Source organism: Pseudomonas sp. YQ_5 (assembly GCF_043103305.1).
Lineage (GTDB): Bacteria > Pseudomonadota > Gammaproteobacteria > Pseudomonadales > Pseudomonadaceae > Aquipseudomonas > Aquipseudomonas putida_Y.
Genome location: NZ_JBICJS010000065.1, coordinates 55,199 through 110,826, shown reverse-complemented (window position 1 = coordinate 110,826; position 55,628 = coordinate 55,199). Strand labels below are relative to the sequence as shown.

Below are 55,628 nucleotides of genomic sequence, written 5' to 3'. Positions count from 1 at the left end.
CAGCCCCCAACGCCCCAAACCCTCCGGCGCGTTGAACACCTTGGCCTGCTGCCCGGCTTCCAGCTCCTTGGCCAACAGTTGCAAGCGCACATCGCTCATGCCACCCATCACCGCATCCTCCCGTTCAGTTGTTACCGTGGAGAAAGCATGCGCGTCGGCACCATCAGCAATACAGATCCAATACAGCCTTATTATTCCCATACAGAATTGGCCGACGGCCGACTGAATGCTGTATTTTCGGGCCAACTGTACCGGTCGCTATGCCAATGCAGCGCAGGAGTATGCCGTGACCCTCTACCTGAATCTCGCCGAAATACTCGGCGCCCGCATCGAGCAGGGCCTCTATCGCCCCGGCCAGCGCCTGCCGTCTGTGCGCGCACTGAGTGAGGAGCACGGGGTCAGCCTGAGCACCGTGCAGCAGGCCTATCGCATGCTCGAAGACAGCGGCATGGTCTCGCCACGGCCCAAGTCCGGCTACTTTGTCAGCGACCACCGTCACCTGCCGGCCCTGCCTGCGGTCAGCCGCCCGGCCCAGCGCCCGGTGGACATCTCGCAGTGGGAACAGGTACTGGAACTGGTGCGCAGCACGCCGCGCCAGGATGTGGTGCAACTCGGCCGCGGCATGCCCGACATCGACAGCCCTACCCTGAAGCCGCTGCTGCGCAGCCTCGCCCAGTTGAGCCGGCGCCAGGACATGCCTGGCCTGTACTACGACAACATCCACGGCCACCTGGCCCTGCGCGAACAGGTGGCCCGGCTGATGCTCGACTCCGGCTGCCGACTGGGGCCGGCCGACCTGGTGATCACAACCGGCTGCCATGAGGCGCTGTCTTGCAGCATCCGCGCGGTCTGCGAGCCAGGCGACATCGTCGCGGTCGACTCGCCCAGCTTCCACGGCGCCATGCAAACCCTCAAGGGCTTGGGCATGAAAGCGCTGGAAATCCCCACCGACCCGGTCACCGGCATCAGCCTGGAAGCGCTTGAGCTGGCCCTGGAGCAGTGGCCGATCAAACTCATCCAGATCACCCCAAGCTGCAACAACCCGCTGGGCTACATCATGCCCGAGGCACGCAAGAAGGCCCTGCTGAGCCTGGCCCAACGCTATGACGTGGCGATACTGGAAGATGATGTGTACGGCGACCTGGCGTATACCTACCCCCGCCCACGCACCCTCAAATCGTTCGACGACGATGGCCGCGTGCTGCTCTGTAGTTCGTTCTCCAAAACCCTCGCACCCGGCCTGCGGATCGGCTGGGTGGCGCCCGGGCGCTATCTGGAACGAGTACTGCACATGAAGTACATCAGCACCGGGAGTACGGCCAGCCAGCCTCAGCTGGCCATCGCTGACTTCATCGCCGGAGGGTACTACCAGCCCCATGTGCGGCGCATGCGCAGCCAGTACCAGCGTGGCCGCGACCTGATGAGCGACTGGGTGACCCGCTATTTCCCGGCGGGCACCCGGGTCAGCCGGCCCCAGGGGGGCTTCATGCTGTGGGTGGAGCTACCCGAACATCTCGATACGCTTCGGCTGAACCGCGCTTTACTGGAACAGGGCGTGCAGGTTGCCGTGGGCAGCATCTTTTCGGCCTCGGGCAAGTTCCGCCACTGCCTGCGCATGAACTTCGCCGCCAGGCCAACGCCGCAAATCGAAGCCTCCGTACGCAAGGTAGGTGAAGCCGCCCTTCGTCTACTGGATGAAGAAAGCGCCGACGCGTAACTTTGCGCCGCCCGTCACGGTCAAACCCCTAAAGCCCTTGCTGCACAGGACGGTCCTACCCTTGAGACTCCAGCGAGCCTTGCCTCTGCTGCTGGTGCTGTTGCTCGGCCTTGCCGGCTGCACAAGCATCAGTGCGCCCCGCGAAACCAGTCAGGCGCTGCCTGCCAACGACTCGGCCTTTGGCCGCTCGGTATTGCGCCAGGCCGCGCCCTATGGCGGCCGCTCGGGCTTCCGCCTGCTGCCCAACAGCAACGAGGCATTTCGCGCCCGCGCCGAACTGATCCGCAACGCCCAGGCGAGTATCGACCTGCAGTACTACATCGTCCACGACGGCCTCAGTACTCGCGCCCTTGTGCATGAACTGCTGCGCGCCGCCGACCGTGGCGTGCGCGTGCGCATCCTGCTCGACGACACCACCAGCGACGGCCTGGACACCATCATGGGCACCCTCGATGCCCACCCGAACATCCAGATCCGCGTGTTCAACCCGCTGCATCTGGGGCGCAGTACCGGCGTTACGCGCGCCCTGGGCCGGCTGTTCAACTTGTCGCGCCAGCACCGGCGCATGCACAACAAGCTGTTCCTGGTGGACAACAGCATGGCCATCGTCGGCGGGCGCAACCTTGGCGACGAGTATTTCGATGCCGAGCCCAACCTCAACTTCACCGACATCGACCTGCTGGGCGTGGGCCCGGTGGCCGAGCAGCTGGGGCACAGCTTCGACCAGTACTGGAACAGTGCCCTCAGCCGGCCGATCACCGACTTCCTCTGGCAGGCCCCGGATGCCAACGACCTGCGTGCCAGCCGCCATCGCCTGGAAGTATCGTTGGCCGAAGCCAGAACCCAGCGCAAGGCCCTGTACGACCGCTTGATGGCCTACCAGTCGCAGCCGCGCCTGGCCGTGTGGCGCAACGAGCTGATCTGGGCTCACGCCCAGGCGCTATGGGATGCACCCAGCAAGGTGTTGGCCGAAGACGAACCGGACCCGCAATTACTGCTGAGCCAGCAACTGGCACCGGACCTGGCTAACGTGCACCATGAGTTGGTCCTGGCATCGGCCTACTTTGTGCCGCGCGAACCGGGGCTGCTTTACCTGACCGGCCGCGCCGACGCTGGCGTTTCGGTGAAGCTGCTGACCAACTCGCTGGAAGCCACCGACGTGCCGGCGGTGCATGGCGGCTATGCACCCTATCGTCGTGCCTTGCTTGAGCACGGGGTGCAACTTTACGAGCTTCGCCGCCAGCCAGGCGACCCCAGCGCAGGGCGATTGAGTTTCCGTGGCAGCTCGGATTCGAGCCTGCACACCAAGGCGATCGTGCTCGATCGGCGCAAGACCTTCATCGGCTCATTCAACTTCGACCCGCGCTCAGTGTTGTGGAACACCGAGGTTGGGGTACTGGTGGACAGCCCGGAGCTGGCCGAATACACCCGCGAGCTGGCCCAGCAGGGTATGGCGCCCGCGCTGAGCTATCAGGTGAAACTGATAGGTAACAAACTGGTGTGGGCGACCGAGGACAATGGCCAACGGCACATGCTGACGTCTGAGCCGGGTGGGATCTGGCGGCGGCTCAATGCCTGGATCAGCAAGGCGGTTGGCTTGGAGAAGATGCTGTAGCTGAGATTGCCGAGGGGCCTTGGAGCCCCAAAAACCATCAGGCAGAAACCGGCTCAAAGGCTCCGCGCCGTCGGGTCAATACCACCAACCCCGCAGCCCCGGCCGCCATCAGGAACAGCAACGCATGCCCGCTGATCCACTGGCTCCCCGCACCCGCCAACAACGGCCCGAGCAAACAGCCAATACCCCACAGCTGTGCTACGTGGGCATTGGCCCGCACCAGCTCATCATCGCGGTAGCGCTCACCGATCAGCACCAGCGACAAGGTGAACAAGCCGCCGGCACTGGCGCCGAACAACACCCACAGTGGCCAGATAACCGGTGTGTGCAACAGCAGCGGGATCGCCAGGCTGGACACCAGCAGCGTCACCGCACAGCCAGTGAACAGGGTGCGTCGCGACATATGGTCGGCCAGCGCGCCGATGGGCAACTGCAGCACCGCATCACCCACCACCACGGTACTTACCATGAACAAGGCGATTTCGGTGGTGAAGCCCTGCTGCAGGCAGTACACCGGCAGCAAAGTGAGGATCATCGCCTCGAACGAGGCGAACAGGGCAATGGCCCAGGCAATTACCGGCAAGCGTCGGCAGAAGCCGAACAGGTCGCCAAAGGTGACACTGCAGGCCTCTGTGCTCGGTGCTCCACCACGCCCCAGCAGAACCAGCGGCGCGGCCAGCAGCAGGCCGGTCGCTGCCCAGAAGCCGAAGTCGTCATCAGAGCCGAGGAAGCCCAGCACCAACGGCCCGGCCAGTTGGCTCAGGGCGTAGCTGCTGCCATACAGCGCCACCAACCGGCCACGCCACTGTTCGACCACCAGTTGGTTGATCCAGCTTTCGCCGAGGATGAACACCACGGTCAGGGACATGCCAATCATCAGCCGCAGCAGCAGCCACAACGGGTAACTCGGCAGCAGCGCGAGCAGGCCAATCGACAGTGCCCCACCCCATAGGCACAGGCGCATCGCCGAAGGCACGCCAACCCAGCCTGCCAGGCGGCTGGCCAGGCTGGCCCCTGCCAGCACACCCAACGCCGGCATTGCCGCCATCACGCCGATAGCGAAGCTGCCGTAGCCCCAGGCCTCCAGGCGCAGGGACACCAGCGGCATGCTCACGCCGAGCGCCAGCCCGACACTGAGCACCGATGCCAGTACGGCGAAGTAGGTACCCCAACGCATTGCAGCCTCCCAGCCAATGTTTCTAGAGGCCCATTCGCGGGCAAGCCCGCTCCCGCAACGGTCGCGAAGACCTGCCGGAGCGGGCTTGCCCGCGAAAAGGACCTACTGGATTACAGCTTGATCCAGGTCGCCTTCAGCTCAGTGTATTTCTCCAGCGCGTGCAGCGACTTGTCACGGCCGTTACCCGACTGTTTGAAACCACCGAACGGCGCGGTCATGTCGCCACCATCGTACTGGTTGACCCAGACGCTGCCAGCACGCACGGCACGGGCGGTCTTGTGGGCTTTGGAAATATCCGAAGTCCAGATACCCGCCGCCAGGCCATACGGCGTGTCGTTGGCAATGGCGACGGCCTCTTCGGCGGTGTCGAAGGCAATCACCGACAGCACCGGGCCGAAGATTTCTTCCTGAGCAATGCGCATGGCGTTGGTCACGCCGTCGAAGATGGTCGGCTCAACGTAGGTGCCGCCGGTCTCTTCCAGGGTGCGCTTGCCGCCGGCCAGCAGCTTGGCACCATCCTTGTGGCCAGCCTCGATGTAAGACAGCACGGTGTTCATCTGCTGAGTATCGACCAGAGCACCGACAGTGGTCTGTGGATCCAGCGGGTTGCCTGGTTTCCAGCCTTTCAGGGCTTCTACCACCATCGGCAGGAACTTGTCCTTGATCGAACGCTCGACCAGCAGGCGGGAGCCTGCGGTGCACACTTCGCCCTGGTTGAAGGCGATGGCGCTGGCAGCAGCCTCGGCGGCAGCCTGCAGGTCCGGGGCGTCGGCAAAGACGATGTTCGGGCTCTTGCCGCCGGCTTCCAGCCAGATGCGCTTCATGTTCGACTCGCCCGCATAAACCATCAGCTGCTTGGCGATCTTGGTCGAACCGGTGAACACCAGGGTATCGACGTCCATGTGCAGGGCCAGCGCCTTGCCCACGGTGTGGCCGTAGCCTGGCAGCACGTTCAGCACGCCAGCCGGGATGCCAGCTTCGATCGCCAGCTGGGCGATGCGGATGGCGGTCAGCGGCGATTTTTCGGACGGCTTGAGCACGACCGAGTTACCGGTGGCCAGCGCCGGGCCGAGCTTCCAGCAGGCCATCAGCAGCGGGAAGTTCCACGGTACGATGGCACCGACCACACCCACTGCTTCGCGGGTAACCAGGCCAAGCTGGTCGTGCGGGGTCGGGGCGACTTCGTCGTAGACCTTGTCGATGGCTTCGGCTGTCCAGTGGATGGCATTGGCCGCCCCCGGGATATCGATACTGGAGGAGTCACCGATCGGCTTGCCCATATCCAGCGTTTCCAGCAGTGCCAGCTCTTCGACGTTCTTGCGCAGCAGGTCGGCAAAGCGGATCAGCTTGGCCTTGCGCTTGGCGGGGGCCAGCTGCGACCACACACCGGAGTTGAAGGTGGCACGGGCATTTTCCACAGCGCGGTTGGCATCGGCCAGGTCGCAGCTGGCAACCTTGGCCAGGAAGCGTCCGTCGACCGGGCTCAGGCACTCGAAGGTTTCACCGGATGCGGCATCGGTGTATTCGCCGTTGATGAAGGCACGGCCTTCGATCTTCAGTTGCTGGGCACGTTGTTCCCAGTCCGCACGGGTCAGGGTGGTCATACGAAACTCCTCCTCTTGTTTAGGTGCAACGCCGCACTGAGGACTCACAGGCGTTGTCAGAATTCTGGCCGTGCGCCGAGCGCACACTGGCAAGCGATACCCTAAACCAGCCGGTGTAAACTATCAATATATTTGACACGGGAGGCTCAAAAGCCTACTGATGTTCATTTTATTAAACAACAACAGGAGCCGAACCATGAGTATTGACAGCATCATCGACTTCGCGCAGGTCATCACCGAAGCCGAACGCTACCGCCCGGCAGCAGAGAAAATTCTCAAGGGCGAGCCGGACCAGGCGGTCTACAACCATTATTCCAGCCCGTGCGGGCAGTTTGCCGCCGGCGTATGGGAAGGTGAGGTGGGCCAATGGGTGGTGAATTACACCGAGCACGAATACTGCGAGATCATCCATGGTGTTTCGGTGCTGCGCGACCAGGACGGCGGGTCGAAGACCTTGCGTGCCGGCGATCGGTTTGTCATCCCCGCCGGCTTCAAGGGCACCTGGGAAGTGCTGGAGCCGTGCCGCAAGATCTATGTGATGTTCGAGCAGAAGTAACCGCAGAAGTATCTATGTAGCGCAGGCAGTCCGCAGGCATGCGTGAGGATGGCCCTGCCCATGTCGGGCCATCCAACTTCATCAGGAAGAACACCATGACCAACGAAGAAGTGCTTCGAACCCTTGCCCACCTGGTCGGCACCCCTTACGCGCCAGCGCTCAAAGACACCATCCGCACCCTCACCGGCCGCCCCCGGGTAGTTGGCCCCAACGAGATGTCCACCCGCGAGTACGACGTCGAGCGCATCCAGATCAGGGCCGGCGCCGACCTACTGATCCAGGGCTTCGACTTCAACTGACCCCGCAGCAGACATAAAAAAACCCGCCTCCTTTCGGATGCGGGTTTTTTCAGGTTGCCGATCAATTACTTGATCTTGGCTTCCTTGTACACCACGTGCTTGCGAACAACCGGATCATATTTCTTGATCTCGATTTTGTCCGGGGTGGTGCGCTTGTTCTTGTCGGTGGTGTAGAAGTGGCCGGTACCGGCACTCGAAACCAGACGGATCAATTCACGCATGATGCTCTCCCTTAAACCTTGGCGCCAGCTTTACGGATGTCAACCAGAACGGCGTCGATGCCGCGCTTGTCGATGATACGCATGCCTTTGGCGGAAACGCGCAGACGCACGAAACGCTTCTCGGATTCAACCCAGAAACGGTGGTGCTGCAGGTTCGGCAGGAAACGACGACGGGTTTTGTTGTTTGCGTGGGAAATGTTGTTCCCGGTTACTGGACCCTTACCAGTAACTTGACAGACTCTCGACATGACTCAGCCCTCTAAAACCACATGCCCAACCCGGCATGGGTTGGCCGCTTAATCTCTCAGTCTTTGGCGCCAGGGCGCCGTGATTCTGGAGGTCTTATCGACCGGATCCGCTTATGCGACAGGCCGAGCCCCTAGAAAAGAGCGCTGCTTTATACCAGAAAGACTTGGCTGCAACAACAGTAGATGCACATTGCCGCACTCCAGAACGCGCCGGGCCAGCATAGCGGCAGGCCCCGCCAGTCGTCGACCGCTCGTCGCAAGATTTGCAAAAAAGGGTGTGGTCATTTGCCGGCGGGCGCACTAGGGTAGGCTTTTTCCAGACTGCACTGGCAGATGGGCCACTGACAGCCAAGGAGCCACCATGCGTGCCGCCGCACTTTCCTTATTGTTCACCTCCCTGTTCGCCGCCGGCGTTGCCCAGGCCGCTCCGCTGAGTGTTTGCAGCGAGGCCAGCCCCGAAGGCTTCGACGTGGTGCAGTACAATTCGCTCACCACCACCAACGCCACCGCCGACGTGCTGATGAACCGCCTGGTGGAGTTCGACGCGGCGCAAGGCAAGGTGGTGCCCAGCCTGGCGACCAGCTGGACGGTGTCGGACGACGGCCTGGTGTATGACTTCACCCTGCGCGATGACGTGAAGTTTCACAGCACCGCCTATTTCAAGCCAAGCCGCAAGCTGAATGCCGACGATGTGCTGTTCAGCTTCCAGCGCATGCTCTACCCGGCCCATGCCTGGCACAAGACTGCGCCGGGCGGCTACCCGCACGCCCAGTCGCTGCAGCTGGGCAGCCTGATCAAGGCGATCGATGCACCGGCGCCGAACACCGTGCGCTTCACCCTCAGCCACCCGGACGCCACCTTCCTGGCCACCCTGAGCATGGGCTTCGCCTCGATCTACTCCGCCGAATACGCCGACAAACTGCTGAAGGCCGGCACGCCGGAGAAGCTGAACAGCCAACCGATCGGTACCGGGCCGTTCGTGTTCCAGCGTTTCCAGAAAGACGCCGTGGTGCGCTACCGCGCCAACCCGGACTACTTCGCCGGCAAGCCGGCGGTCGACCCGCTGATCTTCGCCATCACCACCGATGCCAACGTTCGCCTGCAGAAGCTCAAGCGTGGCGAGTGCCAGGTTGCCTTGTCGCCCAAGCCGCTGGACATTGCCGAAGCGGGCAAGGACGGTAATCTCAAGGTGGCCACTACACCGGCATTCATGACTGCCTTCGTCGCCATCAACAGCCAGCACCCACCCCTGAACAAGCCGGAAGTGCGCCAGGCCATCAACCTGGCCTTCGACAAGCAGGCCTACCTCAAGGCCGTGTTCGAAGACTCTGCAGTGGCGGCCAACGGCCCCTATCCGCCCAACACCTGGAGCTACGCCAAGGACCTGCCTGGCTACCCGCTGGACCTGAAGAAAGCCAAAGCCTTGCTGGCCAAGGCCGGGCTGGCCGAAGGCTTCAGTACCACCATCTGGACCCGGCCCTCGGGTAGCCTGCTCAACCCCAACCCCAGCCTTGGCGCGCAGATGCTGCAAGCCGACCTGGCGAAGATTGGTATCAAGGCAGAAATCCGCGTGATCGAATGGGGCGAGCTTATCCGCCGCGCCAAGGCCGGCGAGCATGACTTGCTGTTCATGGGCTGGGCAGGTGACAACGGCGATCCGGACAACTTCCTCAGCCCGCAGTTTTCCTGTGCGGCGGTCGAGTCAGGGACCAACTTCGCACGCTTCTGCGACAGCCGCCTCGACCAACTGATCAGCGCCGGGCGCACCACCAACGACCAGAGCGTGCGCAGCCGGCTGTACCAGCAGGCGCAGACACTGATCCAGCAGCAGGCGCTGTGGGTGCCACTGGCGCACCCGACGGCGGCGACCTTGCTGCGCCAAGGCGTCGAGGGGTACCAGGTGAGCCCGTTCGGGCGGCTGGATTTCAGCAAGGTGACAGTGAGCAAGTAAGTTCTGGGGTGCCCGCCTTGAGGTTTGTGGTGCCTGGGAGATCGAGCGCCGCCCGCGCGGCGCATCGCGAGCGAAGCTCGCTCCTACATCTGTTTCGGGCCAGTTATTCCTGGTAGAGAGACGCGCGGCGCCTTGGTGTCCACCTCGATATCGTGCCGGACAAACAAGGCGGTCGCGCACGCTGGCGCAGGCGTTACTGGCCCGAAACAGATGTAGGAGCGAGCTTCGCTCGCGATGCGCCGCGCGGGCGGCGCTCGATCTCCCAGGCACCACAAACCTCAAGACAGGCGCCTGCTACCCCTGACCCCATTGACCTGCCTACGCCACAATCCACCCATGCTCGACCATCGACAACGGCTCCCCATCACCAATGATGATGTGATCCAGCACCCGCACATCGATCAACGCCAGCCCCCGCTTCAACGACAGGGTCAAATGCACATCGTCCTGACTCGGTTCACTGATCCCTGAAGGATGGTTGTGGCACAGGATCAATGCCGCAGCGTTGTGCACCAACGCCCGCCGCACCACCTCTCGCGGATAGACACTCGCCCGATCTATCGTGCCCCTGAACAGGATCTCAAATGCCAGTGGCCGGTGCTTGGTATCGAGAAACAGACACCCGAACACCTCGCTGGCCTCATGCCTGAGCATGGCTTTCAAGTAGCGTCGCACCGCTGCCGGGCTGTCCATGGCAGACTCCCGCTCAATCGACGTCGCAAGGTGCCTGCGGCCGATCTCAAGCAGTGCCTGCAGTTGGCTGTACCTCACCGGGCCCAACCCAAGCTCACCGACGAAGGCCTCGCGGTCGGCCTCCAGCAACCGGCGCAAGCTGCCAAACTTCACCAACAAGCCTCGCGAAAGCTCCACGACATTACGCCCACGTACGCCTGAGCCGAGAAAAACGGCCAGCAGCTCCGTATCTGTCAGGCTCCCTGCCCCTCGCTGCAACAACTTCTCCCTGGGCCGTTCTTCCGCCGGCCACTCCCTGATATTCATCCCGCCTCTCTGCCTTTGCTGCGGCCCTTTTCGGCCGTGTGTTAATCTATTTCGCCTCGTACATGCGACGTTCCGCCGCAGGCATTTCAAACGTCGTCGCCCGCTCTCACTGGAAAAAGGCAAGCCTATGCAGCGGCTGTATCGCAAGCGCATCGTTCTCGGCGTGGGTGGCGGCATTGCCGCCTACAAAAGCGCCGAGCTGATTCGCCGTCTCCTGGAGCACGGCGCGCAGGTGCGCGTCGTCATGACCCGCGGTGGTGCCGAATTCATCACCCCGCTGACCCTGCAGGCGCTGTCGGGCCACCCGGTGCACATGGACCTGCTCGACCCGGCCGCCGAAGCAGCCATGGGCCATATCGAACTGGCCAAGTGGGCAGACCTGGTGCTGATCGCCCCTGCCACCGCCGACCTCATGGCACGCATGGCTCAGGGCATGGCAGACGACCTGCTGACCACGCTGGTGCTGGCCACTGACGCTACCGTCGCCGTGGCGCCGGCGATGAACCAGGCCATGTGGCGTGACCCGGCCACCCAGGCCAACCTCGAGCTGCTCAAGAGCCGTGGCATTCAGGTGTTCGGCCCGGCATCCGGCAGCCAGGCCTGTGGTGACGTCGGCCTGGGGCGCATGCTCGAAGCCACAGACCTGGCCTGGTGCGCCGCAGAAAGCTTCAAGCGCCAGGCACTGACCGGCAAGCACGTGCTGATCACCGCCGGGCCGACCCAGGAAAACATCGACCCGGTGCGCTACATCACCAATCATAGCTCCGGCAAGATGGGCTTCGCCCTGGCCGAAGCGGCCGCCGAAGCAGGGGCTCGGGTGACCCTCGTCACGGGTCCGGTGCACTTGCCAACCCCTGACCGGGTCAGCCGCATCGACGTCGTCAGCGCGCGGGACATGCTCGCGGCCTGTGAAGCGGCCATGCCGTGCGACCTGTTCATTGCCTCGGCAGCGGTTGCGGACTACCGCCCCGAAGTGGTTGCCACACAAAAACTGAAGAAAGATCCTACGACCGGCGACGGCATGCTGCTGCAGATGGTGCGCAATCCCGATATCCTTGCCACCATTGCTGGCCGCGCCGACCGCCCATTCAGCGTCGGCTTTGCCGCCGAAACCGAGCACCTGCTCGATTACGCCACGCGCAAGCTCAAGGACAAGAACCTCGACCTGATCGTCGCCAATGATGTGGCCAACCCCAGCATCGGCTTCAACAGCGAAGAAAACGCCTTGACCGTGATCGACCGCCAGCAGCACCAGACTCTCTTCGCGCAGACCAGCAAGGGCAAGATCGCCCGGCAACTGGTCGCCTTCATCGCCGAACGGCTCAACCAGGTTCAATAAGTTACATGCACGCTCTTCAAGCCAAGATCCTCGACCCACGCCTGGGCAGCGAATTCCCGCTACCCGCGTACGCCACCCCCGGCTCCGCCGGCCTCGACCTGCGCGCCCTGCTCAAGGAAGACACCATCCTCGAACCGGGCCAGACCATCCTGATTCCTACCGGCCTGTCGATCTACATCGGCGACCCGGGCCTGGCGGCAGTCATCCTGCCGCGCTCAGGCCTGGGCCATAAGCACGGCATCGTGCTGGGCAACCTGGTCGGCCTGATCGATTCGGACTACCAGGGCGAGCTGATGGTGTCGTGCTGGAACCGCGGCAACACGCCGTTCACCATCGCGGTTGGCGAGCGCATCGCCCAGCTGGTGCTGGTACCGGTGGTACAGGCTCACTTCGACATCGTCGAAGCGTTCGACGAAAGCCAGCGTGGCGCTGGCGGCTTCGGTCACTCCGGTAGCCACTGAGCCGGCAAATGACCGTTCAGGCCAAGGATGGCGAACTCTCTGGCGAAACCACCGTCCAAGCGTTCAGTTTGCGCCAGCCCAGAAAGCCTTTGACTAATGGAGTTTCCAGAGATGAACGACATGGCCCACCTGGTCCCCGCCGCATTGCCCGACAGCATTTTCCGCGCTTATGACATACGCGGCGTGGTCGGCAAGACCCTTCACGCCGAAACCGCCTACTGGATCGGCCGCGCCATCGGCGCACAAAGCCTGGCCCAGGGCGAACCGCAGGTTTCGGTAGGGCGCGATGGCCGCCTGTCAGGCCCGATGCTGGTGGAACAGCTGATCAAAGGCCTGGTCGATGCGGGCTGCCATGTCAGCGACGTCGGCCTGGTGCCCACCCCGGCGCTGTACTACGCCGCCAACGTGCTGGCCGGCAAGTCTGGTGTGATGCTGACCGGCAGCCATAACCCGTCGGACTACAACGGTTTCAAGATCGTCATCGCCGGTGACACCCTGGCCAACGAACAGATCCAGGCCCTGCTGACCCGCCTGAAAACCAACGACCTGACGCTGGCCCAGGGCCGCGTGGAAAAGGTCGAGATCCTCGACCGCTACTTCCAGCAGATCGTCGGCGATGTGAAGCTGGCGAAAAAGCTCAAGGTGGTGGTGGACTGCGGCAACGGCGCCGCCGGTGTGATTGCACCGCAACTGATCGAAGCCCTGGGCTGCGAAGTGATCCCGCTGTTCTGCGAGGTCGACGGCAACTTCCCCAACCACCACCCGGACCCGGGCAAGCCGGAAAACCTCGAGGACCTGATCGCCAAGGTCAAGGAAACCGGTGCCGATATCGGCCTGGCCTTCGACGGTGACGGCGACCGAGTCGGCGTGGTGACCAACACCGGCAGCATCGTCTACCCCGACCGCCTGCTGATGCTGTTTGCCCAGGATGTGCTGTCGCGCAACCCGGGCGCCGAGATCATCTTCGACGTCAAATGCACCCGCCGCCTGACCCCGCTGATCGAACAGCACGGTGGCCGCGCCTTGATGTGGAAAACCGGCCATTCGCTGATCAAGAAAAAGATGAAGCAGACCGGTTCGCTGCTGGCAGGCGAGATGAGCGGTCACATCTTCATCAAGGAACGCTGGTACGGTTTTGACGACGGCATCTACAGCGCCGCGCGCCTGCTGGAGATCCTCAGCAAGACCGAGCAGAGCGCCGAAAACCTGTTTGCCGCCTTCCCGAACGATATTTCTACGCCGGAAATCAATATTGATGTGACCGACGAGGGTAAATTCAGCATCATTGATGCACTGCAACGCGATGCCGACTGGGGCGAAGCCAACCTGACCACCATCGACGGTGTGCGGGTCGACTACGCCCACGGCTGGGGCCTGGTTCGTGCATCCAACACCACGCCGGTGCTGGTGCTGCGTTTCGAGGCCGACAGCGACGCCGAGTTACAACGTATCAAGGATGTTTTCCGCACCCAGTTGCTGCGGGTAGAGCCTGAGCTGCAACTGCCGTTCTGACCGACTATCTGTTCCTTACAGGAGCCCTGCATGACCCTCGATCGCGATGCCGCTTCCCATGTAGCCGAGGTTTTGTCCGAAGCACTGCCTTACATTCGCCGCTTTGTCGGCAAGACCCTGGTGATCAAGTACGGCGGCAACGCGATGGAGAGCGAGGAGCTGAAAACAGGCTTCGCCCGTGACATCGTGCTGATGAAGGCTGTGGGCATCAACCCGGTGGTGGTCCACGGCGGTGGCCCGCAGATCGGCGACCTGCTCAAGCGCTTGTCGATCGAGAGCCACTTCATCGACGGCATGCGCGTCACCGACTCGGCGACCATGGACGTGGTGGAGATGGTGCTGGGTGGCCAGGTCAACAAGGACATCGTCAACCTGATCAACCGCCACGGCGGCAGCGCCATCGGCCTGACCGGCAAGGACGCGGAGCTGATTCGCGCCCGCAAGCTGACTGTCAGCCGCCAGACGCCTGAGATGACCACTCCGGAAATCATCGACATCGGTCACGTCGGTGAAGTGGTGAGCGTGAACACTGACCTGTTGAACATGCTGGTGAAGGGCGACTTCATCCCGGTCATCGCGCCAATCGGCGTGGGTGCCAACGGTGAGTCGTACAACATCAACGCCGACCTGGTGGCGGGCAAGGTAGCCGAGGCGCTGAAAGCCGAGAAGCTGATGCTGCTGACCAACATCGCCGGCCTGATGGACAAGCAGGGCCAGGTACTGACCGGCCTGACCACCGAGCAGGTCAACGAACTGATCGCCGACGGCACCATCTACGGCGGTATGCTGCCGAAGATCAAGTGCGCACTGGATGCGGTGCAGGGCGGCGTGAACAGCTCGCACATCATCGATGGCCGCGTGCCGAACGCGGTGCTGCTGGAAATCTTCACCGACAGCGGCGTGGGTACCCTCATTACCAACCGCAAGCCACGCTGAGTGATTGGCTAGCCTGCACCGGCCTCTTCGCGGGTAAACCCGCTCCCACAGGGGATAGCACCGCCTTTGAGGGCTGTGGAGATCCGGTGGGAGCGGGTTCACCCGCGAAAGGGCCGGAACAGGTGACACAAAAAAGGCGACCTTCATGTGAAGGTCGCCTTTTTCATTTCCAGGCCAGGATCAGATCCCGTACTGCGCCCGATAGGCCTCTACAGCCGGCAGATGCTGTTTCAGCTCTGGGTCATCAGCCAGGAACTCCAGCACCTGGGTCAGCGAAACGATGCTGACCACCGGGATACCGAAGTCGCGCTCCACCTCCTGGATCGCCGACAGTTCGCCATTGCCACGCTCTTCACGGTTCAGCGCGATCAGTACACCGGCGGCCTTGGCCTGCTGGGCGTTAATGATCTGCATGACCTCGCGAATGGCGGTACCGGCAGTAATCACGTCGTCGATGATCAGCACGTCACCGGCCAGCGGCGCGCCGACCAGGCTGCCACCTTCGCCATGGTCCTTGGCTTCCTTGCGGTTGAAGCACCATGGCACGTCGAGCTGATGCTGGTCGGCAAGGGCCACGGCGGTAGTCGCCGCCAAAGGGATACCCTTGTAGGCCGGGCCGAACAGCACATCGAACGGGATCTTGCTGTCGACGATGGCGGCGGCGTAGCAACGCCCCAGCTCAGCCAGTGCGGAGCCGGTGTTGAACAAGCCGGCATTGAAGAAATACGGGCTGGTACGCCCCGATTTCAGGGTGAATTCACCGAAACGCAGTACCCCGCGATCGATGGCAAAACGGATAAAGTCGCGCTGATACGGCTGCATGAATAGTCCCGGACACCACGGATTTAGCTAAATGGGTTGAGCTCGGGTATCATACACGCACGAGATTTATGGGGCCATTTATGCGGATCATCAGTGTGAACGTAAATGGCATTCAGGCTGCGGCCGAGCGTGGTTTGCTCAGCTGGCTGCAAGCCCAGAATGCCGACGTCATCTGCCTTCAGGATACCCGCGCCTCGGCCTTTGAACTCGACGACCCAGCTTTCCAGCTCGATGGCTATTTCCTTTATGCCTGCGACGCGGAGGTGCCTGCCCAAGGTGGTGTGGCCCTTTACTCGCGCATGCAGCCCAAGGCAGTCATCACCGGCCTGGGCTTCGAGACAGCCGACCGCTACGGGCGTTACCTGCAAGCAGATTTCGACAAAGTCAGTATTGCCAGCCTGCTGCTGCCTTCGGGCATGAACGGCGACGAAGACTTGAACCAGAAGTTCAAGTTGATGGACGACTTCGCCAAGTACCTGGACAAGCAGCGTCGCAAGCGTCGCGAATACATCTATTGCGGCTCGTTCTACGTGGCGCAGCAGAAGCTCGACATCAAGAACTGGCGTGACAGCCAGCAGTCGCCGGGCTTCCTGGCGCCAGAACGCGCCTGGATGGATGCAATCACTGGCGAGATGGGGTATGTCGATGCCTTGCGCGAAGTCAGCCGTGAAGGTGACCAGTACAGCTGGTGGCCGGACAACGAGCAGGCCGAGATGCTCAACCTGGGGTATCGGTTCGACTACCAGATCCTCACCCCAGGCCTGCGCCGCTTCGTGCGCAACGCCCGCCTGCCGCGTCAGCCACGCTTCTCCCAGCATGCGCCGCTGATCGTCGACTATGACTGGACGCTGACCATCTAAAAGGCCATTGGGGCTGCATTGCAGCCCCAATGGTTATTTGATCGGCCGCCAGATCATCGGGTAGCGATAAGGCTTGCCCTCATTCGCCCGCACCGCCGCAATGATGATCAGGATCATCACGGCCACTGCGAGCATGGCAAACAGCACCAGCCCGATGACCACGAACATCAGCAGGAAGCAGATGAGCCCGGCAATGGTCACGCTGATCTGAAAGTTCAGCGCCTCTTTGCCTTGGGTGTCGATAAAAGGATCTTGCTCGCGCTTGAGGTGCCATAGCACCAGCGGGCCCAGCAGGTGGCCAAGCGGCACTACCAGGCCCAGAAGTGCGGAGAGGTGGCAGAGCATCGCCCATTGCCGCACTTCGGCATTGGGCGGGGGGACCGACAGGTTCGAATCGCTCATGCCCCGCACCTCCTGGGCTGGCTTCAGTCAGCCAGTGCCGCCTGCTGCAGCTCGAAAATCTCGTCCATGCCCTTCTGCGCCAGGGCGAGCATGGCGTTGAAGTCTTCCGGCTGGAACGGTGCGCCTTCGGCAGTACCCTGCACTTCGATGAAACCACCGGCGCTGGTCATGACCACATTCAGGTCGGTTTCGGCTGCGGAGTCTTCCAGGTAGTCGAGGTCCAGCACCGCTTCGCCCTGGTACATGCCGACAGATACGGCTGCGATCATGTGCTTGAGCGGGTTGCCGCCCTTGAGGCCGCCGCGCTTCTTGATCACTGCCAAAGCGTCGCACAAGGCGACCATGGCGCCGGTAATGGACGCGGTGCGGGTACCGCCATCGGCCTGGATCACGTCGCAATCGACGTACAGGGTGATGTCACCGAGCTTGCTCATGTCCAGCGCGGCGCGCAGCGAACGGCCGATCAGGCGCTGGATTTCCAGGGTGCGGCCGCCCTGCTTGCCACGGCTGGCTTCACGCTGGTTACGTTCACCGGTGGAGCGCGGCAGCATGCCGTACTCGGCGGTCAGCCAGCCTTGGCCCTGGCCTTTGAGGAAGCGCGGTACACCGTTTTCAACGCTGACCGTGCAGATGACTTTGGTGTCACCGAACTCGACCAGTACCGACCCTTCGGCGTGCTTGGTGTAGTTGCGGGTGATGCGGATCGAGCGGAGCTGATCGGCAACGCGACCACTTGGACGTTTCATCTGGGATACCTGTACTGGGACTTTGAATCTGCCGAGCATTATAGAGCCCGTAGCCCAGGGAAGACATGCCTATTGTCGCGCCCGGCACAGCCCGTCGCCTTTTCCTACCCCAGTAGCCACCCGTCGGTAACATAGGTGGATTGGGCGCCACGGCGACACTGCGCTACAATCCTGCGCCTTGCAGCCGAGAGGCTCCCACCGTTCATTCATCTACGCGAGGTACTCCCCATGGTGCACAGCATGACCGCTTTTGCTCGTGTCGAGCGCGCCGGCAGCCAAGGCACCCTGGTCTGGGAGCTGCGCTCGGTCAACCACCGTTACCTGGAGCCGCACCTGCGCCTGCCCGAGGCCCTGCGCGACCTCGAAGGCGGCGTACGTGAAGGCCTGCGCCAGGGCCTGTCACGCGGCAAGGTGGAATGCACCTTGCGCCTCAACGAAGACAGCAACGGCAAACCGCTGAAGGTGGACCATGAGCGCGCCGCGCAACTGGTTGCCGCCGCCGAGGAAGTGGCCGGCCTGATCAAGCAGCCGGCCCCCTTGAACCCGCTTGAAGTGCTGTCATGGCCAGGCGTACTGGTGGCCGACACCAGCGACCCACAGGCACTGAATGCCGAAGCCATGGCGCTGTTCGACGAAGCCCTGGCCGAACTCAAGGCCGGGCGCCAGCGCGAAGGCCTGGAACTGGCCCGGCTGATCAACGAACGCCTGGACAACATGGCCAGCGAAGTCTCTACCCTGCGCGCCCTGGTGCCGCAGATGCTGGCGGCGCAGCGGCAGAAGATTCTCGACCGCTTCGGCGACATGCAAGCCGAGCTCGACCCGCAGCGCCTGGAGCAGGAGATGGTCCTGCTGGCCCAGAAAAGCGACGTGGCAGAGGAGCTCGACCGCCTCAGCACCCACGTCACCGAAGTACGCCGGGTGCTCAAGGGTGGCGGTGCCGCTGGCCGGCGCCTGGACTTCCTGATGCAGGAACTCAACCGCGAGGCCAACACTCTCGGCTCCAAGGCCTTCGACCCACGCAGCACGCAAGCGGCGGTCAACCTGAAGGTATTGATCGAACAGATGCGTGAACAAGTACAGAACATCGAGTAAGGCCACCCCGACCATGAACCACAGCAGCGGCACCCTCTACATCGTTTCGGCCCCTTCGGGCGCCGGCAAGACCAGCCTGGTCACCGCCCTGACCAAGGACGACCAGCAGATCCGCGTCTCGGTCTCGCACACTACCCGCGCCATGCGCCCGGGCGAGCAGCACGGGGTGAACTATCACTTCGTCGTCCACGAGGAATTCAAGGCGCTGATCGCGCAAGGTGACTTTCTGGAGCATGCCGAAGTGTTCGGCAACTTCTACGGTACTTCGCGCAGCGCGTTGCAGCAGACCCTGGACCAGGGCTACGACCTGATCCTGGAAATCGACTGGCAAGGTGCCCAGCAAGTGCGCAGGCTGATGCCGCAGGCGCTGTCGGTGTTCATCCTGCCTCCAAGCCAGGAGGCGCTTCGCCAGCGCCTGGACGGACGCGGGCAGGACAGCGAAGAGATCATCGCCGGGCGCATGAAGGAAGCGGTCAGCGAGATGGTGCACTACGACGAGTATGACTACGTGATCATCAACAATGATTTTGACGTGGCGCTGGAAGATTTGAAGGCAGTGTTCCGCTCGAATCGGCTGCTGTTGAAGAAGCAGCAGCAGCGTCATGCGGCGTTGCTGAAGCAAATGATCGGCTAAAGATCGATGGGGCTGCTTTGCAGCCCTTCGCGGACACGCCCGCTCCCACGGGTTAATCACTGCCTTGAGGCTTGTGCCGTACCTGTGGGAGCGGGCATGCCCGCGAAGGGCCGCAAAGCGGCCCCAATGATTTATTCCTGCAGAGGCAAGGTAGCCTGCTGCCGCAGGGTAGCCCCGAGGAAGTACGCCGGCGCACGCATGCGCGACAGGATCATCAGCCCGATACCAAGCACCGAGATGATCGCGGCAATCACGAACACCAGCCCCACCCCACCCACATGCGAGCCGCTGCCGAAGTCCGGCGAGGCGCTGTCGATGGCGGTACGCACGAAGATCACCGACAAGATCACCCCGCCCACCAGCGGGCACAGGCCGCGCATGATGAAGTGGCGCAGGCTGTCGAACAGGCTGTCACGGAAATACCAGACGCAGGCAAACGCGGTCAGCGAATAATAGAAGCAGATCATCATGCCCAGCGCAGTGATGGTGTCTGCCAGTACGTTCTCGCTCAGCGTACGCATGGTCACGTAGAACAGGCCTGCGGCCACGCCAGCACAGATGGTGGCATAGCGTGGCGTTTGCGAGCGTGGACATACGCTGGCGAACTTCTGCGGTACCGCACCGTAATAACCCATGGCCAACAGGGTGCGCGCCGGCGCCACGAAGGTGGACTGCAGCGACGCCGCCGTACTGGCCAGCACGGCGATGGACATCAGGATCGCCAGCGGCCCCATGACCGGGCCGGCCAGGTGGGCAAAAACGTTCTCCTGGATGCGCGGGTTGTTCAGGCCCAGACCCGTCTCGCTGATACCGGCAAACTGCAGGGTCGCGATGGCGGTGAACAGGTACAGGCCGAGAATCAACATCACGGTCCAGGTAGCGGCCTTGCCCGGCACCTCTTCGCTGCCCACCGATTCTTCACTGACGGTCAGGCAAGTGTCCCAGCCCCAGAAGATGAAGATCGACAATGACAGGCCAGCGGCAAAGGCCGAGAACGACTCGACACCGAACGGGTTGAACCAGGCGAAATCGAACGCCAGCGGTGGCGGCGCGGTGGTGCCGCCGAAAGCGGCGAAAGCAAAGCCGATCAACACCAGCAACTGCAGGGCCACCAAGCCGTACTGCACAGTCATTGTGGTGGCGATACCCCGACAGCAGATCCACACTGCCAAGCCAATGAACACGCAACAGGTAATGATGTTGATCAACAGGTTGTCGGCCAACGCTGCCAGCTCGTGCTTGCCGGTGATCTGCCCAAGGAACAGGTAGAAGAAGTCCACCGCCACCCCTGCCAGGTTCGACAGCACGATCGTGGTGGCAACCACCAGTCCCCAGCCGCCGATCCAGCCGATCATGGGGCCGAATGCACGCGCCGACCAGGTAAACGAAGTACCGCTGTCAGGCTCCGCCGAGTTCAGCTCGCGATAGCCCAGCGCCACCAGCAGCATCGGCAGGAAGCCCACGATGAACACGGCAGGCAGGTGGGCACCCACCTCTCGCACGGTAGGGCCAAGGGCGCCGGTCAGGGTATAGACCGGGGCGATGGTGGAAATGCCCAGCACCACGCTGGCCAGCAGGCCCAAGCGGCCCTTGGCCAGGCCTTTGCTGCGCTGAGTGCTGCCCGCGTCGGCCGCCACATCGGGTGGGCGACCGGCTTCTGTGTAATTGCTCATGAGTATTTGCCGTAGATTTTGGAATTGTTTTCACAAGCCTTGAGTACAAGGCTCGCTTTCACTCATTGAAAGCTTGCTATCGGGGACGAGTCATCCGAGACCTTCGGCTGACGTCAGAATCATTCCTGCCGTGAGCCCTCCCGTACTGCGTAGGCAATGCAGGCCTCGCGAAACGCCTGAAACAGACGCAGCGAGACCGGGTTTTCGTTGAAGCGCCATTCCGGGTGCCACTGCACACCGAGCACAAAGCCCGGCGCCGCCGGCATGGACACCGCCTCGATCAGGCCATCCGGGGCCCGCGCCTCAACGCGCAGGCCAGGGGCCAGACGGTCGATGCCCTGACTGTGCAGCGAATTGACCTCGAACTGCGCCGCCAGGCCCAGGCGCTCGAACAACCCGCCAGGCTCGATACTGACCGAGTGGCGAGGGCTGTATTGCACCGCCAGGGGGGCGTCCTCAGGTTCGCGGTGGTCAAGGTAGCCAGGCAGTTCCTGCACACGCTGGTGCAGGCTGCCGCCAAGAGCTACGTTCAGTTCCTGGTAGCCACGGCAGATGCAGAATACGGGCACACCGGCGGCAATGGCTGCCTGCAACAGCGGCAGGGTCAGGCGATCACGCGCCAGATCATGCCGGGTACCCGCCACACTGGGGGCGCCATTGTAATGATGCGGCTCGATATTTGAAGGCGAGCCGGTAAAAACAATGCCATGCAGGCGAGCCAGCAGCGCTTGGGTGTCGCTGCCGCCATCACGGGCCGGCAAGATCAGCGGCAAGCCGGCAAAGCCGGCCGCCTCGACATATTTGTCGCCGACCGTGTGCGATGAGTTCTTCCCTACCTGCTGGCGGCAGGCGCTGACACCGATCAAGGGGACCGCATTTGCGCTCATGGGCTTACACCGTGTGCAGGTACCAGTTGTACTCAAGGTCGGAAATCGACACTTCGAACTCGGCCAGTTCGCTTTCCTTGCAGGCCACGAAGATATCGATGTAGTCCGGGCTGATGTATTGGTTGAGGACTTCGCTGTCATCCAGCGCGCGAAGGGCATCGCGCAGGTTGTTCGGCAGGCTTTGCTCCAGCTGTTCGTAGGAGTTGCCTTCGATCGGCGCCTCGGGCTCGACCTTGTTGGTCAGGCCGTGGTGAACCCCGGCAAGAATCGCTGCGAGCATCAGGTACGGGTTGGCATCGGCGCCTGCTACACGGTGTTCAAGGCGCACATTGCCGCTGCTGTCGGTGGGCACGCGTACGGCCACGGTGCGGTTGTCCAGGCCCCAGCTCGGCGCATTGGGCACGTAGAACTGCGCGCCGAAGCGGCGATAGGAGTTGATGTTGGGGCAAAGGAAGGCCATCGACGCCGGCATGGTTTCCAGCACGCCACCGATGGCGTGGCGCAGCGTATCGCTTTGCAGAGGATCGTCACTGGCGAAGATGTTCTTGCCGGTTTTCTTGTCCAGCAATGAAATGTGCACATGCAGGCCGTTGCCTGCCTGGCCCGGGTAGGGCTTGGCCATGAAGGTGGTGTCCATTTCATGGTCGTAGGCGATGTTCTTGATCAGGCGCTTGAGCAGGATCGCATAGTCGCAGGCCTTCAGCGGATCAGCCACGTGGTGCAAGTTGACCTCGAACTGCGCCGGTGCGCTTTCCTTGACGATGGCGTCAGCGGGCAGGCCCTGCTCCTTGGCCGCTTCGAGCATGTCCTGCAAGCAGTCGGCGTACTCGTCGAGGTCGTCGATCAGGTACACCTGGGTTGAATGCGGGCGCTTGCCGGAGATCGGCGAGCGCGGCGGCTGCGGGCGGCCGTTGAGGTTGTCCTGGTCGATCAGGTAGAACTCCAGTTCGAAAGCGGCGCAAATATCCAGGCCCAGGTCGTCGAACTTGCTCACCACCTGGCGCAACACTTCACGCGGGTCGGCGAAGAACGGCTGGCCATCCAGTTCGTGCATGGTCATCAGCAGCTGGGCGGTGGGGCGCTTCTGCCACGGCTCGTCCGACAGCGTGCCGGGGATCGGGAAACAGATGCGGTCGGCGTCGCCGATGTCCAGGCCAAGGCCGGTGCTTTCGACAGTGGATCCGTTGATATCAAGGGCGAACAGCGATGCGGGCAGGTTGATGCCTTTCTCGTACACCTTGTGCAGGCTGGCCCGCTCGATGCGCTTGCCACGTACCACGCCATTCATGTCGGAGATCAGCAGGTCTACGTACTGCGTGTCCGGATGGGCCTGGAGGAAGTCATTCATCTCGCTGGAAGAACTGGCGCACGGGGTTACCGACGTCATGGTGTACATCCTTTGATGTGCTGCGGCGATGTGGGGATACGGCTGGCGCCTCACGGGCGACGATGGTTGCAGCTGTTGTTGTTTTCACTTTCCCATCGTGGGGACTGGTTACCCGACCGGGCGCATTGATTCCGGGGGGCCGTTTCACTATAAAATGGCCCAGACGCAACAGACATTGGCAATTTGGCAAGCAGAGCGTGCATCAATGCAATATCAGATTACCCACGCCGACCTCTCTCTGGTCCTGGCACTGGAACGTGGCCGCTCGCTGGCCAAAGCCGCCGAACTGCTCAAAGTCGACGTTTCGACCGTGTTCCGCTCGATCCGCCGATTGGAGTCGGCGCTGGGTACCGCCTTGTTCGTCAAGAGCCGAAAGGGCTATCTGCCGACTGACACCGCCCAGGCCTTGGCCGAACAGGCCGAACGTGCCGAGCAGGCGCTGGAAGCGGCGCGCATTGCCATGACCAGTGGCGAGCAAGTGGTCAGCGGCACGGTGCGCCTGACCTGCACCGAGGCGGTGATGCACAGCCTGTTGCTGCCGGCGCTGGCCGAGTTCATGCCCAACTACCCGGCCTTGTCGCTGGAGATGGGCACCTCCAACACCTTCGCCAACCTTAGCCGGCGCGACGCCGATATTGCCCTGCGCCTGACCAACACGCCACCAGAGCACCTGGTGGGCCGCAACCTGGGCTCCACCTCCTATGTAGTCTGCGGCCACCCACAGTGGCGCGAGCGCCTGAGCGAGTCGCCTGCCAGCGTGCCGTGGATCGCACCTGACGACTCGATGCAGGACCACCCTACGGTGGTCTGGCGCAACCAACAATACCCGGGCCTGAGCCCGCGCTACCAGTGCAGCAGCATGTCGACCATTGCCCAACTGGTCACGGCCGGCCTGGGCGTGGCAGCTCTGCCGGATTACATGGTGCATGCGCTGCCCGGGGTGGATGCACTGAGCGGCCCCCTGGCCGGCTGCGACACCCAGTTGTGGCTGCTGACCCGGCCGGATTGCCGGGCGTTGCGCTCGGTGCAGACCCTGTTCGAAGAGCTGACCCCGCGGTTGCGTGACGCGATGCTCTGAGGTTATCGTCAAGCTCATGCACTGAGGGTGTCTGTTCCGGCTCTTTCGCGGGTAAACCCGCCGCTACAAGCTACGCGGTCCCTGTAGGAGCGGGTTCACCCGCGAAGAAGGCATCGCAGGGTTTGCAGGTACCGCCCGGCAAAACAGCGCTTCCCTATTGGCTGGTGAATTTTTATACTATCGAGTCCGCCTGCCCACTAATGGGCTGCACGCCCACCGCAATTGCTACTGAGGAAGACCATGGCCCGCGTAACTGTTGAAGACTGCCTGGAACACGTGGATAACCGCTTTGAGCTGGTCATGCTCTCGACCAAGCGCGCTCGCCAGCTGGCGACCGGCGGCAAAGAGCCACGCGTTGCGTGGGAAAACGACAAGCCAACCGTTGTTGCCCTGCGTGAAATTGCTGAAGGCATCGTCACCAACGAGTTCATCGCCGCTGAAGAGATCGTCACCGAGGATCCGGTGTTCGCCGCGTTCGAGGACGAGAACAACGAGGCTGTCTGATTGATGCCAGGTCGACGTCGTACGGCGCAAGGCCCTCTTCCTCGGCAGGAGGTGAACCCATGCCGGGTATAGAAGCCTTGGCCGAACGGCTTTCGACCTATCTTGGCCCCGAACAGGTCAACCTGGTCCGGCGTGCCTATTTCTACGCCGAACAGGCCCACGATGGGCAACGCCGCCGCAGCGGCGAGCCCTACGTGACCCACCCGCTGGCCGTGGCCAGCATCCTCGCCGACATGCACATGGACCATCAGAGCCTGATGGCGGCCATGCTGCACGATGTGATCGAAGACACCGGCATCGCCAAGGAAGCCCTCAGCCAGCAGTTTGGCGAGACCGTGGCCGAACTGGTCGATGGGGTCAGCAAGCTGACCCAGATGAACTTCGAGACCAAGGCCGAGGCGCAGGCGGAAAACTTCCAGAAGATGGCCATGGCCATGGCCCGCGACATTCGCGTGATCCTGGTCAAGCTGGCCGACCGTCTGCACAACATGCGCACCCTGGAAGTGCTGTCTGGCGAAAAACGCCGGCGCATCGCCAAGGAAACCCTCGAGATCTACGCCCCCATCGCCAACCGCCTGGGGATGCACAATGTGCGCGTGGAGTTCGAAGACCTTGGTTTCAAGGCCATGCACCCGATGCGCTCGTCGCTGATTCACCGTGCAGTGAAGAGCGCACGCGGCAATCGCAAAGAAATCGTCGCCAAGATCGAACACTCGCTGGCCAACTGCCTGGCCGCCGACGGCATCGAGGGCGAGGTCAGCGGTCGGCAGAAACACCTCTATGGCATCTACAAGAAGATGCGCGGCAAGCGCCGTGCCTTCAACGAGATCATGGACGTGTATGCCTTCCGCATCATCGTCGACAAGGTGGACACCTGCTACCGCGTGCTCGGCGCCGTGCACAACCTCTACAAGCCGCTGCCCGGGCGCTTCAAGGATTACATCGCGATCCCCAAGGCCAACGGCTACCAGTCGCTGCACACAACCCTGTTCGGCATGCACGGCGTGCCCATCGAAATCCAGATCCGCACCCGCGAAATGGAAGAGATGGCCAACAACGGCATCGCCGCGCACTGGCTGTACAAGTCCAACGACGACGAGCAGCCCAAGGGCAGCCACGCACGTGCCCGCCAGTGGGTCAAGGGTATCCTCGAACTGCAGCAACGTGCCGGCAACTCCCTGGAATTCATCGAGAGCGTGAAGATCGACCTGTTCCCGGACGAGGTCTACGTGTTCACGCCCAAAGGCCGGATCATGGAGTTGCCAAAAGGCTCCACGGCCGTCGATTTCGCCTACGCGGTGCACACCGACGTTGGCAACAGTTGCATCGCGTGTCGCATCAACCGCCGCCTGGCGCCGCTGTCCGAACCGCTACAAAGCGGCTCGACAGTGGAAATCGTCAGCGCCCCGGGCGCTCGACCAAACCCGGCCTGGCTCAACTTTGTGGTCTCCGGCAAGGCACGCACGAATATCCGCCACGCGCTCAAGCAACAGCGCCGCTCGGAGTCCATCAGCCTGGGCGAGCGCCTGCTGAACAAGGTACTCACCGGCTTCGACAGCAGCCTGGAGAAAATCCCCCAGGAACGCATCCAGTCCATTCTCGCCGAGTACCGCCTGGAGCTGATAGAAGACCTGCTCGAAGACATCGGCCTGGGCAACCGCATGGCCTACGTGGTCGCGCGCCGCCTGCTGTCGGCCGAAGGCGAACAGCTGCCGGCGCCAGAAGGCCCGCTGGCGATCCGCGGTACCGAAGGCCTGGTGCTGAGTTACGCCAAGTGCTGCACGCCGATCCCGGGTGACCCGATTGTCGGCCACCTGTCGGCCGGCAAGGGCATGGTCGTGCACCTGGAGAACTGCCGCAACATCAGTGAAATCCGCCACAACCCCGAAAAGTGTGTGCAGCTCTCCTGGGCCAAGGACATCACTGGCGAGTTCAATGTCGAACTGCGTGTCGAACTGGAACACCAGCGCGGGCTGATCGCCCTGCTGGCCAGCAGCGTCAACGCCGCCGACGGCAACATCGAAAAGATCAGCATGGACGAACGCGACGGCCGTATCAGCGTGGTCCAACTGGTGGTCAGCGTGCACGACCGCGTGCACCTGGCGCGTGTGATCAAGAAGCTGCGTACCCTGACCGGTGTGGTCCGCATCACCCGCATGCGTACGTAGTCCGCCAACCGCAAGGAGTCATCATGAGCAAAACCGTCATCAACAGCGACAAGGCCCCTGCCGCCATCGGCACCTACTCGCAGGCGATCAAGGCCGGCAACACCGTGTACATGTCGGGCCAGATCCCTCTGGACCCGAAGACCATGGAACTGGTCGAAGGCTTCGAGGCCCAGACCGTGCAGGTGTTCGAGAACCTCAAGGCCGTGGCTGAAGCCGCTGGCGGTTCGTTCAAGGACATCGTGAAACTGAACATCTTCCTCACCGACCTGAGCCACTTCGCCAAGGTCAACGAGGTGATGGGCCGCTACTTCGAACAGCCCTACCCAGCCCGCGCCGCCATCGGTGTTGCCGCGCTGCCAAAAGGCTCTCAGGTCGAAATGGACGCCATCCTGGTCATCGAATGATGCCCTGGTGACGGGCCCCTGCCCGTCACCCTTCTTACTCCGCAAGGTTACCCCGTCATGCGTCAAGCACTGCCCTTCGCGCTGGCAGCCCTGCTACTGGGCGGCTGCACCAGCCACAAACCCGAAGACTTCAACGGCATCTGGATCAACCAGGAAGCCATCACTGCGGCGGTCAAAGCCGGCAGCCTGCGCCAGGCCCTGAATGAGCATGGCCCAGTGTTCGAGTGGAAGCTCGACGTGGCCAATCAGCAAGCCAGTTATAGCAATGGTTTCGAGGCCGCTGACGGCCAGCTGAGCGCCAATGACAAGCAATGGCAGGCCCGTTTCCATGGCGGCCAGACCGAGCAGCTTTCGCTCGATGGCGACGAGCTGCTGGCCGTCGACCAAAGTGGCGCCAAGCAAACCTTCGTGCGCGCCAAGGTGCCGGCGACAGCCAATGCACCACTGGGCAGCAGCTTCGAGAAGGCGCTGTACCAGGCCTACCTGGGTGGTAACTGGAAGATCGTCGAAGGCCAGGGCAAAGGTGCCAGCGTGCGCTTCAGCGACACCGGCAACGTCACCGGCCTACCCGGGCCGGACCGCTTCGCCCTGTGCCTGGCGGGTGATTGTGCGACCATGGGTGGCAGCAATGACAGCCTGTGGCTGGAGCGCAACCAGCGCGGTGCACCGTTCATCATCAAGCGCGATGGCGACAAACTGGAGATTTTCCAGGCAGTGAACCGTGCGCAGCCGGATGAAATGCCGGAGCTGGCAGCCGGCAAGCGTCAGTGGACGCTGGAGCGCACCTGAGATGATGCGCGGCCCCTGTAGGAGCGGGTTTACCCGCGAAGAAGACACCACGGTGGATGGCACGGGCTTCGCCCGTGTTCGCGGGCAAGCCCGCTCCCACAGGGATCGCGCCAGCTTTTAGAAATTGAGCACGACAGTTGCTCCAACAAGGGAACGCGCCACCTGCCAGCTAGGCTTTTCCTGCCAGAATCGCGGCGTAGCCTTCCCTGTAGCTCGGATATACAGGCGCCCAGCCCAGCGCCCGCGCCCGGGCATTGCTACAGCGCTTGCTGCCAGTACGCCGCACCCGCTGCTCATCGGACCATTCGGTAACCCCCATATACGCCCGTAGCCAGGCCACCACGTCGGCCAGCGGCGCGGGGTCGTCATCAACGCCAATGTAGCAGTCGTCCAGCACCTTGCCATCAGCATCGGCCTGCAGCAGAAAAGCCAGCAGGCTGGCGGCATCTTCGGCATGAATGCGGTTGCCATACAGCGGCGGCTCCTCGGCTACGCGGTAACCCTGACGCACCTGGCTCAGCAACCATTCGCGCCCTGGGCCATAGATACCGGTCAGGCGGACCACGCTCGCCGGGATGCCGCTGGCCAGTGCCAACCGCTCAGCCTCCAGCATCACTCGCCCGGAATAGCCCTCAGGCTCGGTGGCAGCGCCCTCCTCTACCCACTCGCCATCCTTCTGCGCATACACGCTGCTGCTGGAGACGAACAACAGGCGACGCGGGCGCTGACCACGCTCGGCCAACCAGGCCAATACATGGCGCAAGCCATCAACATAGGCTGCTTGGTAACCCGCCTCATCGTGCTGGCTGGCCGCCACGCAGTACACCAGGTAATCCAGCGCGCCCTGTGGCCAGGCCGACGGCATCGACGGTTCGGCCAAGTCTGCGGCAACCGGCTGAACCCCAGCGGGCAGCTGATCGACAGAACGGCGCAGGCCGCTCACCTTCCAGCCTTTAGCCAACATCTGCCTGGCCAGACGCCCACCCACATCACCACAACCCACCACCATCACGGAAAGGTCTGACATCTCTAAACTCCCCTAGACCAATTGATCAGCCTGGCCACGCTACACGATGGGCGGCTAGACCATAGGCGAAAAAAGCTACAATATTACTTTTGTTAACAAGAATTACTTGCAATAATGGCCGCCAAATTGTTCTCGGCCTGCATCGAGGCCTTGGAGAACGCTCACTTTTTTCTTCATCAGGTCCGGCCAGCATGACACGTACTCAACCTTCCGCTTCGCCAACCCCGTCGCGCGCCTGGCGCGCCATCGCCGCGCTGACACTCAGCCTGGTGCTGGCCCCGGTGGCCATGGCCGATGAGCCAACCACCAACGCCGCCACGCCTGCTGCTGCAACTGCCCCGGCCACACCCGCTGCTGCCCCGGTCGACGCGCCTGCGCCTGGTGCCACTGCCACCACCCCGGCAGATACACCGGCCGCAGCAGACCCGAGCGTTCAAGCCCTGGTCGAAGACACCTCGCTGGGCATGGCCCATGACCTGTCCCCATGGGGCATGTACAAGAACGCCGACATCGTGGTGAAGATCGTCATGATCGGCCTGGCCATCGCCTCCATCATCACCTGGACCATCTGGATTGCCAAAGGCTTCGAGCTGATGGGCGCCAAGCGCCGCCTGCGTGGTGAAATCGCTCAGCTGAAGAAGTCCACCACCCTGAAAGAAGCCAGCGAAGTCTCCAACAAGGAAGGCACCCTGGCCCATACCCTGGTCCACGATGCCCTCGAAGAGATGCGCCTTTCGGCTAACGCTCGCGAAAAAGAAGGCATCAAGGAGCGCGTCAGCTTCCGTCTGGAGCGCCTGGTACATGCCAGCGGCCGCACCATGAGCAGCGGCACCGGCGTCCTCGCAACCATCGGTTCCACCGCGCCGTTCGTCGGCCTGTTCGGTACCGTATGGGGCATCATGAACAGCTTCATCGGCATCGCCAAGACCCAGACCACCAACCTGGCCGTCGTTGCCCCAGGTATCGCCGAAGCGCTGCTGGCCACTGCCCTGGGCCTGGTCGCGGCAATCCCGGCCGTGGTCATCTACAACGTCTTCGCCCGCTCCATTGCCGGTTACAAGGCGCAGGTGTCCGATGCCTCCGCCCAGGTACTGCTGCTGGTCAGCCGTGATCTGGACCACCAGGGCAGCGAGCGCGCCGCCCCGCACATGGTGAAAGTGGGGTAAGCCATGGGCCTGCATCTCAACGAAGGTGGCGACGACCTCGCCGAAAACCACGAAATCAACGTTACGCCGTTCATCGACGTGATGCTGGTGCTGCTGATCATCTTCATGGTCGCCGCTCCCTTGGCCACGGTCGACATCAAGGTCGACCTGCCGGCCTCAACCGCCAAACCGGCGCCAAGGCCAGAGAAACCGGTGTTCGTCAGCGTCAAGGCCGACCAGAAGCTGTATGTCGGCGACGACCAGGTGGCTGCACCCGACCAGCTTGGCCCGATGCTCGACGCCAAGACCAAGGGTGACAAGGAAACCACCATCTTCTTCCAGGCTGACAAAGGCGTAGATTACGGCGACCTGATGGAAGTGATGAACAACATGCGCGCGGCCGGCTACCTGAAAGTCGGTCTGGTAGGTCTCGAGACGGCAGCCAAGAAATGATGAAAACGCGCTCTAACATGGCGCGCTACGGTGGCAGCCTGGCGATCGTGCTGGGCGTGCACGTGGTCGCCGTGCTGCTGACGCTCAACTGGTCGGTGCCCCAGGCCATCGAGCTGCCCCCGGCAGCGATGATGGTCGAACTGGCACCGTTGCCGGAGCCTGCGCCACCACCACCCCCAAAGGCAGCTCCGCAGCCACCGGCCCCGGTCGAGGAACCACCGTTGCCGAAGCTGGCAGAAGCGCCCAAGCCCAAGATCGCCATCCCCAAGCCGCCCAAGCCGAAGGCCAAGCCCCAGCCGCCCAAGCCCGAGAAAAAGCCTGAGCCGCCGAAGGAAGCGCCACCCACCGAGCAAACGGTGGACGCACCGCCCAGCAACACGCCACCGCAGAAGTCCGCGGCACCGGCTCCGAGCATTGCGTCCAACAGCAAAGCCCTGCCAACCTGGCAGAGCGATCTGCTGCGCCACCTGGCCAAGTACAAGCGCTACCCGGAAGACGCGCGCCGTCGCGGCCTGCAAGGCATGAACCGCCTGCGCTTCGTGGTCGACGCCGAAGGCAAGGTCGTGTCGTACTCCATGGCCGGTGGTTCAGGCAGTGCCTCACTCGATCGGGCGACCCTGGAAATGATCCGTCGGGCCGGCAAGGTACCCAAGCCGCCACCCGAGTTGCTGAACAATGGCACGATTGAAGTCGTGGCACCGTTCGTCTACTCACTGGACCGCCGCTGAGACTTTTGCTTCTGTCACAATTCGGCAAGTCTGATAACGTGCGTCTATCGATTGCAGCCGCTATGCTGGGCCCGCAACTTCATGGACGCACGTTATGACCCTCACCGAATTACGCTACATCGTCACACTCGCCCAGGAACAGCACTTCGGCCATGCCGCCGAGCGCTGTCACGTGAGCCAACCAACCCTGTCGGTCGGTGTGAAGAAGCTCGAGGACGAGCTTGGCGTTCTGATCTTCGAGCGCAGCAAAAGCGCAGTACGTCTGACCCCGGTCGGCGAAAGCATCGTCGCCCAAGCGCAGAAGGTACTGGAGCAGGCCCAAGGCATTCGTGAACTGGCCCAGGCCGGCAAGAATCAGCTGACCGCCCCGCTCAAGGTCGGCGCCATCTACACCGTCGGCCCCTATCTGTTCCCGCACCTGATCCCGCAGCTGCACCGCGTGGCGCCGCAAATGCCGCTGTACATCGAAGAAAATTTCACCCACGTACTGCGCGAAAAGCTGCGCAACGGCGAACTGGACGCGGTGATCATCGCCCTGCCGTTCAACGAAGCCGACGTGCTGACGCTACCGCTCTACGACGAACCGTTCTGCGCCCTGATGCCTGCCGACCACCCATGGACGGCGAAGAAGACCATCGACACTGCCATGCTCAACGACAAGAGCCTGTTGCTGCTCGGTGAGGGCCACTGCTTCCGCGACCAGGTACTGGAAGCCTGCCCTACCCTGAACAAGGGGGGTGAAGGCTCAAGGCACACCACGGTCGAGTCCAGCTCGCTGGAAACCATCCGTCACATGGTGGCTTCGGGCCTTGGCGTATCGATCCTGCCGCTGTCGGCCGTGCACAGCCATCACTACGCCCCCGGCGTCATCGAAGTGCGCCCGCTGACGGCACCGGCACCATTCCGCACGGTAGCCATCGCCTGGCGCGCCAGTTTCCCGCGGCCAAAGGCCATCGAGATCCTCGCCGATTCGATCCGCCTGTGCTCGGTCGCCAAAAACCCTGCGGAACAACCGGCCTGAGTCATGAGTGAGCTGTCGAAGGTCCCGGTCACAGTACTGAAAGGTGTGGGCGAGGCAATGGCGGAGAAACTCGCCAAGGTCGGCCTGGAAAACCTGCAGGACGTGTTGTTCCACCTGCCCCTGCGCTACCAGGACCGCACGCGCGTGGTGCCAATCGGCCAGCTGCGTCCGGGCCAGGATGCGGTTATCGAGGGTGTGGTCAGTGGTACCGATGTGACCATGGGCAAGCGCCGCAGCCTGGTGGTGCGCCTGGGCGACGGCAGCGGTGTACTGACATTGCGCTTCTACCACTTCAGCAACGCGCAGAAGGAGGGCCTGAAGCGGGGCACCCACCTGCGCTGCTATGGAGAAGCCCGCCCCGGCGCTTCCGGCCTGGAGATCTACCACCCGGAGTACCGCGCGCTGAACGGCAGCGAGCCGCCGCCACCGGTGGAACAGACCCTGACGCCGATCTATCCGTCCACCGAAGGTCTTACCCAGCAACGCCTGCGCCTGTTGTGCCAGCAGAGCCTTGCCCTGCTTGGCCCGCGCAGCCTGCCCGACTGGCTGCCTGACGAACTTGCCCGGGACTACCAGCTGGCACCCTTGGACGAAGCCATACGCTACCTGCACAACCCGCCGGCCGACGCCGACCTCGACGAGCTCGCCGAAGGCCAGCACTGGGCCCAGCACCGCCTGGCCTTCGAAGAGTTGCTGACCCACCAGCTGTCGCAGCAACGCCTGCGCGAAAGCCTGCGCAGCCTGCGTGCGCCGGTACTGCCCAAGGCCACGCACCTGCAGGCGCAGTACCTGGCCAACCTGGGTTTCCAGCCGACCGGCGCGCAGCAGCGGGTAGCCAACGAAATTGCCTACGACCTTAGCCAGCACGAACCGATGATGCGCCTGGTGCAGGGCGACGTGGGTGCCGGCAAGACCGTGGTCGCTGCACTGGCCGCGTTGCAGGCGCTGGAGGCTGGCTATCAGGTGGCATTGATGGCACCCACCGAGATCCTCGCCGAGCAGCACTACATTACCTTCAGGCGCTGGCTGGAACCGCTGGGCATCGAAGTCGCCTGGCTAGCCGGCAAACTCAAGGGCAAGGCCCGGGCCGCTTCCCTGGAGCAGATCGCCAACGGTGCACCCATGGTGGTCGGCACCCACGCGCTGTTCCAGGAGGAAGTGAGGTTCAAGCACCTGGCCCTTGCGATCATCGACGAACAGCACCGGTTTGGCGTGCAGCAACGCCTGGCCCTGCGCAAGAAGGGCGTGGCCGGCGAGTTGTGCCCGCACCAGCTGATCATGACCGCCACGCCTATTCCGCGCACCCTGGCCATGAGCGCCTACGCCGACCTGGACACTTCGGTGCTCGACGAATTGCCGCCAGGGCGCACGCCGGTGAACACCGTGCTGGTGGCCGACAGCCGCCGCTTCGAAGTGGTCGAGCGGGTACGCGCCGCCTGCGCCGAGGGGCGCCAGGCCTACTGGGTATGCACGCTGATCGAAGAGTCCGAAGAACTCACCTGCCAGGCCGCCGAAAGCACTTACGAGGAGCTTGGCAGCGCGCTTGGCGAGCTGAGGGTAGGGTTGATCCACGGGCGCATGAAGCCGGCGGAAAAAGCCGAGATCATGGCCGAGTTCAAGGCTGGCAACCTGCAGCTTCTGGTCGCCACCACGGTCATCGAGGTGGGCGTGGACGTGCCCAACGCCAGCCTGATGATCATCGAGAACCCCGAGCGCCTGGGCCTTGCGCAGCTGCACCAGCTACGTGGCCGGGTTGGTCGGGGCAGCGCCGTGAGCCATTGCGTGCTGCTGTACCACCCGCCGCTGTCGCAGGTTGGCCGCGAGCGCTTGGGGATCATGCGCGAAACCAACGACGGCTTCATCATTGCCGAAAAAGACCTTGAACTGCGTGGCCCGGGCGAGATGCTCGGCACCCGCCAGACCGGTCTGCTGCAGTTCAAGGTCGCCGACCTGATGCGCGACGCGGACCTGCTGCCGGCCGTGCGCGATGCGGCTCAGGCCCTGGTATCACGCTGGCCGGAACACGTCAGCCCGCTGCTGGACCGCTGGCTGCGCCATGGCCAACAATATGGCCAAGTGTGACGCCAGTCCCAGAATGGATCCAGATTTGCTCGCAGGCTGGTTATACTTCGCGTTTAAAAGAATCAGTGGATACGGACCATGACTGAAGTTGCCCTGGACACCGCAACCCCACACGCCCCCTCCGTCATCAGGCTGCTGCTCGACAAACTTGGCGTGCCCTACCGCCAGGTGGTCGAACACCCGCACCTGCCTGCGGCTTCGCGGGTGCAGGCTGTCCTTCTCGACGACGAGGTCGGCGCCCTCATGGTGCTGTTCCCGCAGAGCCACCTGCTGGACCTCAACCGCCTGGCCGAGCTGACCGGGCGCAAGCTGACCGCCGTCTCGGTACCGCGACTGAAGCAGATGCTCGACAAGCACCACCTCAAGGCGCTGCCGGGCATCCCGGCGCTGACCAGTTCGCCATGTCAGTACGAAAAGGCCCTGCTCGACGCCGAAACTGTCTTTATCCAGTCCGGCGAAGCCGGCCTGTTGCTGGAAATCGAACGCGCGCACTTCAAGCGCATGCTGGCCAAGGCCAGCGCCAGCAGCTTCGGCCAGCAAGTCGAAGCGATCAGCCCCAACCTCGACCGCCCCGATGACGACACCCGAGAAATCACCAATGCCGTCCAGGCCTTCACCGCCCGACGCATTCAGAAGCGCCTGGAAGAAACCATCGAAATTCCGCCGCTCGCCGACACCGCGCAGAAGATCATCAAGCTGCGGGTAGATCCCAACGCCAGCATCGACGATATCACCGGTGTGGTCGAAACCGACCCGGCGCTGGCGGCACAGGTGGTGAGCTGGGCCGCATCGCCCTACTATGGTTCGCCGGGCAAGATTCGCTCGGTGGAAGACGCCATCGTGCGTGTGCTGGGTTTCGACCTGGTGATCAACCTGGCCCTGGGCCTGGCGCTGGGCAAGACCTTGAGCCTGCCAAAAGACCACCCACAGCAGGCCACGCCCTACTGGCAACAGTCGATCTACACCGCCGCGATCATCGAAGGCCTGACCCGCGCCATGCCTCGCGCAGAACGCCCCGAGGCCGGGCTGACCTACCTGGCCGGGCTACTGCACAACTTCGGCTATCTGCTGCTGGCGCATGTGTTCCCGCCGCACTTCTCGCTGATTTGCCGCCACCTTGAGGTCAACCCGCATCTGAACCACACCTACGTGGAACAACACCTGCTGGGCATCAGCCGCGAACAGATAGGTACCTGGCTGATGAAGCTGTGGGACATGCCGGAAGAGCTGTCGACTGCCTTGCGCTTTCAGCACGACCCGGCCTACGAAGGCGAATATTTCGCGTTCCCCAACCTGGTGTGCCTGGCCACCCGTCTGCTGCGCTCGCGAGGCATAGGCTCAGGGCCGCAGGAAGAGATTCCTGACGAGCTGCTGGAACGCCTGAGCATTACCCGGGACAAGGCCGAGGATGTGGTGAACAAGGTGCTCGAAGCCGAGAACCTGTTGCGTGAGCTGGCCTCGCAGTTCCACGCACCGCATTAAGCCATTAACGCATACCCTGTGGGAGCAACTGTCTTGCTCAACTTCTAAAAGCTGGCGCAATCCCTGGGAGCGGGCTTGCCCGCGAATACCGGCGAAGCCGGTGCCATGCACCGCGTCGCTTGTTTCGCGGGCACGCCCGCTCCCACAGCATCCCCGGCGGGTTTCAACCTTTCTTCTTCGGTTTCAGGTATTTCATCAACCCCTGAAACCACATCACCAACGCCGGGTTGCCCTTGATCTGGATGTGCTTGTCCTGAATCCCTTGCATGAACGCCAGCTGCTTGTTACCCGCCTGCATGGTGGCGAAGCCGTAGGCAGCGTCCTTGAAGGCAATGGCGAACGCCGGCTGGGGGTGCGCGCCGCCCTTGCTGCTGATGCGCTCGTTCTCGACGATGAAGTGCCGGGCGACCTTGCCGTCCAGGGTTTGCATCTGGAATACCAGGTTCTTGCCTTTGAGCTGCTGCTGGAAAGCGGGGTTATTACGGCTGGCCCTGGCCATCAACAGCCCCATGGCCCAGAGAAGAAAGCGGAACTTCATCAACGCGCCTCGAACGAAAAGTGACTAAGGCGCGCAGTCTATCCTTTTCCAGAACTATTTACGCAAGTTAGAAGCATCTTGCCTGCAGAAAGCACAACGGGCGCCCCGGGGCGCCCGCTTGGCTGAAACTGGGTTGCCAGGGAGCGATTACTTGCCCTTCTTGGCAGGTTTGGCTTCGTTAACTTCATCGCGCAGGTTCTTGCCTGGCTTGAAGGCCACGGTGTTGCTGGCTTTGATCTTGACCGGCTCCCCAGTCTGCGGGTTCTTGCCGGTACGCGCGCCCCGATGACGTTTTTCGAAGGTGCCGAAACCGACCAGGGTCACGGTGTCCTTGTCCAGGGCACCGGTGATGCTGTCGAGAATCGCGTTCAAAACCTGATTGGCCTTTTCCTTGGTCAGGTCAGCCTTGTCGGCGATGACGGCGGCGAGTTCTGGTTTGCGCATAGTGAAGCCTCTTTGACGGAATTCTTGTTGTTATGCCGTGCTGCCTCTGGGAGCAGCGCTCAAGGCACCGCAGGCTCTAATCTGCGGCAGACGGGAGTGAGAATGGCACGAGCTCAGGGGCCGCGCCAGTATCTGGGCGGCCATTGTGCAGGCAACAACAGGATAAATCCGACAGAACGCGCGCTATTTACGCCATAACCGCTGGCAACTGACGATTCAGCGCCAGCTTCTCCATCACCGCCGCTCCAGTGAGGGCGTAGCCCAGCAGCTTGCCGTCGGCATCTAGGCAGAGCACCTTGAGGTCACTGCCCTGCCCCTCTACCTGCCAGATGCCTTCGCAGCCCTGTGGCGCTGGCGAGACAACCAGCGGACAGGCTGGGGTTTTCACGGTGATCGGCATCGGCCCGTAGGAAACGGCCGTCGGCTTGCCGGCCAGGGTTTGCGCCAGCGCCCGGGCACAGCTCATAAGCGGCATCACATACAGCAGGTTGATGCCATCGACTTCGGCACAGTCGCCAAGGGCGAAGATGTTGGCGTGTGAGGTACGTAGCTCGCGGTCTACGCTTACGCCACGATTGGTCTGCAGGCCGGCCGCGGCAGCCAGGTCGGTACGTGGGCGAAGGCCGATGGCCGAAACCACCAAGTCGCAGACGATCACGCGGCCATCCGACAGGTGTGCCTCCAAGCCTTGGGTCACCTGCTGCAGGCGGGTCAGCACCGGCCCCAAGTGGAAGCGCACACCCAGGCTCTCCAGCCCACCCTGCACTGCCGCCGCAGCGGCCGGGTGCAGCAGGGTCGGCATGACCTGTTCGCACGGAGCCACAACGTCGACCTCGAAGCCGCCCAGGCTCATGTCGTTTGCAAATTCGCAGCCGATCAGACCGGCACCGAGGATCAGCACACGCTGCTTGCCAGCGGCGGCCGCACGGAAGCGCGCGTAGTCTTCCAGGTCGTTGATCGGGAACACCAGATGGCCGCCATCACCCTCGATCGGCACCTGCACGGTCTGCGCCCCCCAGGCCAGCACCAGGTCGCGGTACTCCACGGCCTCTTCGCCGATCCACAGCCGCTTGTGCCCCGGGTCGATGCCGCTGATGCGGGTATGGGTGCGGATCTCGGCATTAAGTTGCTCGGCCATGGCGCCCGGCTCAGCCATGCACAGGCCGTCGGCGTCCTTCTGCTTGGCAAAGCCCATGGAAAGCATCGGCTTGGAGTAGGAACGACCATCGTCGGCGGTGATCAGCAACAGCGGCGTCTGCGCATCGAGCTTGCGAAATTCACGGGCCAGGTTGTAGCCCGCAAGGCCGGTACCGATGATTACCACAGGGGACGTCATGTCGTGCTTTCCTCGATTAACCGATGGAGATCATTTCAAAGTCGCTTTTGCCGACGCCACAGTCGGGGCACAGCCAGTCTTCAGGCACATCCTCCCAACGGGTGCCGGGGGCGATGCCGTCGTCGGGCCAGCCCTCGGCTTCGTCGTAGATCAGGCCACAGACAATACATTGCCACTTTTTCATCAGGTCTATTTCCTCGGTTCAGGCTGGGGCTTGTGCTGCTGATGGCCACTTCGCGGGCAAGCCCGCTGCTGCAGCGACCGCGAAGGCCTGGCGGTCTTGCCCGCGAACGGGGCCAGCACGCAATGCGTGGGGGCTTTGTAGCGGCCCTGCCGGCAGTATGCAAGCAGTTGGGGCAATCATGCTAAGCTCGCCGCCTCTCTGGCAGTAACAAAGCATACCGACGTGTCGTACGAATCCCCGCAAGCAGCCGCTGTCGCGTGGCTGCCGTATTCACAACTGGCGACCGACATCGACCAGCCCACCCTAGACTGGCTGTTCGACGAGGGCTCGCTGACCCGCCGCCTGACCCGTCTGTCCATTGATCACTTTTCCGTCACCCCGCTGTTCGAGGGCTGGCAGCCGCTGCGCGATGACGAATGCCAAGCGCTGGGCATCGCTGCCGGTTCCGAAGGCTGGGTGCGCGAAGTGTACCTGCGCGGCCATGGCCAACCTTGGGTATTCGCCCGCAGCGTGGCCAGCCGCAGCGCCCTGGAACGTGGTGGTCTGGACCTGGAAAGCTTGGGCAGCCGCTCGCTGGGCGAGTTGCTGTTCTGCGACCAGGCGTTCATCCGTCATCCACTTGAAGTGTGCAGTTACCCACAGGCCTGGCTGCCGTCCGAAGCAGCACATGCGGCGCTTTGGGGCCGCCGCTCGCGCTTCGAGCGCAACGGCCTGGACCTGCTGGTGGCAGAAGTGTTCCTGCCGGCATTGTGGCAAGCGGCCAAGGAGGAAAACCGCTGATGTACCTGCAACTGCTCAAGTCGCTCAACCGCCTGCACCCACGGGCCTGGGACTTCCTCCAGCTCAGCCGCATGGACCGACCGATAGGCATCTACCTGCTGTTGTGGCCGACCCTGTCGGCAGTGTGGATTGCCGGCAACGGGTCACCAACCCTGGCCAATGTGCTCATTTTCGGCCTTGGTGTGGTGCTGATGCGCGCGGCCGGCTGCTGCATCAACGACTTTGCCGACCGCAAGGTGGACGGGCACGTCAAGCGTACCGCCGATCGACCCTTGGCCAGTGGCCGAGTGCGGCCACGCGAGGCGCTGACACTGTTCGCGATTCTGGTAGGAGTGAGTTTCCTGCTGGTGCTGTGCACCAACAGCCGCACCGTCTGGCTGTCGTTCGGGGCGGTGGCGTTGGCGTTCTGCTACCCGTTCATGAAGCGCTACACCTACTACCCGCAGGTGGTGCTGGGGGCGGCGTATTCGTGGGGCATTCCGATGGCGTTCACGGCGGCCGGTGGCGAGCTGCCGGCCAGTGCCTGGCTGCTGTATATCGCCAACCTGCTGTGGACGGTGGGTTATGACACCTACTACGCCATGGTCGACCGCGATGACGACCTGAAGATTGGCGTGAAATCGACCGCGATCCTGTTCGGCGACGCCGATCGCAGCATCATCCTGACCCTGCAGCTGCTGTCGCTGGGCTGCCTGTTGCTGGCCGGTGGCCGCTTCGACCTGGGTGGCTGGTTCCACCTTGGGTTGCTGGGTGCGGCGGCGTGCTTTGCCTGGGAATACTGGTCAACGCGCAAGCTGGACCGGGAATCGTGCTTCAAGGCATTTCTGCACAACCACTGGGCTGGGTTGCTGGTGTTTATCGGGGTAGTGCTGGATTACGCGCTGCGCTGAGTAGTTTGGGGCTGCTATGCAGCCCCGGCTATCTCAAGGCTTGGCAACGTGCCAGACGTCCTTCACGCCGTCACCGGTCATGTCCCCGGCCTTCTTGTCCTTGATGAAGGTATACAGCGGCTTGCCGTCGTAAGCCCACTGCATCGAACCGTCGTCACGCGTTACATGGGTCCATTTATCCTTCGGTGCTTCGTCTTCTTTCTTGACCATCAACGGTGGCCAGTTCTTGGCGCAATCGCCATTGCACATCGACTTGCCACCCGCATCCTTGTCGAAGGTGTACAGGGTCATGCCGGCATGATCGACCCACATGCCGTCCTTCTCCATGGCATGGTGGGCCAACGCCACCCCCGGGAGCGCCAGCGCAGTGAAAAGGGCCATCCAGCTCAGCGTATGTCGTGTCATTGGATTCACCATTGTTTCGGGGGGAAATGAGTTCGGGTTGCCATTAAAGCGGCCCTCTGTAGCCTAGTTCAGTCACGGAATGTCGCCAGAACGGCCAACACCCTGTCACACAGCTGCAATAATTCCGTTATCTAATGCGGGCCAAGACACCGAATCCAGGAGAGGTTTTGAGCATGGTAGGCAGGAACATTCTGATCGTCGACGACGAAGCGCCCATTCGCGAGATGATCGCCGTTGCCCTGGAAATGGCCGGCTATGACTGCCTGGAAGCGGAAAACTCGCAACAGGCCCATGCGATCATCGTCGACCGCAAACCGGACCTGATCCTGCTCGACTGGATGCTGCCGGGCACCTCCGGCATCGAGCTGGCCCGCCGCCTGAAGCGCGACGAGCTGACCGGTGATATCCCGATCATCATGCTCACCGCCAAGGGTGAAGAGGACAACAAGATCCAGGGCCTGGAAGTGGGCGCCGACGACTACATCACCAAACCGTTCTCGCCGCGTGAACTGGTCGCGCGACTGAAAGCCGTGCTGCGCCGCACTGGCCCGAGCGATAGCGAAGCGCCGATCGAGGTCGGTGGCCTGCTGCTCGATCCGATCAGCCACCGCGTGACCATCGACGGCAAGCCGGCCGAGATGGGCCCGACCGAATACCGCCTGCTGCAGTTTTTCATGACCCACCAGGAACGCGCCTATACCCGAGGCCAACTGCTGGACCAGGTGTGGGGCGGCAACGTCTATGTCGAGGAACGTACCGTCGACGTGCACATCCGTCGCTTGCGCAAGGCACTGGGTGAAGCTTACGAGAATCTGGTACAAACCGTCCGGGGCACTGGCTACCGCTTCTCGACCAAGAGCTGATCGAGTTCCAGAGCGCCAAGCTGCACGTCGTTGTACAAGGACCGTCAATTGAACCAGAACTGGCACGCAACCCTGATTCGCCATCTGCTGTTGCTGATTACCATCTGCCTGATCGGCGGACTGGTAAGCGGCTACTACGGCTGGAGCCTGGCCATTGGCCTGGCGCTCTATCTGGGCTGGACCCTCAAGCAACTGCTGCGCTTGCACGACTGGCTGCGCAATCACCAACCCGACGAAGCACCGCCCGATGGCTACGGCCTGTGGGGCGAGGTATTCGATAGCATCTACCACCTGCAACGCCGCGACCAGCGCGTGCGGGGCCGCCTGCAGGCAGTGATCGACCGGGTGCAGGAGTCCACCGCCGCGCTGCGTGACGCGGTAATCATGCTCGACAGCGACGGCAACCTGGAATGGTGGAACCGCGCTGCCGAGACCCTGCTGGGCTTCAAGACACCACAGGACGGTGGCCAGCAGGTGACCAATCTGGTGCGCCACCCGCTCTTCAAAGAGTACTTCGAGGCAGAAAACTACCTCGAACCGCTGGAAATCCCTTCGCCGATCAATGACCGCATGCGCGTGCAGTTGCACATCACCCGCTACGGCAACAATGAACACCTGATGCTGGTGCGCGATGTCACCCGCATCCACCAGCTGGAACAGATGCGCAAGGACTTCGTCGCCAACGTGTCCCACGAGCTGCGCACACCGCTGACGGTAATCACCGGCTACCTGGAAACCCTGCTGGACAACGTCGAAGACGTGAACCCGCGGTGGAGCCGCGCCCTGCAGCAGATGAGCCAGCAAGGCTCGCGCATGCAAACCCTGCTCAACGATTTGTTGCTACTGGCCAAACTGGAAGCCACCGATTACCCATCGGACAACCAGCCGGTGGCAGTCGATGCCCTGCTCGCCGCCATAAAGAACGACGCCCAGGCCCTGTCCGGGCCGCGCAACCAGCACATCAGCCTGGAAGCTGCGCCCGGCGTGAAGCTGAAGGGCAGCGAGTCGGAATTGCGCAGTGCCTTTTCCAATCTGGTGTTCAATGCAGTCAAGTACACCCAGGACGAAGGCAACATCCGCATCCGCTGGTGGGCCGATGCCCAGGGCGCACACCTGTCGGTACAGGACTCGGGGGTGGGTATCGATGCCAAGCACTTGCCACGCCTGACCGAGCGTTTCTACCGGGTAGACTCCAGCCGTGCATCGAATACCGGCGGTACCGGGCTGGGGCTCGCAATCGTCAAGCATGTGCTGATGCGCCACCGCGGCAAGCTGGAAATCAGCAGTGTACCGGGGCATGGCAGCACCTTTACCTGTCACTTTGCGCCAGCACAATTGGCCAACGAAAAGGCTTGAGATTGGCGCTGATGCGCAGCCCTTCGCGGGCCCGCCCGCTCCCGCAGGGACCGCAATAAATCCGCTGCCCTTTGCTTTTGCGGCCCCAGCCGCTACATTGGATTCCCCGTGCCAGCAAAAGCTGGCACTTTTTTTCTCTCTATCTCAAAGACGGACCCCGTAAAAACTCCATCATGGACCCTTCCTCTGGTATCAGCCTCACCTCGTTATTCGCCGATTTCGGCATGATCATCTTTGCCTTCCTGCTGGTGCTGCTCAACGGCTTCTTCGTTGCTGCGGAGTTCGCCATGGTCAAGCTGCGCGCCACACGCGTGGAGGCCATCGCCGAGAAGCACGGCTGGCGCGGCAACATCCTGCGCAAGGTTCACAACCAGCTCGACGCCTACCTGTCAGCCTGCCAGTTGGGTATCACCCTTGCCTCGCTGGGCCTGGGCTGGGTGGGTGAGCCCGCCTTCGCCCACCTGCTGGAGCCATTGCTGGCCTATTTCGGCGTGGACAGCGCCGAGCTGGTCAAGGGGATCTCGTTCTTCGTCGCCTTCTTCGTCATCTCGTACCTGCACATCGTGGTCGGCGAGCTGGCACCCAAGTCCTGGGCCATCCGCAAGCCAGAGCTGCTGTCGCTGTGGACTGCGGTGCCGCTCTACCTGTTCTACTGGGCAATGTACCCGGCCATCTACCTGCTCAATGCCAGTGCCAACACCATCCTGCGCATTGCCGGCCAGGGCGAGCCTGGCCCGCACCACGAACACCACTACAGCCGCGAAGAGCTCAAGCTGATCCTGCACTCCAGCCGTGGTCAGGACCCAAGCGACCAAGGCATGCGCGTGCTGGCCTCGGCCGTGGAAATGGGCGAGCTGGAAGTGGTCGACTGGGCCAACTCGCGCGAGGACATGATCAGCATCGACGCCCATGCGCCTCTGAAGCAGATCCTGGCTCTGGTGCGCCGCCACAAGTTCAGCCGCTACCCGGTATACGACGCCGAGCGCGAAGAATTCACCGGCCTGCTGCACATCAAGGACCTGCTGCTGGAGCTGGCTGAGCTGGAGCACTTGCCAGAGACCATCGACCTGGAGGACCTTGCCCGGCCACTCGAACGCGTGTCGCGGCACATGCCCCTGGCCCAGTTGCTGGAGCAGTTCCGTAAGGGCGGGGCGCACTTCGTACTGGTAGAAGAGGCCGATGGCAAGGTGATCGGTTACCTGACCATGGAAGACGTGCTGGAAGTGCTGGTGGGCGACATCCAGGACGAGCACCGCAAGACCGAGCGAGGCATTCTCGCCTACCAGCCGGGCAAGCTGCTGGTGCGCGGGGACACCCCGCTGTTCAAGGTCGAGCGCCTGCTGGGTATCGACCTTGACCACATCGAGGCGGAAACCCTGGCCGGTCTGATCTACGAGACGCTCAAGCGCGTGCCTGAAGAAGAGGAAGCGCTGGAGGTCGAAGGGCTACGCATTATCATCAAGAAGATGAAAGGGCCCAAGATCGTACTGGCCAAGGTGCTGAAGCTGGATTGATGGCCCAATCGGTCAGGGGTTGCCGGCAGTGAAATCCGGCATCCCGCTGATCGGCCTGGCGAAGCGGTAAGGTATCGATTCCAGCGCCAACCCCACATTGCGCTGCACCACAAAATGCAGATGCGGCCCAGTGCTGTTGCCGGTATTGCCCGACTTGGCCAGCATCTGGCCCTGCCGTACCCGTTGCCCCTCCGCCACCACCACCGAACCGCGCATCAGGTGAAGGTATACGCCCATGGTGCCATCCGGGTGCAAAATCCTGACAAAGTTTCCCGAGGGGTTTGGGCCGCGCCCGCTCTGGCTGTTCTCCGTCTTCACCACCACCCCTTCCCGCGCGGCGATGATGGTGGTGCCTTCGGGCATGGCGATATCCATGGCGTAGCGCCCTTTGGGTCCAAAATGACTGACGCGGCCATTGGGGCCTTGAGTGACGCGGAACGGCCCGCCAATCCACGGGAACGCATAGCGGAAGCCCTGGGGCCGCTTGCCCGGGTCACCCATGGCCTGCAGCAGGGTCGAACGGTAGTTCAGCAGCAGCCCGGGCCGCCCCCTGAGCACACTGAGCATCTGCGTGCTGCGCGGCGGCAGCAGCCGGCGCACGATACGCGGGGCATCGCCGCCTTGTGCGTTGACCAGGTTGTCCAGCCGCAACTCTACCTCGACCGGCACGTGCAGCTCGTTACGTGCGGAAAAGCTCACACCACCGTCGAAGGTTTTCGCATTCAGCCGCACTTGGCCTTCGAGCGTTTCGACCATGGGCTCGCGCAGCACCAAGGGCTTGGCGCCGGGGCCAGGCCGGTCAGAATAGGAGATGACACCGGAATCGTCGGTGATCTTGTAGAGCGTCACGCCCTGGCTCGACGCTGAGGCCATGAGTAATGCACAGAACAGCAGCAGGCGGGCGGGCATGATAGTGGCTTTTTGACAGTTATGATCTGTCGAAGCCTAGCAGCGGGTTTTACGGTCGGTATTGCAGTTGGTCGGATGGGGCGAGGCAGGCTTTTGGCAGGAGCAGCCTTGTGCTGCCCCTGCCAAAAGCATGGCGCGGGGCCGGGTCAGGCACCAGGGGTGAAGTGCTTCTGCGCAGTGCCGCGTGCGATCAATCGAGAAAGGTAGTCGAGCTTCTGGGCATCCTGGTCGACAAACTTGAACGTCAACTGTAACCAGTCACTGTCAGGTTTTGGCTCCAGCGCCGCGACAGCATGCAGGTAGCCATTCAGGCGAGCGACTTCGGCACTTTCGCCCTGCTCCAGGTCCAGCACCGCACCTTCCAGCACCTGTGGCAGCGCTTCGCTGCGGCGTACCACCAGCAGTGCCTCTTTCAGGCTCAACGCCTTGATCACGCATGGCTGCGTGCCGCTGGCCAGGCGCAACTGGCCCTGGCCACGGCCGCTTGGCGCGGGGGCAGCCGGTGCGGGAGCCGCGACCAAAGGCTTGGCCGACGCTGGCGCTGGCGCCGCAACCTTGACCGCTTCCGGCTTACCCGCAGTCAGCGCGTTCAACGAATCGTTGGCAAACGCCGAGTTGGCTCGCGCCGGGCCGATGGCCATCAGGCTGTCGAGCTTGCCGATCTTGGTCAGGGCTTTCTTTACCTTGGTCAGCAGTTGCTCGTTGGTGAACGGCTTGCCTACAAAATCGGAAACGCCCGCCTGGATCGCCTGAATGACGTTTTCCTTGTCGCCACGGCTGGTCACCATGATGAACTGCAGGTTCTTCAGTGCAGGCTGCTGACGGCACCAGGTCAGCAGTTCCAAGCCAGACATTTCCGGCATCTCCCAGTCGCACAGGACCAGGTCGAACGCTTCCTTACCGAGCATGACCATGGCCTTGCGACCGTTGACCGCGTCTTCGATGGCCATACCCGGGAAGGCATTGCGCAAACACTTGCGGACCAGATCACGGATAAACGGGGCGTCATCCACGACCAGCACATTCACTTTACTCATCGATACTCCTTATGAATCCCGTCTAGCCTACTGCCAATGATGGCCACTTGCTACAACCTGGTCACGCCGGGACTTCTTCACATCGTTCGCGGGTGCCTGCCGGCTCTCGACCGCAAACGAAAACGCCCGGCCAAGGCCGGGCGTCGATGCTCGGGAGCAACCTTACTTATCGTCAGATTCGCCCGGAACATTAGCCTTTTCACCGTTGGCCACTGCAGTGCCCTGCACCTCTGCCGTCATGCGCTTGAGCCCCATGTGGCGCACATCGGTGCCGCGCACCAGGTAGATCACCAGTTCGGAGATGTTGCGCGCATGGTCGCCAATACGCTCCAGCGAGCGCAGCACCCAGATCACGCTCAGCACCCGCGAGATAGAGCGCGGGTCTTCCATCATGTAGGTCACCAGCTCACGCAGCGCGGTCTTGTACTCGCGGTCGATGGTCTTGTCGTACTGGGCCACCGACAGCGCCAGGTCGGCGTCGAAGCGGGCAAAGGCGTCCAGCGCATCACGGACCATGTTGCGCACCTGGTCGCCAATGTGGCGCACCTCGACATAACCACGCGGCGACTCGCCCTCTTCGCACAGCTGGATGGCGCGGCGGGCGATCTTGGTCGACTCGTCACCGATGCGTTCCAGGTCGATCACCGACTTGGAAATGCTGATGATCAGGCGCAGGTCGGAGGCCGCCGGCTGTCGGCGAGCGAGGATGCGCAAGCACTCCTCGTCGATGTTGCGCTCCATCTGGTTGATCTGCTCATCGACCTCGCGCACCTGCTGGGCCAGACCAGAGTCGGCTTCGATCAGCGCGGTAACCGCGTCGTTGACCTGCTTTTCCACCAGCCCGCCCATGGCCAGCAGGTGGCTACGCACCTCTTCGAGCTCGGCGTTGAACTGCTGGGAAATGTGATGGGTAAGGCTATCTTTGTTGATCATCTTTTTGTCCTTTGGTAGCGCGGCCCTGTAGGAGCGGGTTCACTCGCGAACACCGGCAACGCCGGTGCCAGACACCGAGGTGCCTGTTTCGCGAGCGGCGCTTAGCCGTAGCGACCGGTGATGTAGTCTTCAGTCTGCTTCTTCGCCGGGTTGGTGAACAGGGTATCGGTATCCCCGAATTCGACCAGCTTGCCCATGTACATGAACGCGGTGTAGTCCGAAACACGCGCCGCTTGCTGCATGTTGTGGGTCACGATGACGATGGTGTACTTGGATTTCAATTCGTAGATCAGTTCTTCGACCTTCAAGGTCGAGATCGGGTCCAGCGCCGAGCACGGTTCGTCAAGCAGCAGCACCTCTGGTTCCACGGCAATGGTGCGGGCGATGACAAGGCGCTGCTGCTGGCCACCGGACAGGCCCAGCGCCGACTCGTGCAGGCGGTCCTTGACTTCATCCCACAAGGCCGCGCCCTTCAATGCCCACTCGACTGCTTCATCAAGCACGCGCTTCTTGTTGATGCCCTGGATGCGCAGGCCGTAGACCACGTTCTCGTAGATGGTCTTGGGGAACGGGTTCGGCTTCTGGAACACCATGCCCACACGCCGGCGCAGTTCGGCAACGTCTTCGCCCTTGCGGTAGATGTTGTTGCCATACAGGTTGATGGCACCTTCCACACGGCAACCGTCAACCAGGTCGTTCATCCGGTTGAAGGTACGCAGCAGGGTCGACTTGCCACAGCCGGACGGGCCGATGAAGGCGGTCACACGCTGCTTTGGGATGTTCATCTGTACGTCGAACAGCGCTTGCTTGTCGCCATAGAACAGGCTCAGGCCCGGCACTTCGATGGCCACGGTTTCTTCAGCCAGGCGCAGGCTCTGCTTGTTGCGGCCCAAGGCAGACATGTCGATGCCATGGGTGTGGGAATCTTGCTGCATGGTCAACTCCATACGCTATCAATTCGTTTCAAAGGGCCGCCCGGCTTACGGGCGGCACGCTTGCAATCAGGGTCAGCTGTCCAGCGCCTTGTACTTCTCGCGCAGGTGGTTGCGGATCCACACGGCAGAGAGGTTGAGAGTCGCGATCACCAGCACCAGCAGCAACGCAGTGGCATATACCAGCGGCCGCGCGGCTTCTACGTTCGGGCTCTGGAAGCCGACGTCATAGATGTGGAAGCCCAGATGCATGATCTTCTGGTCCAGATGCAGGTACGGGTAGTTACCATCCACGGGCAGCGACGGCGCCAGCTTCACCACACCCACCAGCATCAGCGGCGCCACTTCGCCGGCGGCACGGGCCACGGCGAGAATCATGCCGGTCATCATGGCCGGGCTGGCCATGGGCAGGACGATTTTCCACAGGGTCTCGGCCTTGGTTGCGCCCAGCGCCAGCGAGCCTTCACGCACGGTGCGCGGGATACGCGCCAGGCCTTCTTCGGTGGCCACGATCACCACCGGCACCGCCAGCAATGCCAGGGTCAGCGATGCCCACAGCAGGCCTGGAGTACCCAGCGTCGGCGCCGGCAGTGCTTCCGGGAAGAACAGGCGGTCGATCGAGCCACCCAGTACGTAGACAAAGAAACCCAGACCGAACACACCGTAGACGATCGCAGGAACACCGGCCAGGTTGTTCACCGCAATGCGGATAAGCCGGGTGACCGGGCCCTGTCTGGCGTATTCACGCAGGTACACAGCAGCCAGCACGCCGAACGGGGTGACGATCACGGCCATGATCAGGGTCATCATCACGGTACCGAATATGGCCGGGAAGATACCGCCTTCAGTGTTGGCTTCACGCGGGTCTTCGCTGAGGAACTCCCACACTTTGGTGAAGTAGCTGCCCAGCTTGGTAAAGCCCGACATCGCGTTCGGCCGGATGGCATGCACCACCTTGCTCAGGTTGATTTCCACTTCTCGGCCGTTGGCATCGCGGGCCACCAGGCTGTCACGGGCAAAGGCCTGGTGCAGGCCGGTCAGGCGGTCTTCAATGGCCTTGTAGCGGCTATTCAGTTCGGCACGGTCGGCGTCCATGTCGGCCTGTGCAGCGGCATCCAGCTTGCCGTCCAGCTCCAGCTTGCGCGCCTGCAAGCGCAGGCGCTCGAGGCCATGGTTGATGGCACCGATGTCCTTCTTCTCGAGGCTTTGCAGCTCGTTGTTGAGTTGGTTGGCGCGTTTGAGACGGACCTGCAGTTCGTTCCAGGCGGCAGGCCCCTCGGCGACTACGCGGCCCTCTTCCTTGACGCTGACCAGGTAGCCGTAAAAATTGCCCCACTCGCGGCGCTCCAGGGCCATCAGGTCGGCCGGGTGCTGTTCATCGACCAGCCAGTCGCCGACCACCCAGGTGAAGTCGCTACCATTGAGGTCGCGGTTACCCACCTTGATCAGCTCCCGGGTCATGAACTCCGGGCCTTGGTCAGGCACCGGCAGGCCAGCCCCCTTCAGACGAGCCCGGGGTACTTCCTCCTTCTGCACCACTTCGCCAATGACGACGTGATCGGCCTGGCCCGGCACCTTGTAGGTGGCCTGGACAAGATCGGCTGGCCAAAAGTGGCCCAGGCCGCGCACGGCGATCACCGCCAGCAGGCCGACGGTCATGATCACGGCCATGGCCACCGCGCCGCCGCTCATCCAGACGCCTGGGGCGCCGCTCTTGAACCAGCCTTTGAGGGAATCCTTTTTCACGGATCGCTACCTTTCTATCAAAGCGACGAGTATTTCTTGCGCAGACGCTGGCGAATCAGCTCGGCCAAGGTGTTCATGACGAAGGTGAACATCAGCAGCACCAGGGCGGCCAGGAACAGCACGCGATAGTGGCTGCCACCGACTTCCGATTCCGGCATTTCCACGGCCACGTTGGCGGCCAGGGTGCGCATGCCCTCGAACAGGTTCATCTCCATCACCGGTGTGTTGCCGGTGGCCATCAGCACGATCATGGTCTCGCCGACCGCACGGCCCAAGCCGATCATCAGCGCCGAGAAGATGCCCGGGCTGGCGGTAAGGATCACCACACGGGTCAGGGTCTGCCAAGGCGTCGCGCCCAAGGCCAGCGAGCCCAGGGTCAGACTGCGCGGCACACTGAACACGGCATCTTCGGCAATCGAGTAGATGTTCGGGATGACCGCGAAGCCCATGGCGATACCGACTACCAGGGCGTTGCGCTGGTCGTAGGTGATACCTAAGTCGTTGGTGATCCACAGGCGCATGTCGCCGCCAAAGAACCAGCTTTCCAGATGCGGGCTCATGGTCAGGGCGAACCAGCCGGTGAACAGGATGACCGGAATCAGGATCGCCGCTTCCCAACCATCCGGTACACGCAGGCGGATCGACTCCGGCAACCGGCTCCAGACAAAGCCGGCCAGCAGGATACCGATCGGCATCAGCAGGAACAGGCTGAACACACCGGGCAAGTGGCCTTCCAGGTACGGGGCCAAAAACAGGCCGGCGAAGAAGCCAAGGATCACCGTCGGCATCGCTTCCATCAGCTCGATCACCGGCTTGACCTTGCGACGCATGCGCGGGGCCATGAAGTAGGCGGTATAGATGGCTGCGGCAATGGCCAGCGGGGCGGCCAGGATCATGGCGTAGAACGCGGCCTTCAAGGTACCGAAGGTCAGCGGCGACAGGCTCAGCTTGGGCTCGAAGTCAGTGTTCGAAGCAGTCGATTGCCAGACGTATTTCGGCTCGTCATAGTTCTCGTACCACACCTTGCCCCACAGCGCGCTGAACGAAACCTCCGGGTGCGGGTTGCGCAGGCTCAACGGCAACAACTTGCCGCCTTCTTCGATAATGATTCGGTTGGCGCGTGGCGACAGGGCCAGGGTGCCAGGGCCTTCGGCAGCCTGCTCAACCAGCAGGGTTCGGTGTGCAGTGCTGTGGAACACGCCCAGTTTGCCTTCGGCGTCCAAGGCGATGAAGCCTTTGCGGCGCTCTTCGGCGTCGATCTGCACGATCGGTGCCTTGCCCATCTGGAAGGTACGGATCTGCTTGAAGCGCGATTCTCCATCCGGGTCACGGGCCATGAACCATTGGGCCAGCCCCCCCTTGGAGTCACCGATGATCAGCGAAATGCCACCAACCAGCTGGGCGGTGGCGGTAATTTCGGTGTCGGCGCTTTCAGACAGCTTATAACGGCCATTGAGGCTCTTGTCGCGCAGGCTGAACACATCGGCCGTGGCGCGACCGTTGATCACGTACAGCCAGTGCTGGCGTGGGTCGATGAAGATATTCTTCACCGTTTCGGTCATTTGCGGCAGTTCGATGCGGTTCTGCTCGGTGGTGACCTCTTCGGTCATCATGTTTTCCGTGCGGGTCAGCTCGACCACCTGCAACTGAGCACCAGTAGAGCCGGCCAGCAGCAGGGTGTCCCCATTGACGTTGACGCTGACATGGTCCAGCGCACGCCCCTGCTCGTCGAGCACGAACGATTGCTCGCCGTACGGGTAATCGATGCCTGGGGTGATGGTTTTCTTGTTGTCCGGGTAGGTGATCTTGTAGGTGTGGTGGAACACCAGGGCCTGACCATTGGACAAGCCCAGTACCACCAGCGCGCTGCCCGGCTGGTCAGTACTGATGGAAGTAACCTGGGTGTCCGCCGGCACTGCCAGATCGACACGCTTGAGTTCGTTACCGGTCTTGGTATCGAAGAACAATGCCTGGCCCTTGTCCGAAACACGCATCCCCACCTGATTCTGCTCTTCAAGCGCGATCATCAGTGGCTTGCCGGCATCCTGCTGCAGCCATGTCGGCTCCAGGGCTTTCTTGCTGGTCAGCTCGGCACCCTGGAACAGTGGCAACACCACATAGGCCAGGTAGAAGAAGATCAACGTGATTGCCGCCAATACGGCAAGCCCGCCTACCAGTACATACCAGCGGGTCAGGCGGTCCTTGAGCGCGCGCATGCGACGCTTGCGTTGCAACTCGGGCGTATTGAAATCAATGCGCACGGGCTGGGAGTTTTGGGTCATGTTGGAATTGGCCAGATCATTCATGCGCACACCCTAGCGGTCCCGTGTGACAAAAACATTACAAAGTGGTGACGCGCGAAAGCCCGCCGCACAGGGAACCTGGCTTCGGACTGGAAATTCGTGGAAGAGGCCGGGCTGTGGCACCGGCCTCTTCTTAATTACTTACTTCTTTGCAACGTTACCGGCGTGCGACAGGCCCAGGTCAGCCAGGGTCTTGTCGACGACTTTGGCCGGCAGCGGGATGTAGCCATCCTTCACCACCACCTGCTGGCCGGCTTGCGACAGCACCAGCTTGACGAACTCGGCTTCCAGCGGGGCCAGAGGCTTGTTCGGCGCCTTGTTGACATAAACGTAAAGGAAGCGCGACAGCGGGTAGGTGCCGTTCAGGGCGTTGGCTTCATTGTCTTCAATAAATTCACCGCCGTCTTTCTTGGCCAGGGCTACGGTCCTGACGCTGGCGGTCTTGTAACCGATGCCCGAGTAGCCGATGCCGTTCAGCGAGGAGCTGATCGACTGCACGACCGAAGCCGAGCCAGGCTGTTCGTTGACGTTAGGCTTGAAGTCGCCTTTGCACAGTGCTTCTTCCTTGAAGTAGCCGTAGGTGCCCGATACCGAGTTGCGGCCGAACAACTGAATTGGCTTGTTGGCCAGGTCGCCGGTCACACCGACGTCGCCCCAGGTCTTGATCTCGGCCTTGCCACCGCACAGGCGAGTGGAGGAGAAGATGGCGTCAACCTGAGCCATGGTCAGGCCCTTGATTGGGTTGTCCTTGTGCACGAACACAGCCAGGGCGTCGACGGCGACCGGGATGGCGGTCGGCTTGTAGCCGTACTTCTGCTCGAAGGCTTGCAGCTCGACATCCTTCATCTTGCGGCTCATCGGGCCGAGGTTGGCGGTGCCTTCGGTCAACGCGGGTGGCGCGGTAGAAGAGCCGGCAGCCTGGATCTGGATGTTTACGTTCGGATATTCCTTCTTGTAGGCCTCGGCCCACAGAGTCATGAGGTTCGCGAGGGTGTCGGAACCGACGCTGGAGAGGTTGCCCGAAACACCGGTGGTCTTGGTGTAGGTCGGGATCGCAGGATCGACAGCGGCTACCGCGTTGGCGGTTGCAACGCCAGCGGCGGCAAAGGTAAGGGCCGCCATCAAACGCTTCAGTTTCATGCCTTGCTCCTAGCAGGAATATTGGGGTGTTGGATGGAACGGGCCCAAGTATCGGCAGGCCGCATGAATACGATATGACTTCATTGTGACAATTGGATGAAAGGCCATCACTGAAAACAGGCCCGGCCTCTTCGCGGCTAAAGCCACCCCCACAGGTTCGGTGTCGGCCTTTAGGCCTGTGCAAACCCCTGTAGGATCGGCTTTAGCCACGAAGAGGCCAGTAGCCGTAGCGCAGATCAGCGCTTGTTGGCGAGCAGGTACAGGCCCACGGCCAGACCGACGGCGCAAAGGCCTGCCACGTAGTAGGCAGGCGCCATCGGGCTCACCTTCAGCAATGCGGTCACCACCATCGGCGTCAGCCCGCCAAAGATGGCGTAGGCCACGTTGTACGAGAACGACAACCCGCTGAAACGCACCACCGCCGGGAACGCCTTGACCATGACATAAGGCACTGCGCCAATCACGCCCACGCACAGGCCGGTGACGGCATACAGTGGGAAAAGCAAATCGGGGCGGGTCGGCAGGCTGTGGTAGAAGGTCCAGGAGCTGGCCAGCAGCAGCAGGCTACCGATCACGAACACCCGGCCCGCACCAAAGCGGTCAGCCAGGCTGCCGGCACCAATACAGCCGAAGCTGAGCAACACGATGGCCAGGCTGTTGGCCTTGAGCGAGTCGGTCGGGCTGATGTGGTAGAAGCTCTGCAGCAGCGCCGGGGTCATCAGGATGACCACCACGATGCCGGCTGAAAGCATCCAGGTCAGCAACATCGACAGGATGATCGGGCCACGGTGGTCGCGCAGCACAGCGCGCAGCGGCAGCTCCTCGGCCAGTGCCTTGCGTTGCTGCATTTCGGCGAACACCGGGGTTTCGTGCAGCCAACGGCGCAGGTACACCGAGAACAGGCCGAACACACCGCCAAGCAGGAACGGAATACGCCAGGCGTAGTCAGCCACTTCTTCCGCGCTGTACACGCTGTTGATCAGGGTCGCTACCAGCGAGCCCAGCAGGATGCCGGCAGTCAGGCCAGCGGTCAGGGTGCCGCAGGCATAGCCGGTGTTGCGAGCCGGCACGTGCTCGGAGACGAACACCCATGCGCCCGGTACTTCGCCGCCAATTGCCGCGCCCTGGATCACGCGCATCAGCAACAGCAGGATCGGGGCCCACATGCCGATCTGCGCATACGTCGGCAGCAGGCCCATGATCAGGGTCGGCAGGGCCATCATGAAGATGCTCAGGGTGAACATCTTCTTGCGTCCGAGCAGGTCGCCGAAGTGAGCCATGATGATGCCGCCCAGCGGCCGCGCCAGGTAGCCGGCGGCGAAGATGCCGAACGTTTGCATCAGCCGCAGCCATTCGGGCATGTCGGCCGGGAAGAACAACTTGCCCACCACCGTGGCGAAGAACACGAAAATGATGAAATCGTAGAACTCCAGCGCGCCGCCCAAAGCGGACAGTGAGAGGGTCTTGTAGTCGCTGCGGGTCAGCGGCCGCGAGGGCTGCTCGATACTGCTGGGCACGGAAGTCATCGCTCGTTGTTCTCTTTGTAGGGCATGCAGGCCGCTTGGCGCGCGGCTTCTGGATTGGAGACAGGCGAAGATAGCAAATTGCCGAGCTACGCCGAAAGCGATACAAAATCCACGTAGATATTCATGAATGCGCGGTCGTCGCTGGCCGTTATGCCCTATATACTGGCAGATCGTAGGATTAGGTTGCTCCTAACGTGGGATGTTGTGCGAAAACGCCGGTCACTATTGTCAGGCGGTTTCGCAGAGTTTCCCTACGGCCGCCCAGTGAAACGAAATCGGCGTAGTATGTTTCAAGCTGAATCGTTTACCCGGCCTTTGCGCCACACCAACGAAAAGCGTCACGGGTCAGAGGCCCCATCGCATGATTGAGCTCGAACAAGAAGATCCAATCCCGCAAGGCGACCTGGCCTTGCAAATCACCGCATTGCCGCGAGAAACCAACGGGTTTGGCGATATTTTTGGCGGTTGGCTGGTTGCCCAAATGGACCTGGCAGGCACGGCCATGGCCAGCCGTGTCGCCGGCGGCCGCGTAGCCACCGTAGCCATCGACCGCATGGCCTTCCTGGTACCCGTCGCGGTAGGCGCACAGCTGTCTTTCTATACCCAGACCCTGGAAATCGGCCGCAGCTCGATCCAGATGATGGTCGAAGTGTGGAGCGACGACCCGCTGTCCAGCGAATGGCGCAAGGTCACCGAAGCGGTATTCGTCTTCGTCGCCATCGACGGCAGTGGCCGTACCCGCTCCGTGCCTCGTCGCTGAGCCTCGCTGGCGG

At 62.4% G+C, this 55,628-nt stretch carries 54 protein-coding genes and 1 pseudogene (1 of these 55 cut by a window edge); 29 read left to right on the top strand and 26 right to left on the bottom strand.

The features are described from left to right. On the bottom strand, positions 1–108 hold the beginning of the coding sequence (locus ACF8EA_RS16085; protein WP_021785233.1) for a DUF1127 domain-containing protein. It extends 123 nt beyond the left edge of the window; 108 of the gene's 231 nt are visible here — the first part of the coding sequence; the start codon lies at positions 106–108; its stop codon lies beyond the left edge, outside the window. Between the two features lie 178 nt (positions 109–286). On the opposite strand from ACF8EA_RS16085, the gene ACF8EA_RS16080 reads away from it, so the two are divergent. Together ACF8EA_RS16080 and ACF8EA_RS16075 are read left to right on the top strand one after the other, a co-directional pair. After that, positions 287–1,717 carry a PLP-dependent aminotransferase family protein gene (locus tag ACF8EA_RS16080; RefSeq protein ID WP_162149606.1) on the top strand — a complete coding sequence of 477 codons (1,431 nt, stop codon included), beginning with the start codon at positions 287–289 and terminating at the stop codon, positions 1,715–1,717. 61 nt (positions 1,718–1,778) lie between these two features. After that, on the top strand, positions 1,779–3,332 hold the full coding sequence (locus tag ACF8EA_RS16075; RefSeq protein WP_021785235.1) for a phospholipase D family protein: 1,554 nt from the start codon (positions 1,779–1,781) through the stop codon (positions 3,330–3,332). A 37-nt stretch (positions 3,333–3,369) separates the two neighbouring features. Here the strand turns inward: ACF8EA_RS16075 and ACF8EA_RS16070 are convergent, their stop codons facing one another. Both ACF8EA_RS16070 and ACF8EA_RS16065 read right to left on the bottom strand, forming a co-directional pair. Further along, positions 3,370–4,509 carry an MFS transporter gene (locus ACF8EA_RS16070; RefSeq protein ID WP_021785236.1) on the bottom strand — a complete coding sequence of 380 codons (1,140 nt, stop codon included), beginning with the start codon at positions 4,507–4,509 and terminating at the stop codon, positions 3,370–3,372. A 110-nt stretch (positions 4,510–4,619) separates the two neighbouring features. Then, positions 4,620–6,113, bottom strand: coding sequence for an aldehyde dehydrogenase (locus tag ACF8EA_RS16065; RefSeq protein WP_021785237.1), 1,494 nt, complete (start codon positions 6,111–6,113; stop codon positions 4,620–4,622). Positions 6,114–6,309: 196 nt separating this feature from the next. Between ACF8EA_RS16065 and ACF8EA_RS16060 the strand changes: the two genes are divergently transcribed. Beyond that, a complete protein-coding gene (locus ACF8EA_RS16060) occupies positions 6,310–6,669 on the top strand; it encodes a cupin domain-containing protein (RefSeq protein ID WP_021785238.1) in 360 nt (119 codons plus the stop codon). A 95-nt stretch (positions 6,670–6,764) separates the two neighbouring features. Further along, positions 6,765–6,968, top strand: coding sequence for a hypothetical protein (locus ACF8EA_RS16055; RefSeq protein WP_021785239.1), 204 nt, complete (start codon positions 6,765–6,767; stop codon positions 6,966–6,968). A gap of 65 nt (positions 6,969–7,033) precedes the next feature. Here the strand turns inward: ACF8EA_RS16055 and rpmG are convergent, their stop codons facing one another. Together rpmG and rpmB are read right to left on the bottom strand one after the other, a co-directional pair. Then, a complete protein-coding gene (gene rpmG, locus ACF8EA_RS16050) occupies positions 7,034–7,189 on the bottom strand; it encodes a 50S ribosomal protein L33 (RefSeq protein WP_003253507.1) in 156 nt (51 codons plus the stop codon). Positions 7,190–7,200: 11 nt separating this feature from the next. After that, positions 7,201–7,437 (bottom strand): 50S ribosomal protein L28, encoded by a 237-nt coding sequence (rpmB, locus tag ACF8EA_RS16045; protein WP_003253504.1) that lies wholly within the window; start codon positions 7,435–7,437, stop codon positions 7,201–7,203. A gap of 361 nt (positions 7,438–7,798) precedes the next feature. On the opposite strand from rpmB, the gene ACF8EA_RS16040 reads away from it, so the two are divergent. Further along, a complete protein-coding gene (locus ACF8EA_RS16040; protein WP_021785240.1) occupies positions 7,799–9,388 on the top strand; it encodes an ABC transporter substrate-binding protein in 1,590 nt (529 codons plus the stop codon). A gap of 318 nt (positions 9,389–9,706) precedes the next feature. Here ACF8EA_RS16040 and radC read toward each other — a convergent pair whose 3' ends face one another. Next, positions 9,707–10,387: a DNA repair protein RadC gene (radC, locus tag ACF8EA_RS16035; RefSeq protein WP_020190327.1), complete on the bottom strand. Its 681-nt coding sequence runs from the start codon at positions 10,385–10,387 to the stop codon at positions 9,707–9,709. A 127-nt stretch (positions 10,388–10,514) separates the two neighbouring features. On the opposite strand from radC, the gene coaBC reads away from it, so the two are divergent. From coaBC to argB, 4 genes and pseudogenes are all read left to right on the top strand, one after another. Then, on the top strand, positions 10,515–11,726 hold the full coding sequence (gene coaBC, locus ACF8EA_RS16030; protein ID WP_003253409.1) for a bifunctional phosphopantothenoylcysteine decarboxylase/phosphopantothenate--cysteine ligase CoaBC: 1,212 nt from the start codon (positions 10,515–10,517) through the stop codon (positions 11,724–11,726). A 5-nt stretch (positions 11,727–11,731) separates the two neighbouring features. Further along, on the top strand, positions 11,732–12,187 hold the full coding sequence (dut, locus tag ACF8EA_RS16025) for a dUTP diphosphatase (RefSeq protein WP_021785242.1): 456 nt from the start codon (positions 11,732–11,734) through the stop codon (positions 12,185–12,187). Between the two features lie 144 nt (positions 12,188–12,331). Further along, positions 12,332–13,699 (top strand): annotated as a pseudogene (locus ACF8EA_RS16020) (phosphomannomutase/phosphoglucomutase); the annotation flags it as partial. Positions 13,700–13,729: 30 nt separating this feature from the next. After that, a complete protein-coding gene (argB, locus tag ACF8EA_RS16015; protein WP_004575216.1) occupies positions 13,730–14,635 on the top strand; it encodes an acetylglutamate kinase in 906 nt (301 codons plus the stop codon). A 180-nt stretch (positions 14,636–14,815) separates the two neighbouring features. On the opposite strand, the gene pyrE is transcribed toward argB, so the two are convergent. Then, the gene (pyrE, locus tag ACF8EA_RS16010; RefSeq protein ID WP_021785244.1) at positions 14,816–15,457 is read right to left on the bottom strand and encodes an orotate phosphoribosyltransferase; all 642 of its coding nucleotides are present in this window, start codon (positions 15,455–15,457) and stop codon (positions 14,816–14,818) included. A gap of 80 nt (positions 15,458–15,537) precedes the next feature. On the opposite strand from pyrE, the gene ACF8EA_RS16005 reads away from it, so the two are divergent. Then, entirely contained in the window at positions 15,538–16,317 is a 780-nt protein-coding gene (locus tag ACF8EA_RS16005; protein WP_003253401.1) for an exodeoxyribonuclease III, read from the top strand. Between the two features lie 33 nt (positions 16,318–16,350). Here ACF8EA_RS16005 and ACF8EA_RS16000 read toward each other — a convergent pair whose 3' ends face one another. Together ACF8EA_RS16000 and rph are read right to left on the bottom strand one after the other, a co-directional pair. Next, positions 16,351–16,719: a DUF4870 domain-containing protein gene (locus tag ACF8EA_RS16000; RefSeq protein WP_103443638.1), complete on the bottom strand. Its 369-nt coding sequence runs from the start codon at positions 16,717–16,719 to the stop codon at positions 16,351–16,353. A 23-nt stretch (positions 16,720–16,742) separates the two neighbouring features. Further along, positions 16,743–17,465 carry a ribonuclease PH gene (gene rph, locus ACF8EA_RS15995; protein ID WP_021785246.1) on the bottom strand — a complete coding sequence of 241 codons (723 nt, stop codon included), beginning with the start codon at positions 17,463–17,465 and terminating at the stop codon, positions 16,743–16,745. Positions 17,466–17,693: 228 nt separating this feature from the next. Here rph and ACF8EA_RS15990 point away from each other — a divergent pair, with 228 nt between their 5' ends. Together ACF8EA_RS15990 and gmk are read left to right on the top strand one after the other, a co-directional pair. Continuing rightward, positions 17,694–18,557 carry a YicC/YloC family endoribonuclease gene (locus ACF8EA_RS15990; protein ID WP_021785247.1) on the top strand — a complete coding sequence of 288 codons (864 nt, stop codon included), beginning with the start codon at positions 17,694–17,696 and terminating at the stop codon, positions 18,555–18,557. A gap of 13 nt (positions 18,558–18,570) precedes the next feature. Continuing rightward, positions 18,571–19,191, top strand: a complete 621-nt coding sequence (gene gmk / locus ACF8EA_RS15985) for a guanylate kinase (RefSeq protein ID WP_252461171.1) — start codon at positions 18,571–18,573, stop codon at positions 19,189–19,191. A gap of 131 nt (positions 19,192–19,322) precedes the next feature. On the opposite strand, the gene ACF8EA_RS15980 is transcribed toward gmk, so the two are convergent. From ACF8EA_RS15980 to ACF8EA_RS15970, 3 genes are all read right to left on the bottom strand, one after another. After that, positions 19,323–20,864, bottom strand: a complete 1,542-nt coding sequence (locus tag ACF8EA_RS15980; RefSeq protein WP_392522587.1) for an APC family permease — start codon at positions 20,862–20,864, stop codon at positions 19,323–19,325. A gap of 119 nt (positions 20,865–20,983) precedes the next feature. Then, positions 20,984–21,751 carry a gamma-glutamyl-gamma-aminobutyrate hydrolase family protein gene (locus tag ACF8EA_RS15975; protein WP_021785250.1) on the bottom strand — a complete coding sequence of 256 codons (768 nt, stop codon included), beginning with the start codon at positions 21,749–21,751 and terminating at the stop codon, positions 20,984–20,986. Between the two features lie 4 nt (positions 21,752–21,755). Further along, a complete protein-coding gene (locus tag ACF8EA_RS15970) occupies positions 21,756–23,138 on the bottom strand; it encodes a glutamine synthetase family protein (RefSeq protein WP_392522585.1) in 1,383 nt (460 codons plus the stop codon). Between the two features lie 205 nt (positions 23,139–23,343). Here ACF8EA_RS15970 and ACF8EA_RS15965 point away from each other — a divergent pair, with 205 nt between their 5' ends. The 5 genes from ACF8EA_RS15965 to ACF8EA_RS15945 all read left to right on the top strand — a co-directional run bounded on the left by ACF8EA_RS15965 (position 23,344) and on the right by ACF8EA_RS15945 (position 28,081). After that, a complete protein-coding gene (locus ACF8EA_RS15965; protein ID WP_021785252.1) occupies positions 23,344–24,216 on the top strand; it encodes a LysR family transcriptional regulator in 873 nt (290 codons plus the stop codon). Between the two features lie 240 nt (positions 24,217–24,456). Further along, positions 24,457–24,720: a DNA-directed RNA polymerase subunit omega gene (gene rpoZ, locus ACF8EA_RS15960; protein WP_003253383.1), complete on the top strand. Its 264-nt coding sequence runs from the start codon at positions 24,457–24,459 to the stop codon at positions 24,718–24,720. Between the two features lie 59 nt (positions 24,721–24,779). Continuing rightward, a complete protein-coding gene (gene spoT, locus ACF8EA_RS15955) occupies positions 24,780–26,888 on the top strand; it encodes a bifunctional GTP diphosphokinase/guanosine-3',5'-bis pyrophosphate 3'-pyrophosphohydrolase (protein WP_021785253.1) in 2,109 nt (702 codons plus the stop codon). Positions 26,889–26,911: 23 nt separating this feature from the next. Continuing rightward, a complete protein-coding gene (locus ACF8EA_RS15950; protein ID WP_003253379.1) occupies positions 26,912–27,292 on the top strand; it encodes a RidA family protein in 381 nt (126 codons plus the stop codon). Positions 27,293–27,349: 57 nt separating this feature from the next. After that, entirely contained in the window at positions 27,350–28,081 is a 732-nt protein-coding gene (locus tag ACF8EA_RS15945; RefSeq protein WP_392522584.1) for a hypothetical protein, read from the top strand. 169 nt (positions 28,082–28,250) lie between these two features. Here ACF8EA_RS15945 and ACF8EA_RS15940 read toward each other — a convergent pair whose 3' ends face one another. Beyond that, the gene (locus ACF8EA_RS15940) at positions 28,251–29,108 is read right to left on the bottom strand and encodes an SDR family oxidoreductase (protein WP_274147885.1); all 858 of its coding nucleotides are present in this window, start codon (positions 29,106–29,108) and stop codon (positions 28,251–28,253) included. A 191-nt stretch (positions 29,109–29,299) separates the two neighbouring features. Here ACF8EA_RS15940 and exbB point away from each other — a divergent pair, with 191 nt between their 5' ends. From exbB to ACF8EA_RS15910, 6 genes are all read left to right on the top strand, one after another. Beyond that, positions 29,300–30,274, top strand: coding sequence for a tonB-system energizer ExbB (gene exbB / locus ACF8EA_RS15935; protein WP_021785256.1), 975 nt, complete (start codon positions 29,300–29,302; stop codon positions 30,272–30,274). Between the two features lie 3 nt (positions 30,275–30,277). Further along, positions 30,278–30,706, top strand: coding sequence for a TonB system transport protein ExbD (gene exbD, locus ACF8EA_RS15930; protein ID WP_003253367.1), 429 nt, complete (start codon positions 30,278–30,280; stop codon positions 30,704–30,706). Then, positions 30,703–31,434, top strand: coding sequence for an energy transducer TonB (locus tag ACF8EA_RS15925; RefSeq protein ID WP_021785257.1), 732 nt, complete (start codon positions 30,703–30,705; stop codon positions 31,432–31,434). The genes exbD and ACF8EA_RS15925 overlap by 4 nt, the downstream gene beginning before the upstream one ends. Positions 31,435–31,528: 94 nt before the next feature. Continuing rightward, positions 31,529–32,455, top strand: a complete 927-nt coding sequence (locus tag ACF8EA_RS15920) for a hydrogen peroxide-inducible genes activator (protein ID WP_012274839.1) — start codon at positions 31,529–31,531, stop codon at positions 32,453–32,455. 3 nt (positions 32,456–32,458) lie between these two features. Then, the gene (recG, locus tag ACF8EA_RS15915; protein WP_275966556.1) at positions 32,459–34,537 is read left to right on the top strand and encodes an ATP-dependent DNA helicase RecG; all 2,079 of its coding nucleotides are present in this window, start codon (positions 32,459–32,461) and stop codon (positions 34,535–34,537) included. A 78-nt stretch (positions 34,538–34,615) separates the two neighbouring features. Further along, positions 34,616–36,019: an aminoacyl-tRNA deacylase and HDOD domain-containing protein gene (locus ACF8EA_RS15910; protein WP_135192434.1), complete on the top strand. Its 1,404-nt coding sequence runs from the start codon at positions 34,616–34,618 to the stop codon at positions 36,017–36,019. Positions 36,020–36,182: 163 nt separating this feature from the next. Here ACF8EA_RS15910 and ACF8EA_RS15905 read toward each other — a convergent pair whose 3' ends face one another. The 4 genes from ACF8EA_RS15905 to ACF8EA_RS15890 all read right to left on the bottom strand — a co-directional run bounded on the left by ACF8EA_RS15905 (position 36,183) and on the right by ACF8EA_RS15890 (position 38,521). Further along, entirely contained in the window at positions 36,183–36,557 is a 375-nt protein-coding gene (locus ACF8EA_RS15905) for an SCP2 sterol-binding domain-containing protein (RefSeq protein ID WP_021785260.1), read from the bottom strand. Positions 36,558–36,704: 147 nt separating this feature from the next. Further along, on the bottom strand, positions 36,705–37,001 hold the full coding sequence (locus tag ACF8EA_RS15900) for an HU family DNA-binding protein (protein WP_021785261.1): 297 nt from the start codon (positions 36,999–37,001) through the stop codon (positions 36,705–36,707). A 187-nt stretch (positions 37,002–37,188) separates the two neighbouring features. Beyond that, complete coding sequence (locus ACF8EA_RS15895; protein WP_021785262.1) at positions 37,189–38,337, bottom strand: NAD(P)/FAD-dependent oxidoreductase; 1,149 nt, start codon at positions 38,335–38,337, stop codon at positions 37,189–37,191. Positions 38,338–38,353: 16 nt separating this feature from the next. Further along, the gene (locus ACF8EA_RS15890) at positions 38,354–38,521 is read right to left on the bottom strand and encodes a rubredoxin (protein WP_003253349.1); all 168 of its coding nucleotides are present in this window, start codon (positions 38,519–38,521) and stop codon (positions 38,354–38,356) included. 222 nt (positions 38,522–38,743) lie between these two features. Between ACF8EA_RS15890 and ACF8EA_RS15885 the strand changes: the two genes are divergently transcribed. Next, positions 38,744–39,301, top strand: a complete 558-nt coding sequence (locus ACF8EA_RS15885) for a chorismate lyase (RefSeq protein WP_021785263.1) — start codon at positions 38,744–38,746, stop codon at positions 39,299–39,301. Further along, entirely contained in the window at positions 39,301–40,191 is an 891-nt protein-coding gene (gene ubiA, locus ACF8EA_RS15880; RefSeq protein ID WP_392522581.1) for a 4-hydroxybenzoate octaprenyltransferase, read from the top strand. The genes ACF8EA_RS15885 and ubiA overlap by 1 nt, the downstream gene beginning before the upstream one ends. A gap of 33 nt (positions 40,192–40,224) precedes the next feature. On the opposite strand, the gene ACF8EA_RS15875 is transcribed toward ubiA, so the two are convergent. Then, positions 40,225–40,596, bottom strand: a complete 372-nt coding sequence (locus ACF8EA_RS15875) for a hypothetical protein (RefSeq protein ID WP_176682902.1) — start codon at positions 40,594–40,596, stop codon at positions 40,225–40,227. Positions 40,597–40,769: 173 nt separating this feature from the next. On the opposite strand from ACF8EA_RS15875, the gene phoB reads away from it, so the two are divergent. The 3 genes from phoB (at position 40,770) to ACF8EA_RS15860 (ending at position 44,329) form a co-directional block, all read left to right on the top strand. Continuing rightward, complete coding sequence (phoB, locus tag ACF8EA_RS15870; RefSeq protein WP_003253341.1) at positions 40,770–41,459, top strand: phosphate regulon transcriptional regulator PhoB; 690 nt, start codon at positions 40,770–40,772, stop codon at positions 41,457–41,459. A gap of 48 nt (positions 41,460–41,507) precedes the next feature. Continuing rightward, entirely contained in the window at positions 41,508–42,815 is a 1,308-nt protein-coding gene (gene phoR / locus ACF8EA_RS15865; protein WP_330508757.1) for a phosphate regulon sensor histidine kinase PhoR, read from the top strand. Positions 42,816–42,988: 173 nt separating this feature from the next. Then, entirely contained in the window at positions 42,989–44,329 is a 1,341-nt protein-coding gene (locus tag ACF8EA_RS15860; protein ID WP_392522579.1) for a hemolysin family protein, read from the top strand. 12 nt (positions 44,330–44,341) lie between these two features. Here the strand turns inward: ACF8EA_RS15860 and ACF8EA_RS15855 are convergent, their stop codons facing one another. The 8 genes from ACF8EA_RS15855 to ACF8EA_RS15820 all read right to left on the bottom strand — a co-directional run bounded on the left by ACF8EA_RS15855 (position 44,342) and on the right by ACF8EA_RS15820 (position 54,855). Next, positions 44,342–45,238 (bottom strand): peptidoglycan DD-metalloendopeptidase family protein, encoded by an 897-nt coding sequence (locus ACF8EA_RS15855; protein WP_392522577.1) that lies wholly within the window; start codon positions 45,236–45,238, stop codon positions 44,342–44,344. 146 nt (positions 45,239–45,384) lie between these two features. Further along, entirely contained in the window at positions 45,385–46,275 is an 891-nt protein-coding gene (locus tag ACF8EA_RS15850) for a response regulator (RefSeq protein WP_021785268.1), read from the bottom strand. Positions 46,276–46,437: 162 nt separating this feature from the next. Then, the gene (phoU, locus tag ACF8EA_RS15845) at positions 46,438–47,208 is read right to left on the bottom strand and encodes a phosphate signaling complex protein PhoU (RefSeq protein ID WP_021785269.1); all 771 of its coding nucleotides are present in this window, start codon (positions 47,206–47,208) and stop codon (positions 46,438–46,440) included. A 101-nt stretch (positions 47,209–47,309) separates the two neighbouring features. Further along, the gene (pstB, locus tag ACF8EA_RS15840; protein WP_021785270.1) at positions 47,310–48,143 is read right to left on the bottom strand and encodes a phosphate ABC transporter ATP-binding protein PstB; all 834 of its coding nucleotides are present in this window, start codon (positions 48,141–48,143) and stop codon (positions 47,310–47,312) included. Between the two features lie 72 nt (positions 48,144–48,215). Then, positions 48,216–49,832 carry a phosphate ABC transporter permease PstA gene (gene pstA, locus ACF8EA_RS15835; RefSeq protein WP_392522595.1) on the bottom strand — a complete coding sequence of 539 codons (1,617 nt, stop codon included), beginning with the start codon at positions 49,830–49,832 and terminating at the stop codon, positions 48,216–48,218. Between the two features lie 71 nt (positions 49,833–49,903). Next, on the bottom strand, positions 49,904–52,192 hold the full coding sequence (locus tag ACF8EA_RS15830) for an ABC transporter permease subunit (RefSeq protein WP_021785272.1): 2,289 nt from the start codon (positions 52,190–52,192) through the stop codon (positions 49,904–49,906). Between the two features lie 138 nt (positions 52,193–52,330). Beyond that, entirely contained in the window at positions 52,331–53,329 is a 999-nt protein-coding gene (locus ACF8EA_RS15825) for a phosphate ABC transporter substrate-binding protein PstS (RefSeq protein WP_021785273.1), read from the bottom strand. A gap of 236 nt (positions 53,330–53,565) precedes the next feature. Then, entirely contained in the window at positions 53,566–54,855 is a 1,290-nt protein-coding gene (locus tag ACF8EA_RS15820) for an MFS transporter (RefSeq protein WP_103469564.1), read from the bottom strand. A gap of 361 nt (positions 54,856–55,216) precedes the next feature. On the opposite strand from ACF8EA_RS15820, the gene ACF8EA_RS15815 reads away from it, so the two are divergent. Continuing rightward, a complete protein-coding gene (locus tag ACF8EA_RS15815; protein WP_003253317.1) occupies positions 55,217–55,615 on the top strand; it encodes an acyl-CoA thioesterase in 399 nt (132 codons plus the stop codon). Positions 55,616–55,628 lie beyond the last annotated feature (13 nt).

Excerpts from the sequence above, each read along its gene's own strand:
- ACF8EA_RS16070 (WP_021785236.1), bottom strand. The coding sequence starts at position 4,509 with ATGCGTTGGGGTACCTACTTCGCCGTACTGGCATCGGTGCTCAGTGTC.
- ACF8EA_RS16065 (WP_021785237.1), bottom strand. The coding sequence starts at position 6,113 with ATGACCACCCTGACCCGTGCGGACTGGGAACAACGTGCCCAGCAACTG.
- ACF8EA_RS16060 (WP_021785238.1), top strand. The coding sequence starts at position 6,310 with ATGAGTATTGACAGCATCATCGACTTCGCGCAGGTCATCACCGAAGCC.
- ACF8EA_RS16055 (WP_021785239.1), top strand. The coding sequence starts at position 6,765 with ATGACCAACGAAGAAGTGCTTCGAACCCTTGCCCACCTGGTCGGCACC.
- rpmG (WP_003253507.1), bottom strand. The coding sequence starts at position 7,189 with ATGCGTGAATTGATCCGTCTGGTTTCGAGTGCCGGTACCGGCCACTTC.
- rpmB (WP_003253504.1), bottom strand. The coding sequence starts at position 7,437 with ATGTCGAGAGTCTGTCAAGTTACTGGTAAGGGTCCAGTAACCGGGAAC.
- ACF8EA_RS16040 (WP_021785240.1), top strand. The coding sequence starts at position 7,799 with ATGCGTGCCGCCGCACTTTCCTTATTGTTCACCTCCCTGTTCGCCGCC.
- radC (WP_020190327.1), bottom strand. The coding sequence starts at position 10,387 with ATGAATATCAGGGAGTGGCCGGCGGAAGAACGGCCCAGGGAGAAGTTG.
- coaBC (WP_003253409.1), top strand. The coding sequence starts at position 10,515 with ATGCAGCGGCTGTATCGCAAGCGCATCGTTCTCGGCGTGGGTGGCGGC.
- dut (WP_021785242.1), top strand. The coding sequence starts at position 11,732 with ATGCACGCTCTTCAAGCCAAGATCCTCGACCCACGCCTGGGCAGCGAA.
- argB (WP_004575216.1), top strand. The coding sequence starts at position 13,730 with ATGACCCTCGATCGCGATGCCGCTTCCCATGTAGCCGAGGTTTTGTCC.
- pyrE (WP_021785244.1), bottom strand. The coding sequence starts at position 15,457 with ATGCAGCCGTATCAGCGCGACTTTATCCGTTTTGCCATCGATCGCGGG.
- ACF8EA_RS16005 (WP_003253401.1), top strand. The coding sequence starts at position 15,538 with ATGCGGATCATCAGTGTGAACGTAAATGGCATTCAGGCTGCGGCCGAG.
- ACF8EA_RS16000 (WP_103443638.1), bottom strand. The coding sequence starts at position 16,719 with ATGAGCGATTCGAACCTGTCGGTCCCCCCGCCCAATGCCGAAGTGCGG.
- rph (WP_021785246.1), bottom strand. The coding sequence starts at position 17,465 with ATGAAACGTCCAAGTGGTCGCGTTGCCGATCAGCTCCGCTCGATCCGC.
- ACF8EA_RS15990 (WP_021785247.1), top strand. The coding sequence starts at position 17,694 with ATGGTGCACAGCATGACCGCTTTTGCTCGTGTCGAGCGCGCCGGCAGC.
- gmk (WP_252461171.1), top strand. The coding sequence starts at position 18,571 with ATGAACCACAGCAGCGGCACCCTCTACATCGTTTCGGCCCCTTCGGGC.
- ACF8EA_RS15980 (WP_392522587.1), bottom strand. The coding sequence starts at position 20,864 with ATGAGCAATTACACAGAAGCCGGTCGCCCACCCGATGTGGCGGCCGAC.
- ACF8EA_RS15975 (WP_021785250.1), bottom strand. The coding sequence starts at position 21,751 with ATGAGCGCAAATGCGGTCCCCTTGATCGGTGTCAGCGCCTGCCGCCAG.
- ACF8EA_RS15970 (WP_392522585.1), bottom strand. The coding sequence starts at position 23,138 with ATGACGTCGGTAACCCCGTGCGCCAGTTCTTCCAGCGAGATGAATGAC.
- ACF8EA_RS15965 (WP_021785252.1), top strand. The coding sequence starts at position 23,344 with ATGCAATATCAGATTACCCACGCCGACCTCTCTCTGGTCCTGGCACTG.
- rpoZ (WP_003253383.1), top strand. The coding sequence starts at position 24,457 with ATGGCCCGCGTAACTGTTGAAGACTGCCTGGAACACGTGGATAACCGC.
- spoT (WP_021785253.1), top strand. The coding sequence starts at position 24,780 with ATGCCGGGTATAGAAGCCTTGGCCGAACGGCTTTCGACCTATCTTGGC.
- ACF8EA_RS15950 (WP_003253379.1), top strand. The coding sequence starts at position 26,912 with ATGAGCAAAACCGTCATCAACAGCGACAAGGCCCCTGCCGCCATCGGC.
- ACF8EA_RS15945 (WP_392522584.1), top strand. The coding sequence starts at position 27,350 with ATGCGTCAAGCACTGCCCTTCGCGCTGGCAGCCCTGCTACTGGGCGGC.
- ACF8EA_RS15940 (WP_274147885.1), bottom strand. The coding sequence starts at position 29,108 with ATGTCAGACCTTTCCGTGATGGTGGTGGGTTGTGGTGATGTGGGTGGG.
- exbB (WP_021785256.1), top strand. The coding sequence starts at position 29,300 with ATGACACGTACTCAACCTTCCGCTTCGCCAACCCCGTCGCGCGCCTGG.
- exbD (WP_003253367.1), top strand. The coding sequence starts at position 30,278 with ATGGGCCTGCATCTCAACGAAGGTGGCGACGACCTCGCCGAAAACCAC.
- ACF8EA_RS15925 (WP_021785257.1), top strand. The coding sequence starts at position 30,703 with ATGATGAAAACGCGCTCTAACATGGCGCGCTACGGTGGCAGCCTGGCG.
- ACF8EA_RS15920 (WP_012274839.1), top strand. The coding sequence starts at position 31,529 with ATGACCCTCACCGAATTACGCTACATCGTCACACTCGCCCAGGAACAG.
- recG (WP_275966556.1), top strand. The coding sequence starts at position 32,459 with ATGAGTGAGCTGTCGAAGGTCCCGGTCACAGTACTGAAAGGTGTGGGC.
- ACF8EA_RS15910 (WP_135192434.1), top strand. The coding sequence starts at position 34,616 with ATGACTGAAGTTGCCCTGGACACCGCAACCCCACACGCCCCCTCCGTC.
- ACF8EA_RS15905 (WP_021785260.1), bottom strand. The coding sequence starts at position 36,557 with ATGAAGTTCCGCTTTCTTCTCTGGGCCATGGGGCTGTTGATGGCCAGG.
- ACF8EA_RS15900 (WP_021785261.1), bottom strand. The coding sequence starts at position 37,001 with ATGCGCAAACCAGAACTCGCCGCCGTCATCGCCGACAAGGCTGACCTG.
- ACF8EA_RS15895 (WP_021785262.1), bottom strand. The coding sequence starts at position 38,337 with ATGACGTCCCCTGTGGTAATCATCGGTACCGGCCTTGCGGGCTACAAC.
- ACF8EA_RS15890 (WP_003253349.1), bottom strand. The coding sequence starts at position 38,521 with ATGAAAAAGTGGCAATGTATTGTCTGTGGCCTGATCTACGACGAAGCC.
- ubiA (WP_392522581.1), top strand. The coding sequence starts at position 39,301 with ATGTACCTGCAACTGCTCAAGTCGCTCAACCGCCTGCACCCACGGGCC.
- ACF8EA_RS15875 (WP_176682902.1), bottom strand. The coding sequence starts at position 40,596 with ATGACACGACATACGCTGAGCTGGATGGCCCTTTTCACTGCGCTGGCG.
- phoB (WP_003253341.1), top strand. The coding sequence starts at position 40,770 with ATGGTAGGCAGGAACATTCTGATCGTCGACGACGAAGCGCCCATTCGC.
- ACF8EA_RS15860 (WP_392522579.1), top strand. The coding sequence starts at position 42,989 with ATGGACCCTTCCTCTGGTATCAGCCTCACCTCGTTATTCGCCGATTTC.
- ACF8EA_RS15855 (WP_392522577.1), bottom strand. The coding sequence starts at position 45,238 with ATGCCCGCCCGCCTGCTGCTGTTCTGTGCATTACTCATGGCCTCAGCG.
- ACF8EA_RS15850 (WP_021785268.1), bottom strand. The coding sequence starts at position 46,275 with ATGAGTAAAGTGAATGTGCTGGTCGTGGATGACGCCCCGTTTATCCGT.
- phoU (WP_021785269.1), bottom strand. The coding sequence starts at position 47,208 with ATGATCAACAAAGATAGCCTTACCCATCACATTTCCCAGCAGTTCAAC.
- pstB (WP_021785270.1), bottom strand. The coding sequence starts at position 48,143 with ATGCAGCAAGATTCCCACACCCATGGCATCGACATGTCTGCCTTGGGC.
- pstA (WP_392522595.1), bottom strand. The coding sequence starts at position 49,832 with ATGAGCGGCGGCGCGGTGGCCATGGCCGTGATCATGACCGTCGGCCTG.
- ACF8EA_RS15830 (WP_021785272.1), bottom strand. The coding sequence starts at position 52,192 with ATGAATGATCTGGCCAATTCCAACATGACCCAAAACTCCCAGCCCGTG.
- ACF8EA_RS15825 (WP_021785273.1), bottom strand. The coding sequence starts at position 53,329 with ATGAAACTGAAGCGTTTGATGGCGGCCCTTACCTTTGCCGCCGCTGGC.
- ACF8EA_RS15820 (WP_103469564.1), bottom strand. The coding sequence starts at position 54,855 with ATGACTTCCGTGCCCAGCAGTATCGAGCAGCCCTCGCGGCCGCTGACC.
- ACF8EA_RS15815 (WP_003253317.1), top strand. The coding sequence starts at position 55,217 with ATGATTGAGCTCGAACAAGAAGATCCAATCCCGCAAGGCGACCTGGCC.